Annotated in this window: 36 protein-coding genes and 2 tRNA genes; 14 read left to right on the top strand and 24 right to left on the bottom strand. The window is 67.0% G+C overall.

The window, feature by feature from the left end; translation table 11 throughout:
* Nucleotides 1–65 precede the first annotated feature (65 nt).
* Nucleotides 66–974 carry a chromate transporter gene (locus GBZ48_RS28485; RefSeq protein WP_246307528.1) on the bottom strand — a complete coding sequence of 303 codons (909 nt, stop codon included), beginning with the start codon at nucleotides 972–974 and terminating at the stop codon, nucleotides 66–68.
* 83 nt (nucleotides 975–1057) lie between these two features.
* On the opposite strand from GBZ48_RS28485, the gene GBZ48_RS28490 reads away from it, so the two are divergent.
* Nucleotides 1058–2005, top strand: coding sequence for a dienelactone hydrolase family protein (locus tag GBZ48_RS28490; protein ID WP_174474121.1), 948 nt, complete (start codon nucleotides 1058–1060; stop codon nucleotides 2003–2005).
* 48 nt (nucleotides 2006–2053) lie between these two features.
* Here GBZ48_RS28490 and greA read toward each other — a convergent pair whose 3' ends face one another.
* Nucleotides 2054–2527, bottom strand: a complete 474-nt coding sequence (gene greA / locus GBZ48_RS28495; RefSeq protein WP_012972887.1) for a transcription elongation factor GreA — start codon at nucleotides 2525–2527, stop codon at nucleotides 2054–2056.
* A gap of 96 nt (nucleotides 2528–2623) precedes the next feature.
* Complete coding sequence (gene carB, locus GBZ48_RS28500; protein ID WP_174474122.1) at nucleotides 2624–5872, bottom strand: carbamoyl-phosphate synthase large subunit; 3249 nt, start codon at nucleotides 5870–5872, stop codon at nucleotides 2624–2626.
* Between the two features lie 261 nt (nucleotides 5873–6133).
* On the opposite strand from carB, the gene GBZ48_RS28505 reads away from it, so the two are divergent.
* On the top strand, nucleotides 6134–6964 hold the full coding sequence (locus tag GBZ48_RS28505) for a PAS domain-containing protein (RefSeq protein WP_174474123.1): 831 nt from the start codon (nucleotides 6134–6136) through the stop codon (nucleotides 6962–6964).
* Between the two features lie 12 nt (nucleotides 6965–6976).
* On the top strand, nucleotides 6977–7351 hold the full coding sequence (locus GBZ48_RS28510) for a hypothetical protein (RefSeq protein ID WP_174474124.1): 375 nt from the start codon (nucleotides 6977–6979) through the stop codon (nucleotides 7349–7351).
* A gap of 78 nt (nucleotides 7352–7429) precedes the next feature.
* Here the strand turns inward: GBZ48_RS28510 and GBZ48_RS28515 are convergent, their stop codons facing one another.
* From GBZ48_RS28515 to GBZ48_RS28535, 5 genes are all read right to left on the bottom strand, one after another.
* Entirely contained in the window at nucleotides 7430–8047 is a 618-nt protein-coding gene (locus GBZ48_RS28515) for a cytochrome c3 family protein (RefSeq protein WP_098738922.1), read from the bottom strand.
* The gene (locus GBZ48_RS28520; protein ID WP_174474125.1) at nucleotides 8044–8568 is read right to left on the bottom strand and encodes a nitrate reductase cytochrome c-type subunit; all 525 of its coding nucleotides are present in this window, start codon (nucleotides 8566–8568) and stop codon (nucleotides 8044–8046) included. Before GBZ48_RS28520 ends, GBZ48_RS28515 begins: the two co-directional genes overlap by 4 nt.
* Nucleotides 8569–8582: 14 nt before the next feature.
* Nucleotides 8583–11084 carry a nitrate reductase catalytic subunit NapA gene (gene napA, locus GBZ48_RS28525; RefSeq protein ID WP_174474126.1) on the bottom strand — a complete coding sequence of 834 codons (2502 nt, stop codon included), beginning with the start codon at nucleotides 11082–11084 and terminating at the stop codon, nucleotides 8583–8585.
* Nucleotides 11085–11178: 94 nt separating this feature from the next.
* On the bottom strand, nucleotides 11179–11445 hold the full coding sequence (locus GBZ48_RS28530; RefSeq protein WP_174474127.1) for a chaperone NapD: 267 nt from the start codon (nucleotides 11443–11445) through the stop codon (nucleotides 11179–11181).
* A 23-nt stretch (nucleotides 11446–11468) separates the two neighbouring features.
* Nucleotides 11469–11663, bottom strand: a complete 195-nt coding sequence (locus GBZ48_RS28535; protein WP_174474128.1) for a periplasmic nitrate reductase, NapE protein — start codon at nucleotides 11661–11663, stop codon at nucleotides 11469–11471.
* A gap of 254 nt (nucleotides 11664–11917) precedes the next feature.
* Here GBZ48_RS28535 and GBZ48_RS28540 point away from each other — a divergent pair, with 254 nt between their 5' ends.
* Together GBZ48_RS28540 and GBZ48_RS28545 are read left to right on the top strand one after the other, a co-directional pair.
* On the top strand, nucleotides 11918–12661 hold the full coding sequence (locus tag GBZ48_RS28540) for an MgtC/SapB family protein (RefSeq protein ID WP_174474129.1): 744 nt from the start codon (nucleotides 11918–11920) through the stop codon (nucleotides 12659–12661).
* Between the two features lie 211 nt (nucleotides 12662–12872).
* Nucleotides 12873–14831, top strand: a complete 1959-nt coding sequence (locus GBZ48_RS28545) for a sensor histidine kinase (RefSeq protein ID WP_281362507.1) — start codon at nucleotides 12873–12875, stop codon at nucleotides 14829–14831.
* 10 nt (nucleotides 14832–14841) lie between these two features.
* Here GBZ48_RS28545 and GBZ48_RS28550 read toward each other — a convergent pair whose 3' ends face one another.
* From GBZ48_RS28550 to msrA, 5 genes are all read right to left on the bottom strand, one after another.
* Nucleotides 14842–15456, bottom strand: coding sequence for a pyridoxamine 5'-phosphate oxidase family protein (locus GBZ48_RS28550; RefSeq protein WP_174474131.1), 615 nt, complete (start codon nucleotides 15454–15456; stop codon nucleotides 14842–14844).
* Nucleotides 15453–15953: a DinB family protein gene (locus GBZ48_RS28555; protein ID WP_174474132.1), complete on the bottom strand. Its 501-nt coding sequence runs from the start codon at nucleotides 15951–15953 to the stop codon at nucleotides 15453–15455. Before GBZ48_RS28555 ends, GBZ48_RS28550 begins: the two co-directional genes overlap by 4 nt.
* A gap of 82 nt (nucleotides 15954–16035) precedes the next feature.
* Nucleotides 16036–17961, bottom strand: coding sequence for a DNA translocase FtsK (locus GBZ48_RS28560; protein ID WP_174474133.1), 1926 nt, complete (start codon nucleotides 17959–17961; stop codon nucleotides 16036–16038).
* A complete protein-coding gene (locus GBZ48_RS28565) occupies nucleotides 17958–18503 on the bottom strand; it encodes a PAS domain-containing protein (RefSeq protein ID WP_174474134.1) in 546 nt (181 codons plus the stop codon). Before GBZ48_RS28565 ends, GBZ48_RS28560 begins: the two co-directional genes overlap by 4 nt.
* A 153-nt stretch (nucleotides 18504–18656) precedes the next feature.
* Complete coding sequence (gene msrA, locus GBZ48_RS28570; RefSeq protein WP_174474135.1) at nucleotides 18657–19298, bottom strand: peptide-methionine (S)-S-oxide reductase MsrA; 642 nt, start codon at nucleotides 19296–19298, stop codon at nucleotides 18657–18659.
* A 166-nt stretch (nucleotides 19299–19464) separates the two neighbouring features.
* Here msrA and GBZ48_RS28575 point away from each other — a divergent pair, with 166 nt between their 5' ends.
* Nucleotides 19465–19926, top strand: coding sequence for a hypothetical protein (locus GBZ48_RS28575; protein WP_174474136.1), 462 nt, complete (start codon nucleotides 19465–19467; stop codon nucleotides 19924–19926).
* Nucleotides 19927–19935: 9 nt separating this feature from the next.
* Here the strand turns inward: GBZ48_RS28575 and GBZ48_RS28580 are convergent, their stop codons facing one another.
* From GBZ48_RS28580 to GBZ48_RS28615, 8 genes are all read right to left on the bottom strand, one after another.
* Entirely contained in the window at nucleotides 19936–20781 is an 846-nt protein-coding gene (locus GBZ48_RS28580) for a TrmH family RNA methyltransferase (protein ID WP_174474137.1), read from the bottom strand.
* A 33-nt stretch (nucleotides 20782–20814) separates the two neighbouring features.
* Nucleotides 20815–21393, bottom strand: a complete 579-nt coding sequence (locus tag GBZ48_RS28585; protein ID WP_085090362.1) for a YqaA family protein — start codon at nucleotides 21391–21393, stop codon at nucleotides 20815–20817.
* A gap of 143 nt (nucleotides 21394–21536) precedes the next feature.
* A complete protein-coding gene (locus GBZ48_RS28590) occupies nucleotides 21537–22115 on the bottom strand; it encodes a YgjV family protein (RefSeq protein ID WP_174474138.1) in 579 nt (192 codons plus the stop codon).
* A gap of 254 nt (nucleotides 22116–22369) precedes the next feature.
* Complete coding sequence (locus GBZ48_RS28595) at nucleotides 22370–23506, bottom strand: acyltransferase family protein (RefSeq protein WP_174474139.1); 1137 nt, start codon at nucleotides 23504–23506, stop codon at nucleotides 22370–22372.
* A gap of 134 nt (nucleotides 23507–23640) precedes the next feature.
* The gene (locus GBZ48_RS28600) at nucleotides 23641–24033 is read right to left on the bottom strand and encodes a winged helix-turn-helix domain-containing protein (RefSeq protein WP_109050407.1); all 393 of its coding nucleotides are present in this window, start codon (nucleotides 24031–24033) and stop codon (nucleotides 23641–23643) included.
* A 173-nt stretch (nucleotides 24034–24206) separates the two neighbouring features.
* The gene (locus tag GBZ48_RS28605; protein ID WP_174474140.1) at nucleotides 24207–25229 is read right to left on the bottom strand and encodes a glucokinase; all 1023 of its coding nucleotides are present in this window, start codon (nucleotides 25227–25229) and stop codon (nucleotides 24207–24209) included.
* A 38-nt stretch (nucleotides 25230–25267) separates the two neighbouring features.
* A complete protein-coding gene (gene otsA / locus GBZ48_RS28610; protein ID WP_174474141.1) occupies nucleotides 25268–26677 on the bottom strand; it encodes an alpha,alpha-trehalose-phosphate synthase (UDP-forming) in 1410 nt (469 codons plus the stop codon).
* 465 nt (nucleotides 26678–27142) lie between these two features.
* Nucleotides 27143–28084, bottom strand: coding sequence for an N-formylglutamate amidohydrolase (locus GBZ48_RS28615; RefSeq protein WP_174474142.1), 942 nt, complete (start codon nucleotides 28082–28084; stop codon nucleotides 27143–27145).
* 222 nt (nucleotides 28085–28306) lie between these two features.
* On the opposite strand from GBZ48_RS28615, the gene GBZ48_RS28620 reads away from it, so the two are divergent.
* Nucleotides 28307–28381, top strand: a tRNA-Val gene (locus GBZ48_RS28620).
* Nucleotides 28382–28563: 182 nt separating this feature from the next.
* Nucleotides 28564–29415 carry a transporter substrate-binding domain-containing protein gene (locus GBZ48_RS28625; RefSeq protein ID WP_174474143.1) on the top strand — a complete coding sequence of 284 codons (852 nt, stop codon included), beginning with the start codon at nucleotides 28564–28566 and terminating at the stop codon, nucleotides 29413–29415.
* Between the two features lie 165 nt (nucleotides 29416–29580).
* Here GBZ48_RS28625 and GBZ48_RS28630 read toward each other — a convergent pair.
* Nucleotides 29581–29656, bottom strand: a tRNA-Ala gene (locus GBZ48_RS28630).
* A gap of 147 nt (nucleotides 29657–29803) precedes the next feature.
* On the bottom strand, nucleotides 29804–30193 hold the full coding sequence (locus tag GBZ48_RS28635; RefSeq protein WP_109051898.1) for a TIGR02300 family protein: 390 nt from the start codon (nucleotides 30191–30193) through the stop codon (nucleotides 29804–29806).
* A gap of 401 nt (nucleotides 30194–30594) precedes the next feature.
* Here GBZ48_RS28635 and aroA point away from each other — a divergent pair, with 401 nt between their 5' ends.
* The 3 genes from aroA to rpsA all read left to right on the top strand — a co-directional run bounded on the left by aroA (nucleotide 30595) and on the right by rpsA (nucleotide 34532).
* Nucleotides 30595–31932, top strand: a complete 1338-nt coding sequence (gene aroA, locus GBZ48_RS28640; RefSeq protein WP_174474144.1) for a 3-phosphoshikimate 1-carboxyvinyltransferase — start codon at nucleotides 30595–30597, stop codon at nucleotides 31930–31932.
* A 46-nt stretch (nucleotides 31933–31978) separates the two neighbouring features.
* The gene (gene cmk / locus GBZ48_RS28645) at nucleotides 31979–32635 is read left to right on the top strand and encodes a (d)CMP kinase (protein WP_174474149.1); all 657 of its coding nucleotides are present in this window, start codon (nucleotides 31979–31981) and stop codon (nucleotides 32633–32635) included.
* Nucleotides 32636–32825: 190 nt separating this feature from the next.
* Entirely contained in the window at nucleotides 32826–34532 is a 1707-nt protein-coding gene (gene rpsA, locus GBZ48_RS28650) for a 30S ribosomal protein S1 (protein ID WP_042694362.1), read from the top strand.
* Nucleotides 34533–34650: 118 nt separating this feature from the next.
* Here rpsA and GBZ48_RS28655 read toward each other — a convergent pair whose 3' ends face one another.
* On the bottom strand, nucleotides 34651–35106 hold the full coding sequence (locus tag GBZ48_RS28655) for a PRC-barrel domain-containing protein (protein WP_174474145.1): 456 nt from the start codon (nucleotides 35104–35106) through the stop codon (nucleotides 34651–34653).
* A gap of 766 nt (nucleotides 35107–35872) precedes the next feature.
* On the opposite strand from GBZ48_RS28655, the gene GBZ48_RS28660 reads away from it, so the two are divergent.
* The 3 genes from GBZ48_RS28660 to ppdK all read left to right on the top strand — a co-directional run bounded on the left by GBZ48_RS28660 (nucleotide 35873) and on the right by ppdK (nucleotide 45167).
* Nucleotides 35873–39613, top strand: a complete 3741-nt coding sequence (locus GBZ48_RS28660; protein WP_174474146.1) for a vitamin B12-dependent ribonucleotide reductase — start codon at nucleotides 35873–35875, stop codon at nucleotides 39611–39613.
* 256 nt (nucleotides 39614–39869) lie between these two features.
* A complete protein-coding gene (locus GBZ48_RS28665; RefSeq protein WP_174474147.1) occupies nucleotides 39870–42122 on the top strand; it encodes a putative bifunctional diguanylate cyclase/phosphodiesterase in 2253 nt (750 codons plus the stop codon).
* Between the two features lie 351 nt (nucleotides 42123–42473).
* Nucleotides 42474–45167 carry a pyruvate, phosphate dikinase gene (gene ppdK, locus GBZ48_RS28670; protein ID WP_174474148.1) on the top strand — a complete coding sequence of 898 codons (2694 nt, stop codon included), beginning with the start codon at nucleotides 42474–42476 and terminating at the stop codon, nucleotides 45165–45167.
* The last annotated feature ends 253 nt before the right edge of the window (nucleotides 45168–45420 follow it).

A 45420-nucleotide genomic window follows, 5' to 3' on the forward strand; every position in this document is an offset into this window, starting at 1 on the left:
AATGAAGTTGCCTGTTGACGGTTTCTTTTGCAACCAGAAAGCGGCATGCGATATCGAGTACGGCCTCATGGTCTCGGAGAGGTGAATAAGAGCCAGGCCCAGATCAGGCTGCCGGCCGTATGCTGTCCGTCCGGCAGCAGCACCGCCATTCCCAGATAGACGCCCAGGTTCAGGATCATCCCCACCACCGCCGCGGCGATGGCGGCCAGCGCACCTGCGGCCAGGCGGTTGTGGATCAGCCGCTCCAGATAGGGGGCGCCGGCGAAGATGAACAGGAAGCAGGGCAGGAAGATGACGTAGGTCGTCAGCGCCGCTCCCAGCGTTCCCGCCAGCGCCGGCGACAGCGCGCCCGGCCGGTTCCAGCCGGCGAAGAAACCGACATACTGTGTAACCAGGATCAGCGGCCCCGGCGTCGTCTCGGCCAGCGCCAGCCCGTCGATCATCTCCCGCGGGCTAAGCCAGCCATGGGTATCCACCGCCTGTCCGGCAATGTAGGGCAGCACGGCATAGGCGCCGCCGAAGGTGATGAAGGCGGCCTTGGTGAACAGCGCCGCGATGCCGCGCCAGGGATCGGCACCGATGGCCAGCAGGACCGCCCCCACCGGCACCGCCCACAGAACCAAGCCCAGCACCAGCAGGGTAAGCAGCCGGCCGGCATTCGGAGCGGGCTCCGCCGTCAGGTCGGTGGTGGAACCGCCGTCGGAGCCATCGTCGCCCGCCGGATACGGATGGGCGAACCAGCGGCGGCCCGTACGCGCCGCCACCCCGCCGATCACAGCCGCGACGCCGATCACCAGTGGGAAGGGCAGGTGCAGCAGCGTCAGCACCGGGAAGGCGGCACCGGCCAGGGCGCCGGCGGCCGGCCCCTTCAGCGTGCGGCGGCCCAGGCGCCAGACCGCGGCGGCAAGGCAGCTTTCGCCGTCTGGCGGAGGGGCGGGCCGACGCGTCCGCAGGGACAAATGCCGGGCGCCCATGGCCTTCCGCATCGCGGAGGTTTAATATTGCAACCGCGAGCGCCGCCGTCGGGGCAGGCGCCGGAGGTCGGGGACGCTGCAGAATGAAGGCTTCCACCCGCGGTCTTGCGGCTGTGTTGGGGGCGGTGCTGTATGCCGGTGCCGGGGGAATCGCGGCGGGCGTGATCGCGGTTGGGGGGCTGACCCTGTCGGCGGCGCCCGCGCAGGCCGCGGTCGGTGTCCATGCCGAGGAGATCGTGCGCTTTCCGTCCGTCGACGGCGATTTGACCGGCGGCACGCCGACGATGCTGAGCGGCCGGCTGCTGCGCCCTGCGGGTAATGGCCCGCACCCGGCGGTGGTGATGCTGCATGGCTGCGGCGGCCTTTATGCCCGCAATGGCCGGGTGTCGCCGCGCCATGTCTGGTGGGCCACCCACCTGCAGCGGCAGGGCTACGAGGTGCTGATGGTTGACAGCTTCGGTCCGCGCGATGTGGAGGAAGTCTGCACCACCGCGCTGAAGGACCGTACCGTCCGCGCCACGGTGGAGCGCAAGCGCGATGCATGGGCGGCACTGGCCTTCCTGCGCAAGCGGCCGGAAGTCGACCATGACCGCATCGGTCTGATCGGCTGGTCGCAGGGAGCGAGCACCGTGATGGTCGCTTATGGCGCCGGCGAGGATGGGCCGGCCGGGACCGAGGAGGGCGGCTTCCGCGCCGCCGTCGCTTTCTACCCCGGCTGCAAGGCGGCGTTGAGCAAGGAGGACTGGCAGCCCGACGGCCCGATGCTGCTGCTGGTCGGCGGCAAGGACGACTGGACGCCGCCGGAGAGCTGCGTCGAGCTGTCCGGGCGCGACGGGGTCAAAGGCAAGGTCGATCTGGTGGTCTATCCCGACGCCTATCACGGCTTCGACGCGCCGGACGCCCCGGTGCGCAAGCGCAAGGACCTTGCTACCGCTCCCGGCGGCACCGCCCATGTCGGCACGGACGAAGACGCCCGCTCGGACGCAATCCGGCGGGTGAACGACTTCTTCAAGGAAAAGCTTGGGGGGTGAGGGGAGTTCGACCGCCCTCTCCCGGCGTGGGAGAGGGCGGTCGAAACGTCAACGGAACTCGACCGAAACGATCTCGTACAGCTTGGAACCACCGGGGGTGGACACCTCGACGCTGTCGCCGACGGACTTGTTGATCAGGGCGCGGGCCAGCGGCGCCTGGATCGACAGAAGGCGGTTCTTGATGTCGCTCTCGTCCTGGCCGACGATCTGATAGGTCGTCTCCTCGTCCGTGTCCTGGTCGGCCAGGGTCACGGTCGCGCCGAACTTCACAGTGCTGCCGGTCAGCTTGGCCGGGTCGATGACCTCGGCACGGCTGATCTTGTCCTCCAACTCCAGCACGCGGCCTTCGATGAAGCTCTGACGTTCGCGCGCCGCGTGATACTCGGCGTTTTCCGAAAGGTCGCCATGTTCGCGGGCTTCCGCGATGGCTTTGATGACCGCCGGGCGTTCGGTGATCTTAAGGTGCTTCAATTCCTCCTGGAGGCGGTTGAAGCCCGCCGCTGTCATCGGAACTTTTTCCATGTTCGGTCCATCACCGCTTGCAGTCGTTCGACCTGTCCAAAGCGACATCAAGGACGAAGACGGCGCGGAGGAGGTCCGCCGCGCCGTCGTCCGTCCTTAATACGATCCGCTAAGGTACGACTGCAACGGGGCGACTTCAAGGCTGCCGTTCCGGAGTGCGGCAATCGCTTCCACCGCTGCGCGTGCTCCTGCCACCGTCGTATAGTACGGAATGTTGTAGGTCAGCGCGGTGCGACGCAGGCTGAAGCTGTCGGACAGGGCCTGGGCGCCTTCCGTGGTGTTGATGACCAAATGCACGTCGCCGTTGATCATGGCGTCGACGATGTGCGGCTGGCCTTCGACCACCTTGTTGATGGTTTCCGCCGGCACGCCGGCATCGCTCAGCACCTTGGCGGTGCCGGACGTGGCGAGGATGCGGAAGCCCATCTCGTGCAGCTTCTTGGAGATCACCGCCAGCGCCGGCTTGTCGTGGTCCTTGACCGAGACGAAGACGCTGCCCTTGACCGGCAGGGTGACGCCGGCGCCGAGCTGCGCCTTGGCAAAGGCCAGCGCGAAGTTGTGGTCGAGGCCCATGACCTCGCCCGTCGACTTCATCTCCGGACCCAGCACGATGTCGACGCCGGGGAAGCGGGCGAAGGGGAAGACCGCTTCCTTAACCGCGGTGTGCGGCGGGGTCGGGCCGTTCAGCGTGAAGGCGGACAGCTTCTCGCCGGCCATGATGCGGGCCGCGATCTTGGCGATGGCGGTGCCGGTGGCCTTGGCGACGAAGGGCACCGTGCGGCTGGCGCGCGGGTTGACCTCCAGGATGTAGACGGTGCCGGCCTTGACCGCGAACTGCACGTTCATCAGGCCGACCACCTTGAGCGCGCGGGCGAGCGCGTCCGACTGGCGGTTGATCTCGGCGATGGTGTCGGCCGGCAGCGTGTAGGGCGGCAGGGCGCAGGCGCTGTCGCCGGAATGGATGCCGGCCTCTTCGATATGCTCCATCACGCCGGCGACATAGACCGTCTCGCCGTCGCAGACGACGTCGACGTCGACCTCGATGGCGTCCTGGAGGTAGCTGTCGATCAGCACCGGGTTCTTGCCCGACACCTGCACGGCGGTGCCCATGTAGCGCTGGAGCCCGGCCATATCGTGGACGATCTCCATTGCCCGGCCGCCCAGCACGTAGGACGGACGGATGACGACGGGGAAGCCGATACGGGCGGCGACCGCCTCGGCCTCCTCCAGCGAGCGGGCCAGCCCGTTGGCCGGCTGCTTCAGGTTCAGCTCGTGCAGCAGCTTCTGGAAGCGCTCGCGGTCCTCGGCCAGGTCGATGGCGTCGGGCGAGGTGCCCAGGATCGGGATGCCGGCGGCCTCCAATGCTGCGGCGAGCTTCAGCGGGGTCTGGCCGCCGAACTGCACGATGCAGCCCAGGACGGTGCCCTTGCGCTGCTCGACCCGCACCAGCTCCACCACGTCCTCGGCCGTCAGCGGCTCGAAATACAGGCGGTCGGCGGTGTCGTAGTCGGTGGAGACGGTCTCCGGGTTGCAGTTGACCATGATGGTCTCGATGCCGGCCTCCTGCAGGGCGTAGACGGCATGGACGCAGCAATAGTCGAACTCGATGCCCTGGCCGATGCGGTTCGGGCCGCCGCCGAGGATGACGACCTTCTTCGACTCGGTCGGGTCCGATTCGCACTCGGCCTCGCCGGTCCCGTCGGTCTCGTAGGTCGAGTACATGTAGGGGGTGGCGGACGCGAACTCGGCGGCGCAGGTGTCGATGCGCTTGTAGACCGGGGTGACGCCGGCCATGCGGCGGGCGGCGGCGACGGCGGCTTCGGTGGTCTTGGCCAGTTCGGCCAGACGGGCGTCGGAGAAGCCCATCTGCTTCAGCTTGAGCCAGCCGGCCTTGTCGGTCGGCAGGCCGCCGGCGCGGATCGCCGCCTCACGGTCGGTGATCTCCTTGATCTGCTCGAGGAACCACGGGTCGTATTTGGAGACGGCCTGCACCTCGTCCACGGTGAAGCCGTGGCGGAAGGCCTGGGCGATCACCAGCAGGCGGTCGGGGGTCGGGGTGGCGAGCGCGCCGCGGATGGCGGTGCGGTCCGGGTTCTCCTCCCCGCCGATCTTCACCTCGTTGAAGCCGGTCAGGCCGGTCTCCATCGAGCGCAGGGCTTTCTGCACCGACTCCTGGAAGGTGCGGCCGATGGACATCGCCTCGCCCACCGACTTCATCGAGGTGGTCAGCAGCGGCTCCGAGCCCTTGAACTTCTCGAAGGTGAAGCGCGGCATCTTGGTGACGACGTAGTCGATCGTCGGCTCGAAGCTCGCGGGCGTGGTGCCGGTGATGTCGTTGGTCAGCTCGTCCAGCCGGTAGCCGACGGCCAGCTTGGCGGCGATCTTGGCGATGGGGAAGCCGGTGGCCTTCGACGCCAGCGCCGAGGAACGCGACACGCGCGGATTCATCTCGATGACGATCAGGCGGCCGTTGGCCGGGTTGACCGCGAACTGCACGTTCGAGCCGCCGGTGTCCACGCCGATCTCGCGCAGCACGGCGATCGAGGCGTCGCGCATGATCTGGTATTCTTTGTCGGTCAGCGTCAGCGACGGCGCCACGGTGATCGAGTCGCCGGTGTGGACGCCCATCGGGTCGATGTTCTCGATGGCGCAGACGATGATGCAGTTGTCGGCGCCGTCGCGCACGACCTCCATCTCGTATTCCTTCCAGCCCAGCACCGATTCCTCGATCAGCACCTCGCCGACCGGGCTGGCACGCAGGCCGCCGCGCACGATGTCCTCGAACTCCGCCCGGTTGTAGGCGATGCCGCCGCCGGTGCCGGCCAGGGTGAAGCTGGGACGGATGATGGCGGGCAGACCGACGAGCTCCAGAGCCTCCATCGCCTCGTCCAGCGTGCGGACCATGCGCGACTTCGGCGATTCCAGGCCCAGCTTGTCCATGGCGTCGCGGAACAGGATGCGGTCCTCGGCCTTGGCGATGACGTCGCGCTTGGCGCCGATCATCTCCACGCCGAGCCGCTCCAGCGTGCCGTCGTCGGACAGCGCCATCGCCGTGTTCAGCGCGGTCTGGCCGCCCATGGTCGGCAGCAGGGCGTCGGGACGCTCCTTCTCCAGGATCTTGGCGACGACCGCCGGGGTGATCGGCTCGATGTAGGTGGCGTCGGCCAGACCGGGGTCGGTCATGATGGTGGCCGGGTTGGAGTTGACGAGGATGACACGGTAGCCTTCCTCGCGCAGCGCCTTGCACGCCTGAACGCCGGAATAGTCGAACTCGCAAGCCTGTCCGATGACGATCGGACCCGCGCCGATGATGCAGATGGATTTGATGTCGGTGCGTTTGGGCATGGGTCCGCTTCTCTGAAATGTGGTCAGCCGAAAACCCCCCGGCACCGGAGGACCGGAGACGGAGAGCGGGATGGGCATGTCGTGCAAGGCCCCCTTATAGGGGGTTCCGGGCCGGGGGGGAAGGGGTGGCATGGATGTCACCCTCGCATGACTGAATCTCGGGCGCGGCACCGCCGCCCCATGCGGGCCTTGAACCGCGGGGGAAAGGGACGCATCAATTCCCCTTCTCCCATTTCGCATACCCATTGGAGATACGCCCCGATGAGCCACGCATTCGCCAAGGACAGCCGCGCCTGCGCCGCCTGCGTCTCGTGGGGCGGCGAACGTGCGCTGTCGGAGGACAACACGCTGGTGCATGTCGCCCGCCACGGGGTGGAGGGGGAGTGCCGCACCGCCAGCAGCCAGGACTACCGCCGCATCACCAAGGGCTATCACACCTGCACCGCCTGGGCGCCGCTGCCGATGCTGAAAAAGCATGGCGGCCGGATCGGCCACATGCCGGCGGGGCAGGCGCACACGCTTGTCACCGCCGCGGCCTCGCGGCCCATTCCGCAGCTGGTTTCCCAGCCGGTACCGGCGGCAGCGGCCTTCGCGTCGGCGCCGGTGGCGACTCCGGTTCTGGACCTGCCGCCGCCGCCCTGCCGGGCCGACGTTATCGACGTGGAACAGACGCCGCAGGTCCGTATCCTCTACACCCACTGGGTGAGGCTGAAGCGCAAGCGCCGCATGCCGCTGGCAAGCGAGATCGACACCGCCCAGGTGCGGGAAAGCGTTCCGCGCACCGCCCTGATGGAGCCGACCGCCGACGGCAGCGATTTCGTCTACAAGTCTTGCGGCCGCGCCCTGCAGCGCCGGCTGGCCGAGCGGCCGACGACGCGGCGGGTGACCGACTGCCACCCGGAGCAGGCGGCGCAGCGCTGGCTGTCCGACCTGCGCGCCTGCCTGGAAAGCGGCGAGCCGCGCTGCCTGCTGGTGCGCGATGACCCGATGCTGCCGGGGGCGAAGTTCGTCGAGCTGCTGCTGCCGCTGGCCGACGTGGAAGGCGGGCCGGCGACGCGCGTGCTTGCCTACCGCCACGTGCCGGGTGGTTGAGGAGGGGCGGCGATGGGCGATGCGCCAAGCGGAGAAGGACCGAAGGGAGAAGGGCCCGGCCCGGAGATCGTCGGCGTCTGGCCGGCGGCGGTGTGGATCGTTGTCGGCGCCGGGCATTACCTGAACGACCCCGACCATTTTGCCGGCTGGAAGGGTGCCCTGTATTTCGTGCTGGGCACCGGGCTGGTGGCGCTGATCGGCGGCATCGCCAGCCTGTCGGCCCGCCGCACCGTCGCCGGCATCCAGGAACGCCTGCTGAAGGAGGTCCGCCATCGCCGCGACTGGGCGAGCTGGTGGGTGGCACTGGGGCTGCGTGGGCTGGTCGGGCTTGGCGAGGCGGTGCTGGTGACGCTGCTGGCGCTGTCGGTGGTGGCGAAGCTGGGGTGAGGCATCGTCGGTGGTTTCCCCTTAAACACCGACGGCCCCGCTCCTTCAGGAAGCGGGGCCGTTGCAGCAACCTGATCCTTACTTCTGGCTGGTCTTCATGCTCCAGCCCGGCTCGATCCCCTGCATGTCGGGCAGGTGGTGGGCGATGCCCTTATGGCAGTCAATGCAGGTGTTCTGGCCGGTGAACAGATAGGTCTCGTGCATCTTGGCGGCACGGGGGTTCTGCTTGGTGATGTCCATCGAGTCCGCGCTGTGGCAGTTCCGGCATTCCAGCGAGTTGTTCGATTTCAGCCGCGCCCATTCGTGCTCGGCCAGTTCGCGGCGCTTGTCCAGGAACTTCTCGCGGGTGTCGATGGTGCCGAAGATCTTGCCCCAGACCTCCTTCGACGCCTGCATCTTGCGGGCGATCTTGTCGGTCCACTGGTGCGGGACGTGGCAATCGGGGCAGCTGGCGCGCACGCCGGACCGGTTGGTGAAGTGGATGGTCTGCTTAAGCTCCTCATAGGGATTGTCGCGCATCTCGTGGCAGCTGATGCAGAAGGCTTCCTTGTTGGTGGCCTCCAGCGCGGTATTGAAGCCGCCCCAGAACACCACGCCGGCGATGAAGCCGCCCAGCGTCAGGAAACCCAGGCTGAAATGGACGCTAGGGCGGGCGAACAGCCGCCACAGGCACAGCACGGCGTCGCGGATTTTCATTTCTGGCCGCCTTGGGCATGGCCCAGGACCGAGTCGAAGTCTTGGAAGCTGTTGGGAACGATCGGCTGGGCGTCGGTCTGCGGCACATGGCACTGGGTGCAGAAGTAGCGGCGCGCCGCCACCGTGCCCAGCGTCTGGCCGTCACGGTCCTGGAAATGGGTGACCGACAGCATCGGCGCCTGCGAGCCGGCCGTGTTGCGGCGGTCGTGGCAGGTCAGGCACTTGTTGATGTTCAGGTCGATCTGATAGTCGCGGATGGCATGCGGGATCAGCGGCGGCTGGTCGGCGTAGTTGCGCACGCGCTTCTGGTCGTCGGTGATCTCGCGGTGGGTCGCTTCGGCCGGGACATCCGCGGTGATCGGATGGTTGGTGGAGGGGACCTTGATCCCCCCCACGGTGCCGGTGGCGTCCGCCATCACGACATGCTTGTCGGCGGCGACAACACCGGAGGTGACGCCGATGGTCAGGGCCGGGATGCCGGCCAGCAAGGCCAGCGCGGCGATCAGGAAACGGGTCTTCATGATGCCGGCACTCCTCAGGCGTTCAGGACTGGCGTGATCTTGACCGCGCATTTCTTGTAGTCGGTCTGCTTGCTGATGGGGTCGGTGGCGTCGAGCGTCACCTTGTTGATGAGGACCGTGTGGTCGAAGAAGGGGACGAAGACTAGGCCGCGCGGCGGCTTGTTGCGCCCGCGCGTCTCGACCCGCACCCGGACCTCGCCGCGCCGGGAGGTGACGCGCACCTCCTGCCCGCGCCGGACGTTGAGATCCTTGGCGTCGTCGGGGTGCATGAACACCACGGCATTGGGGAAGGCCTTGCGCAGTTCCGGCACGCGGAGCGTCATCGATCCGCTGTGCCAGTGCTCGATCACGCGGCCGGTGCTGAGCCAGAAGGGATAGTCGGTGTCGGGCGCTTCGGCCGGCGGCTCGTAGGGCAGGGCGAAGACGTTGGCCTTGCCGTCCTTGTTGCCATAGAAGCGCATGCCCTCGCCGGCCTTCACATACGGATCGGAGCCCTCGCGGTAGCGCCACTTGGTCTCCTTGCCGTCCACCACCGGCCAGCGCAGGCCGCGTTCCTGGTGGTACTGCTCGAAGGGCGCCAGATCGTGGCCGTGGCCGCGGCCGAAGGAAGCGTATTCCTCGAACAGCCCCTTCTGGACATAGAAGCCGGCGTCCTGGGCCTCCTGGTTGTTGTAGGTCGGGTCGAGGTCGGACAGCGGGAAGCGGTCGACCTGGCCGTTGCGGAACAGCACCTCGTACAGCGTCTTGCCGCGCAGCTCCGGCTTCTTGTTCAAGAGATCCTCCGGCCACACCTCCTCGATGCGGAAGCGCTTGGAGAACTCCATGATCTGCCACAGGTCGGACCGCGCGCCGTCGGGCGCATCGACCAGCTGGCGCCACAGCTGGGTGCGGCGCTCGGCATTGCCGTAACCGCCCTCCTTCTCCACCCACATGGCGGTGGGCAGGATCAGGTCGGCGGCCAGCGCCGTCACGGTGGGGTAGGGATCGGAGACGACGATGAAGTTTTCCGGGTTGCGGTAGCCGGGGAAGGTCTCCTTGGCCGTGTTCGGGGCCGTCTGCATGTTGTTGTTGCACATGACCCAGTAGGCGTTGAGCTTGCCGTCCTTCAGCATGCGGTCCTGCTGGACGGCGTGGTAGCCGACCTTGTCGGGGATGGTCCCCTCCGGCAGCTTCCAGATCTCCTCGGCGTGTTTGCGGTGCTCGGGGTTGGTCACCACCATGTCGGCGGGCAGCCGGTGCGAGAAGGTGCCGACCTCGCGCGCGGTGCCGCAGGCCGACGGCTGGCCGGTCAGCGAGAAGGGGCCGCAGCCGGGCTGGGAGATTTTGCCGGTCAGCAGGTGGATGTTGTAGACGAGGTTGTTGGCCCAGACGCCGCGGACATGCTGGTTGAAGCCCATGGTCCAGAAGGACACGACCTTCACCTTCGGGTCGGCATACAGCTCGGCCAGCGCCTCCAGCCGGTTCTTCGGCACGCCCGACAGCTCGTGGGCCTTGTCCAGCGTGTAGGGTTCGACGAACTTGGCGAACTCGTCGAAGCTGATCGGGTCGGAGTCGTTGGCCTTGTCGGCGTTCTTCGCCTTCTTCTCCAAGGGGTTGTCGGGACGCAGGCCATAGCCGATGTCGTCGCGCCCGCGCTTGAAGTTGCAGTGCTTCTCGACGAACTCCTTGTTCACCCGGCCGGTCTTGATGATGTGGTTGGCGATGTAGTTCAGGATCGCCAGGTCGGAGCCGGGGGTGAAGACCAGGCCGATGTCGGCGAGGTCGAAGCTGCGATGCTCGTAGGTGGAGAGCACGGCGACCTTGCAGCCGGGATGGCTGAGGCGGCGGTCGGTGACGCGCGTCCACAGGATGGGGTGCATCTCCGCCATGTTGGAGCCCCACAGCACGAAGGCGTCGGCCTGCTCCATGTCGTCATAGCAGCCCATCGGCTCGTCCATGCCGAAGGTGCGCATGAAGCCGGCCACTGCCGATGCCATGCAGTGACGGGCGTTCGGGTCGAGATTGTTGGAGCGCAGGCCGGCCTTCATCAGTTTGGAGGCGGCATAGCCCTCATAGATGGTCCATTGGCCGGAGCCGAACATGCCGACGGCGGTCGGACCCTTCTTCTTCAGGGTCTCCTTCCACTTGGCGGCCATGATGTCGAAGGCGGCGTCCCAGCTGATCGGCTCGAACTCGCCGTCCTTATCGAACTTCCCGTCCTTCATGCGCAGCAGCGGCTGGTTCAGCCGGTCCTCGCCATACATGATCTTGGACAGGAAATAGCCCTTCACGCAGTTCAGGCCGCGGTTCACCTCGGCCTTCACGTCGCCATGGGTGGCGACGACGCGGCCGTCCTTGACGCCGACCATCACGCCGCAGCCGGTGCCGCAGAACCGGCAGGGGGCCTTCGACCAGGTCAGCTTGGCGCCTTCGCCGGTCAGGAGGTTGGCAGCGGACGCGGGCAGCGAGATTCCGGCCGCCGCGGCGGCGGCAGCGGCGGCTTGCGCCTTCAGGTAATCGCGGCGGGACAGAAACATGAGGAGGACTCCAGGTTCGGAGGAAATTCGGTCGGGAAAAGGCGGAAACGGCGCGCCTGGGTGACGATCCGGGTGACGGTCCTGGGGAGGGGCGTCAGGCTGCGTCGATCGCGTCCGCGGGTTCGTAGTGGTGGTAGACCATGGTGGTGGTGTGAACGCCGGGAATGGCGTTCAGCAGGGCGATGCGGTCGACGACCTCGGCCGCGCTGGCGGTGACCAGCGTCACCACCGCCTTGCCGTTCTCCGCGGCACACCAGTCCAGCCCGGCGACGGAGGCCGCTGCCTCGCGCACGGCGTCGGTGCGGTCGGGGCTGTGCTGGATGACGAGGCTGGAGATGTGGACTTCGGGGGCGCGGGGCATGTCGGTCCTGGGGAGCGCTGGGCTCAGTGGGTGAGGAGCTGGTACATCCAGATCGAGAAGCCGTAGGCGGAGACGGTACCGACGGCGATCACCGGCCAGACCAGCACTGCCAGCGACAGGAACATCAGCCCTTCGGCCCGGCGGGTCGGGGCCGGTGCGGAGTCGGTCGCCTTCCGGTCGGACGGATGGGACAGGACGGGGGAGGGGATGGGCCTCATGGCGGCACTCTCGGTCGGAGCGGGAACAGGTCGAACCGGTCCCGGTGCCAGCCCTTGCGGCTGGTCCTTAGGTACTGGTTTTCGGCCCTTAGTATCGATACTTTCTGGCGGGTGCGAATTGACTCAGGTCAAGTGGGGCCATTTGCGGGCTGTGACGGAATGGCGCCTTCCGCCACGCGGGCGCCACGGCCCGGGCTGCGCTAGACTGCGGTCGAGGTCTTCATCGGAAGCCTCGATCGGGAATGGAATGGGCCATGGATTTGCTGCGCTCCTACTGGTCGCCGGCCGAGTTGGCGACCAACGGGTTGATCCTGTTGCATCTTTTGGGAGCCTTGGCGGTCGGGCTGCTGCTGGGGTACGAGCGCAGCTATCACGGGCGGGCGGCCGGGATGCGGACCTATGGGCTGGTCTGCCTGGCATCGGCCGCGCTGACGGTGGTCAACGCCTACCCCTCCATGTGGTATGGCGGCATTGGGACGCAGGGGGCGCCGCACGCGACCGCCCTGACCGGCGATCCGACGCGGGTGATCCAGGGCATCGTCACCGGCATCGGCTTCCTCGGCGCCGGGGTCATCATGCGCGAGGGGCTGTCGATCCGCGGCCTGTCCACCGCCGCATCGATCTGGGCGACCTCGGCCATCGGCATCGTCATCGGACTCGGCTTCTATGCGGTCGCTATCGCCGCGGCGCTGTTGACCATCCTGGTGATGAGCCTGCTGCGGCCGGTCGAACGGCTGTTGCCCCACCAGTCGGTGGTCCACCTGACGCTGGTCTTCCCGCGCGACAAGGCTCCGCCGCCGGAGGAATTGCGGGCGCAGGCCAAGAAGCATGGGTTCGAAGTGGTCGACTGGGCCTTCCACCTCGCCAACGGCAGCGGCCAGTTCGAGTGCCAGCTGGTGCTTCAGGGGAGAGGCGACCCCGATCCGATGGCGCTCGTCAGCGCCCTTGCCTCCACCGACACGGTGGTCGAGTTCAAGCTGTCCCCTTCACGCATCTGACGATGGCCGGGAGCCAGAAGAGTTGGAAGGACGAAATGCATACAAGCTTAATCTTTTCCTAAAACTTTATCTTTATCGATAGCCCGCTATGATGAAGGACGCGAACAACGGCAGGGAATGGTGGGGCTGGAATCGCCGCCATTCTGCCCGGCAGAACGGCCGTGACAGGCGCAATGCCGGTTCCCCGACCTCATCCGCTTCCTGTCGTCGGATGGCGGGGCCGATTGCCCTGCTGACGGCGCTTCTTCTGTGGTTTGCCGGCACAGCCGACGCCACGGTCTCCGGCGTGGAGCCGCTTCGGCTCGGGCCGGCCACCGCCAGCGCCACCCTGGCCGGCCATTTCGCCCGGCTGGTCGATCCCGACCGCAAGCTCGACTTCGCCGCCATCCTGAAGGCCGACGCCGATGGGCAGATGGAACCGCGTGAGGATTTCCGCGGTGTCGGCCAGACCCGCGACATCCATTGGTACCGCTTCGACCTGATGCGCGAACCCGGTGCGCCGGCGGACTGGCTGCTGGAGATGGGCGAGGCCTATATCGACCATCTCGATCTCTTCATTCCGAAGGCAGGCGGAGCCGCGGGCCGGCCGCAGGATCCTGCCGTCTACCGGCTGGTCCGGCTGGGAGACTTCGTTCCCTTCAGCCAGCGGCCGATGAAGACCCGGCTGCACAGCCTGCCGCTGACCCTTCCGGAAGGAAAGCCGGTCTCGCTTTACCTGCGTGTCGATTCGGTCAGCGCCATCCGCCTGTCGGCGCGGATGTGGTCTCCCGCCGCCTATGTCAGCCACCAGACCGAGGATCTGCTGTTCCAGGGGTTTTTCCTGGGGGTGCTGGGCATCCTGGTCCTGGGTTATGTCGCGCTGGGCCTGCTTCTGCGTGACGGGGCGCTGCTGTCCTACACTGCCTATGTCGCCACGGTCTTCTGCTATTACCTGTTCGCCAACGGCATCGGCGCAGCCCTGCTGCCGGATCTGCCGGGCTGGCTCATGAACATGCTGGTGGGCAGCAGCGGGTTCCTCGGCTTTGCCACGGCACTGATCATGTGGGTCTATATCCTCGATTTGCAGACCCGGGCGCCAAAGCTGGCGCGTTGCTATCAGGGGCTGGCCCTGCTGGTGCTGCTGGCATTGCCGACGACGGTTTCACCGCTCTACGCCCTGACCAACCCGGTGGTGACCCTGTCGGCGCTGGTCGTGGTGATGATCGCGCTGGTGCTGACCGCACGCATGGCCTGGCTGAACCCGAATGATCTCAGCCCGCGCTTCTATCTGGCCAGCACTCTGGTGTCGCTGACCGGGCTGATCATGGCCCAACTGATCCTACGGGGCGCGCTGCCTGCCGATTTCTTCATCGCCGATCCCTATCAGGTCGCCTCGATGGTGGCGGTGCTGGTGCTGGGCACCGGTCTGGCCCTGCGCATCGGCAGGCTTCAGGCGGAGCGGCTGCGCGCCCGAGAGGAATCGGCTTTCGCCACCAAGCGGGCGGAGGAGCAGCGCAGCTTCGTCGCGATGCTGTCGCACGAATTCCGTACCCCGCTGGCCGCCATCGACAGCGCAGCGCAGATGATCGAACTGTCGGGCGCGGTGGAGTCGCCGTCGGCGCTGACCCGCCTGCAACGCATCCGCAGCACCACCCACAAGATGGCGGAGCTGGTGGATCTTTTCCTGTCCTCCGATGCGCTCGACCAGGGGGCGCTGGCGCTGAAGCCGGAACCGGTGGCGCTGGGCCAGTTGATGGACGAGGTGCTGGGTGGTCTGACGGGGACGGAAGCGGAGGAGCGGCTGGAGCTGTCGATCAACGCTCCCGACCACCCGATGCTGGTCGATGCACCTTTCCTGGGGGTGGCCATCGGCAATCTGGTGCAGAACGCGCTGCGCTACTCGCCGGCGGAAACGGCCGTCCGGGTGAGCGCCTTCGATGACGGAGGCGGCATCGTCATCCGCGTCGCCGACCGGGGCCTCGGCATGACCCCGGAGGAGGTGGAGCGAATCGGCTCGATCTATTTCCGCGCCTCGTCGTCGCGCGGAACCAAGGGGTCGGGGCTGGGGCTCTACATGACGCAGAAGATCGTCGCCGCCCATGGCGGAACGCTGTCGGTGCAGAGCGAGCACAATGAGGGCTCTGTCTTCACCATCAGGTTGCCGGCCGTCGACAGGCTCGCTGCGCAGTAGGGATGCCGGGTCAGTACAGGGTTTTCGGGATGCGCTCGGCCAGCGACCGGTCGTAGGCGTCGCCGCCTTCGTGCCCGGCGCTGGCCTCTGCCAGCAAGGCCCCCGCCGACGGCAGGCTGCGGCGCTCGATCTGCACCGCCGGGTCCCACAGGCGGGACCGCAAAAGGGCGCGGGCGCACTGGAAGAACACCGCCTCGATGGTGACGACCAGCACCGACTTCGGCGGCTTGCCGTCGACGGCGAAGCTCTCACACAAGGCCGGGTTGGTGTCGATCACGGCGCGGCCGTTGACCCGCAGCGTCTCGTTCAGTCCCGGCACCAGGAACAGCAGACCGACACGCGGATCGGCCAGGATGTTGCGCAGGCTGTCGATGCGGTTGTTGCCGCGGCGGTCGGGGATCAGCAGGGTACGGTCGTCCGCCACCCGGACGAAGCCGGGCCCGTCGCCGCGCGGCGAGGCATCCAGCCCGCCCGGTCCGCTGGTGGCGAGAACGAAGAAGGGCGACGCCTCGATCACCGCGCGGTAGCCGGGGGTCAGCGCCGGCACTTCCTTGGCGATGGAGGGGCCGGCCGGCTCGCCATAGAGGGCTTCCAGAGCCGCGAGGTCGGTGATGGGGCGGCTCATTTCGTCTCCAGCAGGAAATAGACGAAGTCGATCGACGGCGCATCCAGCCCGAACTGGCTCAGCAGCGTGTGGGCCTGCCCGCGATGGTGGGTCTGGTGATTGAAGATATGGGTGACGATCTGGACGAAGGGCAGCTCATGTGGCGTGCCGGCCATGCTGCGGTAGGAGAGGGCCGACTCGAACCGCTCCGCCGGGGTGGCTGCCAGGACGCGCAGGAGCCGCTCGTCCTCCGCCTCGCGCGCGGTGCGCAGGCCGGCGAAGTCGTCATGGAGGATTTCATCGAGCGACGACGGTTTCGGCCCCCCTCCCTCGATCCGCTCCAGCCACACCCGGTCGGCGACCAGGATATGGTTCAGCGTGCCGCGGACAGAGCCGAAGAAGGCGCCGCGGTCCTCGCGGAACTGAGCGTCGGAAAGCTGCGCCGCGATCTGGTAAAGGCGGCGGTTGGCCCAGCGGTTGTAGCGGGCGAGGCTTTCGAAATGGGGCTTCGGGTCCATGGGAACCTCTTGCTTCCTCTTTTCCCGCATCGGGCGCCGGCCTCCTCTCCCCGGAGGGAGAGGAGCTTGCGTGGAGGGTCGATCACACGCCGGCGCGCTTTGCCGACAGGCCGGCGTGGGACAGCAGGACTTCGCGCTTGCCCTGGTGGTTGGCGGGACCGACGACGCGTTCGGTCTCCATCCGCTCCACCAGACGGGCGGCGCGGTTGTAGCCGATCTGGAGCTGGCGCTGGATGAAGCTGACCGACACCTTGCCCTCGCGGACCACGAGGTTGACGGCCTGCATGTAGAGGTCGTCGCCGGTCGCAACCGAACCGCCGTCCTCATCCTCCACCGCGGCGGCTTCCTCCTCCTCCTCGGTGATGGCGGTGACGTAGTTGGGAGCGCCCTGGGCCTTCACATACTGGACGATCTCCTCGACCTCCGAATCGGAGACGAAGGGACCGTGGACGCGGGTGATGCGGCCGCCGCCCTGCATGTACAGCATGTCGCCCTGGCCCAGCAGCTGCTCCGCCCCGGCTTCGCCGAGGATGGTGCGGCTGTCGATCTTGCTGGTGACCTGGAAGCTGATGCGGGTCGGGAAGTTGGCCTTGATGGTGCCGGTGATGACGTCGACGGAGGGGCGCTGCGTCGCCATGATCAGGTGGATGCCGGCGGCGCGCGCCATCTGGGCCAGACGCTGGATCGCCGCCTCGATCTCCTTGCCGGCCACCAGCATCAGGTCGGCCATCTCGTCGACGATCACGACGATGTAGGGCAGCGGCGTCGGTTCCTGCGGCGTCAGGTCGAAGACGTTCTCCGGCTCGCCCGGCGCCGGGGTGCGGCGCGGCATCTTCTCGCCATTGGCGATCATCTCGGCCATGCGGGCGTTGTAACCCTCGATGTTGCGCACGCCGAGCTTGGACATCGCCTCGTAGCGGCTTTCCATCTCGCGCACGGCCCAGCGCAGGGCGACCACCGCCTTCTTGGGATCGGTGACGACGGGCGTCAGCAGGTGCGGGATGCCGTCATAGACCGACAGCTCCAGCATCTTGGGATCGACCATGATGAAGCGGCAGCGCTCCGGCGGCAGCCGGTAGAGCAGCGACAGGATCATGGTGTTGATCGCCACCGACTTGCCCGAGCCGGTGGTGCCGGCGACCAGCAGATGCGGCATGCGGGCGAGGTCTGCCACCACCGGTTCGCCGCTGATGTCCTTGCCGAGCGCGATGGCGAGCTGGGCCGTGGTGTTGCGGAAGGCGTCGTGGTCGAAGCTTTCGCGCAGGTATACCATCTCGCGCACCGGGTTCGGCAGCTCGACGCCGATGACGCTGCGGCCGGGAACGATGGCGATGCGGGCGGTGACCACGCTCATCGAGCGGGCGATGTCGTCGGTCAGGTTGATGACGGTGGCCGACTTGGTGCCGGGCGCCGGCTCGAACTCGTAGAGGGTGACGACCGGGCCAGGGCGGACATCCATGATCTCGCCGCGGACGCGGAAGTTCTTCAGGACGGTTTCCAGCATCCGCGCGTTGCGGGCCAGCACCGACTCGTCATGCTGCTGCACCGGGCGCGGCGGCGGGGTCTGCAGCAGCGAGACGGTAGGCAACGAATAGACGGCGGGATACTCCGCCGGCGCGGCCGGAGCGGCGGGCGCGCAGGGCACCACCGGGGCTGCGGCGGGGACGGTGGTTGCCGCCTCCGCCGCCAGGGCGGCTTCGCAGGGGGCTGCCGGGGCCTCCGCCTCAGCCGGGTCGCGCGCCTCATAGGCCCATTCGACGCCCGACAGGAAGGCGAAGCCGGCGACCACCGCCAGCGCCTCGTCCGACAGGTTGGTGGAATAGACGGTCCCGGCACGCGGGGTGCCGGGCAGAACCTCGACATCCCACATCACGCGGCCGTCGGGGCGCGGGTTGGGGACGAGATTGAACGGCCGTCCGTTCAGCGCGCACCACAGATTGAACTCGTCGGCGGTCACCACGCCCGCCTGGGTCGGCGGGGCGGCGAGATGCGGCATACGCGGGCTCATGCCGAGGCTCCGGGCTTCTGAACGGTGAGGGGGACTGGACCGGAGGAGGAGCCGCCCGGCCCCGGGGATTGCATCGGAGGACGTGCCGCCAGCTCGCGCGGCGTCATCTCGTAGGCGGCGACCAGCAGCTTGTCGATGCTGACCCCGTCGCTGGACATCGGCAGCACCAGCCGCTCGAAGCTGCGGGTGCGCCCGCCGAAGACCGCGGTGTGGACACGGGCGACAGGCAGCCGTTCGCGGCGCACCGTCTCATATTCCGGCTGAAGCAATGCCCGCTGTTCCGGCGGCAGGTCGTCCAGCGTGGCGCCCAGGCGCGACTGGCCGAAGGCGGTGGCCAGCGCCTTTCCGTAATAGGAATAGACGAAGGTGCCGGCTTCCTCCCCGATCACCTCGAAGACGGCGATGTTGTCCTTCCACGGCCGCAGGTCGGCCGGGGCGATGCTGCTGGGGACCGGCGGCCGGCCGGCGACGGATTTGGTGAGCCAGAATTCGAGCAGGCCGCTGAGATACGGCGTCGCCAGCTCGGTTCTTTCCTTGGTCATGACAATCGCAGCTGGACGGGCGGCGCTCCCGCGGGATGATGCCGCCGGAGCTTTCAAGAGCCGCCCGAACCATACCCGCAAGGGCCGGTGTGGCGCAACCGCAAGGGCTAAGCCCGGCAGGGGCGCCGCAATCCGGATGTCACCGGCCCTTCGTCACGCGGCACAGGTGACGCCGGTGCCGCCCAAGCCGCAGTAGCCGTTGGGATTCTTGGCGAGATACTGCTGGTGGTAGCCTTCCGCGAAGTAGAAAGGCGGCGCCTCGCGGATCTCGGTGGTGATCGGGCCGTAGCCGGCCTGGGCCAGCCGCTCCTGATAGGCCGTCAGCGTCGCTTCCGTTGCCGCCTTCTGGGCGGGGCTGTGGGTGTAGACGGCGGACCGGTACTGGGTGCCGACGTCGTTGCCCTGGCGCATGCCCTGGGTCGGATCGTGCGACTCCCAGAAGACGCGCAGCAGATCCTCCGCCTTCACCATCGCCGGGTCGTAGACGACGCGCACCGCCTCGGTATGGCCGGTACGGCCGGAGCAGACCTCCTCATAGGTCGGGTTGGGGGTATGGCCGCCCTGATAGCCGACGGCGGTCACCCACACGCCGGGAACCTGCCAGAATTTGCGCTCCGCTCCCCAGAAGCAGCCGAGGCCGAGGTCGATGACCTCCAGCCCCGGCGGATAGGGGCCGGTCAGGCGATGGCCGTTGACATGGTGCTGCTCGGGAACCGGGATCGGTTGGCTGCGGCCGGGCAGCGCCTCCTCCGGCGTCGGCAGCGTCGCCGGCTTGCGCAGAAAATGCCCCAGCATGGTCGGGTCTCCCATCATGACGATCCGTTGGAGGGACCTCTTATGTCGTGTGGCGGCCGGGCTGCGGCAAGGTGGCGCCAGGGAGTGGGCGTGCCGGTGAACCTTCAGGCTGTTTCGCGCGTTTGAGCTTGTGACCTGCTGGGAACTTGAAAAAAGGAGAGCAATCATGGCCAGCACCACCGACGAGCGCCTGATCCAATCCCTGATCGACCATGGCCGCCGCAACGGCAACCGGCTGAGCGCCGAAGCGCTGGGCGGCATCCTGCCCGTCGACACGATGACGCCGGAGGAAACCGCCGCGGTGATCGAACGGGTCGAGGCGGCCGGGGTCGAGGTCGAGCTGGACGATTCCCGCCTGATGCAAGGCCGGCCCAATCCGGCGCTGGCCCGGCAGACCGGCGACTATCACCGCGGCGACGGCGTCGTCGACATGGCGAACCCGGCCGCCCCGGCGGTGTCGGCCCCCGGTGCGGTACCGTCGCGCCACGGCTGGGCCGACGACATCGCGAACGGCCATGCGGCCAGCCATCATGGCGCCGTACCCAGCTGGACGCGCAACGGCGTGGAACTGCTGCCGCTGGCGTCCGTCGCCCTGGTGGCGGTGGTGCTGATCGCGGCGCTCGGCTGAAGGCAGCCCTTACCCGGCGGCCAGCGCATGGATGAGGATGGCGGCAGTGGCGGCGACGTTCAGCGACTGGACGCGGCCGCTGCCGGGGATGGTCAGCACCGCCTCGCAGGCCGCCAGCGTGGCCGGTGGGATGCCGTCCTCCTCGTTGCCCAGCACGACCGCCGGCGGCTTGGCCCCCTGCTTGCCGCGCCATCCCGTCAGCGCGCCGGCATCGACGGTCGGCCGGGTCTGGTCCAGTGCCGTTCCGAACACCCGGTGGCTGGCGCGCAGCCGCTTCAGCACGGCCGGCAGGGTGGGGGCGCGCTCCAGCGCCACCCACTCGAACCCGCCCTCCGCCACGCGATAGGCTGCCTCGGACGGCAATGCCTGGCCGGGATGGTCGGAGATCAGGACGCGGGGCAGGCCGAAGAACGCGGCGGTGCGCAGGATGGCGCCCAGATTGTGCGGGTTGCCGACGCCGTCCAGGATCAGCAGCGGCTCCGTCGCCCGGCGCGCGGCCTCGGTGTCGAACAGCGGCAGAGTCCGCGGTGCCATCAGCGCCACCACACCGCCGTGCAGAACCGTGCCGGCGACTTTCGCCAGCTCCTCCGCCTCCACCATGCGGTAGGGTTTGCGGGCCGCCGCCATCGCCTTGCAGAAGGCGCCTACCGCCGGTTTCAGCCGCTCGTCGAAGAACAGGCGCTCCACCCGCTCCGGCTCATGGGAGAACAGGGCGGAGACGGCGGCCAGCCCGGCCACTCGGAACAGCTTGCGCGATTCGGTCGGTTCCGGGGCTGACGGTGCGGGCGAGATGGCGGGGGCGGCGGTCCGGGAACGGGCGCGGCTGGGATGGGGCGGGCGCCCGCGCGGAGGCATGGAGGTCCTGTCTGTCTGGAAGAAGGTGGCGGCTTACAGCAGCTTCACCACCAGGAAGCCGCCGATCAGCGCCACCGCGAACACGCTGGTGACGAGGGTCAGCCGCTTTTCGATGAAGGCTCGGATCGGCGGGCCGAAGAAATACAGCAGAGCCGCCACCAGATAGAAGCGGATCGACCGCGAGATGATCGAGGCGCCGATGAACACCCACAAAGGCAGGTGCGCCACGCCGGCCGTGATGGTCAGCAGCTTGTAGGGGATCGGCGTCATGCCCTTGATGATCAGGATCTCCGCGCCGTACTCGACGAAGGTGTGTCGCAGCTGCTCGAACTTGTCGGTCAGGTGATAGAATTCGATCACCCAGCGGCCGATCGTCTCGTAGAGGAAATAGCCGATCATATAGCCGGCGATGCCGCCGACCACCGAGGCCAGCGTGCAGATCGTCGCCAGCTTCCACGCCGCCTTGCGGTTGGCGATGACCATCGGCACCAGCAGCAGGTCCGGCGGCAGCGGGAAGAAGGAGCTTTCGGCAAAGGACACCCCGGCCAGCCAGGCGGTCGAATCCTTCGACGCGGCCTTGGCCATGGTCCAGTCGTAAAGACGCTTCAGCATGATTGGGCCGTCCTTCGTCGCTGCCGTTGCGGTGCACGAGGCCTCTTTTAGGCGCGACGGTGCCGGTGCGCCAGTGCCCAATTCGACCGCCTCCGGACAGGGAGAACCCGTCCGGAGGCGTTAGCCCGTTCCAGTAAGCCGGTTCAGGCGGCGGCAGCGCCGGAGGGCAGCGCATTGGCATTTGCGGCGGGCACCGCTGCCGGAGCCTTGTCCTTGCGCAGTGCGCCGCGCAGGCGCAGCAGGTTGGCGGCGGCACAGAAGGCGTCCGACGCCATGGCGAAGGGCGACATCACCAGCGCGTTGTGGCTGACCCAGAAACCGCCGGCCACCAGCAGGAGAATGCGCATGCGCACCGCGTCCGACTGCCAGCGGGCCAGCGTGGAGAAGGTGATGCCCAGGCTGGACAGCGCCGAGGGCAGGCCGGACCAGGTGAACAGCGCGATGGCGGCGACGCCCGGCACCGTTGCCGCGAAGATCGCGGTCTGCCAGCGGCTGCGCCCTTCCGGCAGCGCCGCCAGCGCCTGCGCCACCACCAGCAGGCAAAGCGCCGCGGCGGTGTGCGCCCCCAGCAGCACATAGTGTGTGATGAACATCAGGTTGGTGGCAGCCTGCCCGGCCAGCAGGGCACGGCGCTTCTTCATCAGCGGCCACAGGCACGAACCGGCGAAGGCGGCGGCACCGAAGGCGTCGGCGGCCGTGACTGGCAGGGGGAGGGACAGCATGGCGGGGGGATCGGCTCGGGCAAAGGCACGGCGGTGCGGCGCCGCGGCTGCGGCCCGTCCGGATGCCGGAGGGGGTTGGGGAAAACGGGTTGTTGCCGTTCGGTCACGCTGGCGCCGGGCTGCAACAGAGCCATATGTACGGTGCCTCGTCCCGCCGCACCATCGGGCTTCCGGTTGCCCAGGGCTGCACGGCGCGCATGGAAGAAAAAACGGACGTTGCACCGCGAAATCGGCATGTCGGGCGAACGGCCGGATCAGGCGGCCATGCGCAATGGCCGTTGCGGTTCGACCATGTATTTCCGGCGCATCTTCATGAACGGTTGTTCGATGGCGAAATAGGTCAGGGTGGAAAGGGCGATCGACGCCGGCAGGACCACGGCCGTGCAGACCAGCAGCGCATTGATGTGCGGATTCGGCATCAGCTTAAGGATGTCTCCGTACCTTCCGATCTGGGTGATGACGATGAAGTTGGTCAGATAGATGGAATAGGAGATCGAGCCGATATAAGCCGTCATCCGCGACAGAGCGGGGGAACCGGAAATGCGGACGGATAGATAGGTCACAATGACAAGCGCCCAGCCGGCCGCCTCGACGGTGGGCCAGACTGTCTTCCAGGTGGCGATCACCGGATAACCTCCGGCCCGATGGAAAACCGTGATCATGGTCAGCATCAACAGGATTGCGGGCAGGAAGGCCCGGCCGAGCCACAAGGCGGCCTGTGGAGTATCGTTGCAGCGGCGCAGCGCCACGGCCGCGATCATGCCGATCAGGAACTGATCGATGCGTCCGACGATCGTCCAATAGGCGATTGCGCGGGAATTCGCGCCGAACTGATCGGCGATGAGCCGATAGACGAATGCGCACAGGATCATCAACGCCAGTTGTCGGCATCCCTGCCGGTTCAGGATCGACAGCAGGAAGGGGAAGATCAGATAAAACTGGAACTCGACGGCGACCGTCCAGAACAGGCTGGTTGCCACCCCGTAGGTCGCCTTGTTCCCGGCATTCAGGAATGGAACCGCCATCTCGAGAATTTTGGCCGGATCGACGGCATCCGGCGTCATGGCGATACCGACAAGAAGAAGCCAGGCATAGAGAGGGTAGATTCGGAGCAAGCGGTTCCGCAGGAAGCCGAAATAAGCGACTTCACGGCCGTTTGCGCCCCATGTGAAGATGAAGCCCGATAACACCATAAAGAGCGCGACGCCGGTGTGTCCCTCCACCACCATCGCCAGCAACGGGTTTTTTGTGTGGACCCAACCTTCAATCAGGTTCCCACCCGCCGATTGGGGGAGGAGCTGAAACGAGTGGTAGTATAAAACGATAAGAGCTGCAAATGCACGGAGATGGTCAAGCCGTGGAAGATATGCAATGTTGACGGATTTTTCCATTATTCTGCTTTTCAAAATTCTGTTTCAGGTTCAAAATTTTCTATAATGGTTCGTGCAGTCTTTTTCTCAAAAAATCCCTTCATTCATAAAGCTGCTGCCCTTTGCGGCGATGGTTACCTGAATCGGGGCGCGGCCTATGTCGTGCCGTCGGTATTCGAATCTATAGCCTGTACTCCGCTCTCAATCTCCGTCTCCTTCAGCACCTCGTCCAGCCAGCGCAGATGCGGCTCGGCGGCCTTGCGCGCCTCCTCCTGGGTCTGGCGGTAGCGGGCCACCACCTCCTGACCCAGCGGGGTCAGGCCGGCACCGCCGCCCTCACGCCCGCCGACGCTGGTGCGGATCACCGGTTCGCGGAAGGCGGTGTTCATCGTCTCCACCAGGAACCAGGCGCGGCGGAAGGTCATGTCCAGCGACCGCGCGGCGGCGGAGATCGAGCCGGTGCGGTCGATGGCCTCCAGCAGGGCGATCTTGCCGGGGCCGATGGCGCCCGACGGGTGCAGAAAACGGACACGAAGGTCGGCAGGCATGGTGTTCCGATGCAAATCCGAAAGAGAGGGGAACAACCATGTGGAGGCCGACCCGCCGGTTCAAGCGACAAGTCGGGCAATAGGGGGAATTACCGATGGGATATGCAATCGGCCGCACCCCTCCAGTGGCTTCCCAGCATTGCGTCCCGGGGCGGCTCCCCACTGTCCCAGAGTTACTCCGCCCCGGCGGCCTCGGCGAGGCCCAGGAAGGCGGGCAGTTCGTGGGTGATGACGTAGGTGGGGATCGGCGCCAGGAAGTCGCGCATCCGGCCCTTCTCCATGAAGCGCTTGCGGAAGCGGGAGTGGGTGAACAGCGTGCCCAGCTTCGGCACGATGCCGCCGGCGATATAGATGCCGCCGCGCGCCCCCAGCGTCAAAGCGAGGTTGCCGGCGACGGTGCCCAGCATGGCACAGAACATCTCCACCGCCTCGACGCAATGGGCCTCGCTGCCGTTCAGGGCGTTGTCGGCCACCTGCGCAGGCGTGAGGGCGGCCGGTTCCCGCCCGTCCAGGATCGACAGCGCGCCGTAGAGGTTGACGAGGCCGGGGCCGGACAGCACCCGCTCGGCCGAAACATGCTCGAAGCTTTTGCGCAGTTGGCCGAGAACGGCGCTCTCGCGGTCGCTGATCGGCGCCATGGTGACATGGCCGCCCTCGCCCGATAGGGCGGTCCAGCGGTTGTTGGCGCCCGGCACCAGACCGGACACACCCAGCCCGCTGCCCGGCCCCAGCACGCCGACGACCGCCCCCGCCTGCGGCGCGCCCTCGCCGATCTGGCGACGGTCCTCTTCGGCCAGACGCGGCACCGACAGGGCGACGGCGGTGAAGTCGTTGATGACGACCAGCCCGTCCAGCCCCAGCGCGTCCCGTACCCGGTTGACGGAAAACTGCCAGACCAGATTGGTCATGGCGATGCGGTCGCCGGTGACTGGACCGGCCACCGCGAAGGCCCCGCGCCGCGGCCGGCCGGGGGTACCGACCGCCGCCAGCCCGACCGCCGTCAGATAGGCGGTGGCCGCATCCTCGATCGAGGCGTAATCGGCACAGCGCAGCACGCGGGTGTCGCGGACGATACGGCCATCGATCAGGCCGAAGCGGGCATTGGTGCCGCCGATGTCGGCGACCAGAATGGGGGCCGGAGTGGGAGCAGCGTTGCCGGCGGTGCCGGGAATGGCGGGGGAGAGGTCGGCGGCCATGGATCCGGATCTGCGGTGTTGGTGGGCCGAGCGGATGCTCAGGTGACCGGAAAGTCATACGGTGCCCGGGTCAATGCGTCTACATAGCTTTCGCGCCACCAGTTGATGTCCTGTCGCCGCAGGGTCTGCATCAGGGCGGCGTGGCGTTCCTTGCGCTCGCCCAGCGGCATGGTCAGGGCCCGTTGCAGAGCATCGCCGACGCCCTCGATGTCGAACGGGTTGACGATCAGCGCCTCGCCCATCTCGTGGGCGGCACCGGCGAACTGGGACAGCACCAGCACGCCCGGATTGTCGGCGTCCTGGCAGGCGACATACTCCTTGGCGACGAGATTCATGCCGTCGCGCAGCGGCGTCACCAGCCCGACATTGGCCAACCGGTAGAAACCGGCCAAAACGCGCTGGCCGAAGCTGCGGTTCAGGTAGCGGATCGGTTGCCAGTCGAACTCGGCGAAGCGGCCATTGATGCGGCCGGCCATTTCCGACAGCTCACGGCGGATGGCGATGTATTCCGGCACATCCTCGCGGGAGGGCGGGGCGACCTGAAGGAAGGAGACGCGGTTGCAATGCTCCGGATAGCTTTCCAGAAGCTGTTCGAAGGCGGCGAAGCGCTGCGGCAGGCCCTTGGAATAGTCGAGCCGGTCGACGCCGATGATCAGCCGGCGCCCCACCAGGCTTTCGCGCAGCCGTTCGGCCTGGCGCGAGCGGCCGGCGGTGCGGGCCAGGCTTTCCAGTGCCGGGGTGTCGATGCTGATGGGGAACACCTTCGCCATCAGGGTGCGGCCGAAGGCGCGGATCATCGCCGTCCCGTAGGCGCCGCGCTGCTCCACCGTGCCGTCGGTCTCGGTGCGGATGTAGTCGCAGAAGCCGCGCAGGTCGGTGGCGGTGTGGAAGCCGACCAGATCGTAGGCGCACAGTTCGCGGATCAGGTCGCGGTGGTTGGGCAGGGCGGTCAGCAGTTCCGGCGGCGGGAAGGGCGTGTGCAGGAAGAAGCCCATGCGCTGCGAACAGCCGCGGCGGCGCAACTCGTCGCCGAAGGGAATCAGGTGATAGTCGTGGACCCAGACCATGTCGTCCGGGCGCAGCAGCGGCTCCATCTTGTCGGCGAAATAGGCGTTGACCCTGGAATAGCCTTCGCGCGTGCGCCGGTTCACCGAGATCAGCCCCAGGCGGTAATGGAACAGCGGCCATAAGGTCTGGTTGGCGAAGCCGTTATAATATTCCTCATGGTCGCGGCGGCCCAGATCCAGCGTGGCGTAGGTCAGCTTGCCGGCCTCCGTCTTGGTCGGCTCCGCCTGGGACTCGCCGTCGACGACCGTTCCGCTCCATCCGAACCAGATGCCACCGGTCTTCTTCAAGGCTGCCAGGATGGCGACGGCGAGACCGCCTGCGGCCTGCTTGCCCTCCTCCATAAGGGCGACCCGGTTGGATACGACGACGAGCCTGCTCACGATCTTCTTCTCCTTATTGGCCGCCGGCAGGGCGTTCCGCAGTCCGCATCTTCAGGGCCGCCGTGGCGGACACCCGGTATTGGACCACTGCGAAACGACAAAGGGCGGCCTTGGTTCCGAACCCCCGCCGTCACGCTCACGATAGCGGTCCGAAGGTACGGCTCCCTTTGTCCTTTAGGGCAGGCTGTTTCACGAAAGGTTATGCTGCGGTGCAGCAAACGCTGCTGACCCCTATCCGGTTCGCGGTATCTCCTGTCTCGATTAACGTGATGTAATGAATGAGAAATTCTTTTTGGGCTTGAAGCGCGGAGGTCATGCGCTCATATTGTGCAGTGCGGCAACGGTCGCGCCTTGGCGTGGACGTTGGCGTAACGCACTTCTTGGGCGTTTCCTCCCTAGACTAAAGGCCGCGGGTCCGCCCGCGGCCCTTTTTTTGCCCATGGCCCGTTGGCTGGGACGGGAGGATCAGCGCGGACCAAGCCCGTCGGGCGGCAGCAGGCCCAGCGTGTCGACCAGTTCGGTCATGTGGCGGGCCAGGGTGCCCAGATAGGGCAGGCGGGTCAGCGCCGCCTCGTCCATATAGAGGTCGCGGGCGATTTCGATCTGAAGCGTGTGGATGCCCTGGCGCGGCCGGCCGTAATGGCGGGTGGTGTAGCCGCCGGCATAGGGATTGTTGCGGCTGACCGCATAGCCCAGCCCGCGCAGGTAATCCTCAGCCGCGTCGATCACCGCCGGGGCGCAGGCATTGCCGAAACAGTCGCCCAGCACGATGTCGGGGTGGGTGCCGCCGCGCCCGCTTCCCCGCCCACCAGTGGTGACGCTGCCCGACGGCATGGAATGGCAGTCGATCAGCAGGACATGGCCGAAGGCGTCGCGGGTGCCGTCCACCAGCTGGCGCAGCGCGTTGTGATAGGGGGTGTAGCAGCGGCTGACGCGGTCCAGCGCCTCGGCGAAGCGCAGCTTGCCCTTGTAGATGTCCTCGCCGTTGGCGACCACGCGGGCGATGGTGCCCAGCCCCGCAGCCACCCGGGGGGAGCGGGTGTTGACATAGGCCGGCAGCGAATCGGCGAACATCTCCGGGTCCAGCTCGTAGGCCTCGCGGTTGACGTCCAGATAGGCGCGCGGGAACAGGGCGCGGATCAGCGGCACGCCGAAGCCTGGAGCGAAGGCGAAGATCTCATCGACGAAGCAATCCTCCGACTTGCGCAGCGCCTGGGCATCCAGGCGGGACGAGGCGAGGAACTCTGCGGAATAGGCGTTGCCGCTGTGCGGCGACGCCAGCACGAGCGGCAGTCTCTGGCTCTGCGGGGCCAGAATTTCGAAGGCCGGGGCGTTGGGCAGCGGAGCGTTGGCAGCCGGGTCGGCACCGGCGCCAGCGCCGCGTTGCGCGTCGAAGGAGGCGTCCATGATCGAATGATGTAATGGACGCCGGCCCCGGTGTCACGGAACCTCTGTCACGGGACCATCCGCGATGGGACCTGTGATGGGGGTGGCCGCCGCCCTGCCACCGGCGGATAAAAAAAGCGGATGGGCGGTACGAAAGGGCTTGCGTGTCGGCAAGGAGGTCGGTATACACCCGCCCACGCCGGACGGAAAGACGCCAAGCGCTTCTCCGCCGGACGCTACAGTGGGCGGTTAGCTCAGCGGGAGAGCACTACGTTGACATCGTAGGGGTCACTGGTTCAATCCCAGTACCGCCCACCATTCTGAAGGCCGCGGACCGGAACGGGTTCGCGGCCTTCGCCGTTCTGGTGCTGCTTTTGGGGCTGCCGCACCTCTTCGGCGGCTGCATATCTGAACTTCCTCCGTCAGGACCGCAGCCTCTCGCCACAATCCTCCCTGCGCCGTACCATCCGGTCGGCAAACAAAGCATCGGGAGGATCTTCATGCCTGTCCATACCCCGCACCGCAGCGGCCGGAGCCTTGCCGCAGCCGTCGGCGCGGTGCTGGTCTGTGCCGTCACCGCCCTGTCGTCCGCCGGTGCGCTGGCGCAGACCGCTCCGTCGGTATCGGCCGCTTCACAGCCGGCCGAAAGTTCGCGCCTGGATGCCGTTCTGTCGGCCGGTACGCTGCGCGTCGGCACCACCGGCGACTACAAGCCCTTCACCTACTTGAACCCGCAGACCCAGAAGTTCGAGGGCATGGACATCGACCTCGCCGAAGCGATGGGCAAGGCGCTGGGCGTGAAGGTGGAGTTCGTGAAGACCAGTTGGAGCAACCTGCTGCCCGATCTGCTGGCGGACAAGTACGACATCGCGGTTGGCGGCGTCTCCGTCACGCTGGAGCGGCAAAAGAAGGCACTGTTCTCCGATCCGCTGATGCGCGACGGCAAGACGCCGATCACCCGCTGCGAGAACAAGGACCGCTTCCAGACCGTCGCTGACATCGATAAACCCGGCGTCCGCCTGATCGTCAACCCCGGCGGCACCAATGAGAAGTTCGCCCGCGCCAACATCCGCACGGCGCAGATCGAGGTCCATCCGGACAACGTCACCATTTTCGACCAGATCGTCGCCGGCAAAGCCGACCTGATGATCACCGACGCGGTGGAGACGCGGCTACAGCAGAAGCTGCATCCCGAACTGTGCGCCGTCCATCCGGACCAGCCCTTCGACTTCTCGGAGAAGGCCTTCCTGCTGCCGCGCGACATCGTGCTGAAGCTGTGGGTCGACCAGTGGCTGCACCAGACCGTCGCCACCGGCCAGTATCAAGCGGTGTTTGATCGCTGGCTGAAGTAGCTGGTCCCGGTAACTGGAGATGCCGTCGGGCCGTCCGCAGCGCGGCGGCATTTCCATGCGGCCCGATGGAGTTCCGCAACTATGCACCGAACCGGCGTCTGTATCCGACGCCCGGTGCAAACACACCAAGGGCCCGGCGATTGCTCGCCGAGCCCTTGATCGATTTGGTGGAGCCAAGGAGGATCGAACTCCTGACCTCTACAATGCCATTGTAGCGCTCTCCCAGCTGAGCTATGGCCCCTTAACTCTGGGGGCCGGTCGTTTCCGTCCGGCCTTGGTGGAGCGGGATAATAGTCAGGCAGCGGAGTGATGCAAGCGGAAAATTCGTCCTTTCGCGCTTTTTTCACCACCCCGGCGCCTGTCCCGCCGCCACCGGGAAGGGCGCCGGTCAGCGCTCTTCCTCGTCCTCGCCCTCGACGTCGACGACCTCGTCCATGTCGTCCTCGCCGAGTTCGGACGTGTCCTCGATCAGGACATCGTCCTCGTCCTCGGCGGTGTCGTCGGCTTCCTCGATGTCGTCGACCGACATTTCGTCTTCGGCATCCTCCAGTTCCGGAGTCTCGGCCTCGGTCTCGACCTCTTCCTCGTCCTCGGCCACGACAGCCGCCTTCTTGGTGTCGTCGACCGGGGCCGGACGGGCCTTGCGGGACTTCAGCAGAGCCTCGGGATCGAACTGCGCGCCACAGCTCGGGCAGACCGGCGGGTCCTTGCGCATGTCATAGTAACGAGCGCCACAGCTCGGGCAGATGCGCTTGACGCCCCATTCGGGTTTGGCCACGCCACGTCCTCCGTCACAAAAATCAGGGGGGTTCTCAAGAGGCGCCCTTTGCCATGCCCTGCGGCGCTTGTCAAAAAAAAGATGAGACGAGCCGGCCGCTGCGGCGTCGCAGCACCGGCGGGAAAGTGGTATCCCGCCCGGGCAGGGGTTGCCTTTACACGGCGTTAACCATAACTCGCTAGAACGGACCTGCACACCGTGCAACTCCTCCATTTGGTTTCCTCCTTGAACTCGGGGCCGCTTTCGGGCGGCCTCTTTTCATGTGCGCAAGGCGGAGGTCGCCGGAGGGCGGCCGGGACGCTGGTGCGGGCGGCGATTTGGCCCCTCTCGCATCGGGGCAGGGGCTGTGATAGGAACGGCGGCCACAACCGCTTCCCGTTCCGATCCGAAGGACCCGTCCCATGACGCACGCAAGGCCGCTGCGCTCCACCACCACCGGCGCGATCCGGGGCAGCATCCGCGTGCCCGGCGACAAGTCGATCTCGCACCGGTCGCTGATGCTGGGCGCCATCGCCGTGGGCGAGACGGTGATTCACGGACTGCTGGAAGGGGAGGATGTGCTGCATACCGCGGCGGCCATGCGTCTGCTGGGCGCTCAGGCGGAGCGTGACGAAGCCGGCGTCTGGCACGTGCGCGGCGTCGGGCTGGGTGCGTTGCAGGAACCGGCGCAGGTGCTGGACATGGGCAACAGCGGCACCGCCGCCCGCCTGCTGATGGGGCTGGTCGCCGGCCATCCGATCACCTGCGTCTTCACCGGCGACGCCTCGCTGAACAAGCGCCCGATGGCCCGAGTCACCAAGCCGCTGGAGGAGATGGGGGCCCGCTTCGTCGGCCGCTCCGGCGGACGCCTGCCGCTGACCGTGGTCGGCAGCGGCGAGCTGGTTCCGATCACCTACCGCCTGCCGGTGGCCTCCGCCCAGGTCAAGTCGGCGATCCTGCTGGCCGGTCTCAACACCGCCGGCGCCACCACGGTGATCGAGGCGGAGCCGACGCGCGACCACACCGAGCTGATGCTGCGCCATTTCGGCGCCACCGTGACCACCGAGCGGCTGGAGGACGGCGCGCTGGCCGTCACCGTCACCGGCCAGCCGGAGCTGACCGGCCGCAGCATCCATGTGCCGGCCGATCCCAGCAGCGCCGCCTTCCCGGCGGTCGCCGCCCTGCTGCGGCCGGGCTCCGAGCTGCTGCTGAACGACGTCGGCATGAACCCGCGCCGCACCGGCCTCTACGACACGCTGGTGGAGATGGGCGCCGACATCGCCTTCGAGAACAGTCGCGACCAGGCGGGCGAGCCGGTGGCCGACCTGCGGGTGAAGCACAGTGCCCTGAAGGGGGTCGTGGTGCCGGCGGATCGCGCGCCGAGCATGATCGACGAATATCCGGTCCTGGCCGCCGCCGCCGCCTGTGCCGAGGGCACCACGGTGATGCTGGGGCTGAAGGAACTGCGGGTGAAGGAGAGCGACCGCCTCGCCATGGTGGCGGAGGGGCTGACCCGCTGCGGCGTGTCGGTCGAGGTCGGTGCCGACGACAGCCTGACGGTCCATGGCACCGGCAAGCCGCCGAAGGGCGGCGCCACCGTCCTCACCGCCATGGACCACCGCATCGCCATGAGCTTCCTGGTTCTGGGCATGGCGACCGAACAGCCGGTGTCGGTCGACGACGGCGCCTTCATCGACACCAGCTTCCCCGATTTCGTCGGGCTGATGAACGGGCTCGGCGCCGCGATCGTGGAGGCGTGAGGCCATGACGCAGCCGCTTTCCAACCAGGGCGCTCCGGCCGGGACCGTGGTCGTCGCCATCGACGGCCCGGCCGCCAGCGGCAAGGGCACCCTGTCGCAGCGCATCGCCGACGCCTTCGGCTTCGCCCACCTCGACACCGGCGTGCTGTACCGTGCGGTCGGCGTGTCGGTGCTGCGGGCCGGCGGCGATCCGGCCGACAATGCGGCGGCGGCGCATGCGGCCTATGACCTGCACCCCGAACACCCGATCCTGCGGGAGGTGGCCCTGCGCACCGACGAGGCGGCGCAGGCGGCCAGCAAGGTGGCGGCGGTGCCGGAGGTGCGGGCGGCGCTGCTCGACTTCCAGCGGCGCTTCGCGACCCACCCGCCGGGCGGCGCGCCGGGGGCGGTTCTGGACGGGCGCGACATCGGCACGGTGGTCTGTCCCGATGCCCAGGCCAAACTGTTCATTACCGCTTCGGTGGAGGTCCGGGCCGAACGGCGACTCAAGGAGTTGCAGAGACGGGGGATTCCGGCTATATCCTCCGATGTCCTGGAGGACATGAAGGCTCGTGATGCGCGCGACAGCCAGAGAGCGGTGGCCCCGCTCCGTCCGGCTGCCGACGCTTTTGTGCTTGATACGTCCGCTCTCGATGCCGATCAGGTGTTCTCGATGGCGGTCGCCCACATCGGTTCGAAAACCGGTCTGAAGCCCACGGCGTAACGCCGCCGCTTCCGACTTCCGTTGACGGGCCGCCGGTGGCGGCGCGAACGGGTCCGACTCCCTCCAAGGAAAACCATCAACCAAGTCGCCGGGCGTGGTGCCCGGCGCGGCGGTTCGGTCGAGGTCCCACCCGTTTTGCCGCGGGAGGGACCGGAACGGGGCCGCTTTCGCGCCACCTTTAGGAGTTTCAATGGCACAGTCACTGGCCCGCACGGTCGAAAAGGAAAGCTTCGCGTCTCTGCTTGAAGAGTCGCTGGGCGCGGCCGAGTCGCTCGAAGGTACGGTCGTCAAGGGACGCGTCGTCGCCGTCGAGAACGACATGGTCACCATCGACGTCGGTCTGAAGTCGGAAGGCCGCGTCGCGCTGAAGGAATTCGCCGTTGCCGGCCAGCCGCCCGAGCTGAAGGCGGGCGACACCGTCGAGGTCTACCTCGAGCGGATGGAAGACAAGAACGGCGAGGCGATGCTGAGCCGTGAGAAGGCGAAGCGCGAAGAAGCCTGGGCCCTGCTGGAGAAGTCGTTCAACGACCAGACCCGCGTCACCGGCGTCATCTTCGGCCGCGTCAAGGGTGGCTTCACGGTCGACCTGTCGGGCGCCGTTGCCTTCCTGCCGGGTTCGCAGGTTGACATCCGTCCGGTCCGCGACATCTCCCCGCTGCTGGGCACCCCGCAGCCGTTCCAGATCCTGAAGATGGACCGCTCGCGCGGCAACATCGTCGTGTCGCGCCGCGCCGTGCTCGAAGAGAGCCGTGCGGAGGCCCGCTCGGAGCTGGTGGCCAACCTCAAGGAAGGCCAGATCCTCCAGGGTGTCGTCAAGAACATCACCGACTACGGTGCGTTCGTCGACCTGGGCGGCGTCGATGGCCTGCTGCACGTCACCGACATCGCGTGGCGCCGCATCAACCATCCGTCGGAAGCCCTGCAGATCGGCCAGACCGTCACGGTCCAGGTCATCCGCTTCAACCCGGAAACCCAGCGCATCAGCCTGGGCATGAAGCAGCTCGAAGCCGACCCGTGGGAAGGCGTCGAGGCCAAGTATCCGGTCGGCGCGAAGTTCAAGGGCCGCGTCACCAACATCACCGACTACGGCGCCTTCGTGGAGCTGGAGCCAGGGATCGAGGGCCTGGTCCACGTTTCGGAAATGTCCTGGACCAAGAAGAACGTCCATCCGGGCAAGATCGTGTCGACTTCGCAGGAAGTCGAGGTCATGGTCCTGGACGTCGATCCGCAGAAGCGCCGCATCAGCCTTGGCCTGAAGCAGTGCCTGGACAACCCGTGGGAGACCTTCACCGACAAGTTCGGTCCTGGCACCGAACTGGAAGGCGAAGTCAAGAACATCACCGAGTTCGGTCTGTTCGTCGGCCTCCCGGGCGACATCGACGGCATGGTCCACATGTCCGATCTCGACTGGAACAAGTCGGGTGAAGAGGCGATCGCCGAGTACAAGAAGGGCGACCGCGTCAAGGTCAAGGTTCTCGACGTCGATGTCGAGAAGGAGCGCATCAGCCTCGGCATCAAGCAGCTGGCCAGCGACCCGTTCGAGTCGGCCACTGCCGGCCTGAAGAAGAACGAAGTCGTGACCTGCACCGTGACGCAGGTGACGGACGGCGGCATCGAAGTGACCGTCGGCGAGGGCTACACCGGCTTCATCCGCAAGTCGGACCTGTCCCGCGACCGTTCGGAACAGCGCCCGGACCGTTTCGCCGTCGGCGAGAAGGTCGATGCCAAGGTCACCCAGATCGACCGCGCTTCCCGCCGCATCTCGCTGTCCATCAAGGCCCGCGAGATGGAGGAAGAGAAGCAGGCGATGGCCGAGTTCGGTTCGTCCGACTCGGGCGCCTCGCTGGGCGACATCCTGGGCGCCGCTCTGAAGCGCAAGCAGCAGAACGACGAGTGATCGCCTGAGGTCTCCTCCCTTGCAGCAACGCGAGGGAGGGGGCTTAGCGATCTCCCGGAAGAGTAAGTGAAAGGCCGCGTCCCGGTTGGGACGCGGCCTTTTTCGTCGCTCCATTTTGCTAACGCCGCCGCGGTTCCGGGCTGCGGGTCAGGGAGGTGATGCTGTCGTCGTAGCGGAATTCGGGCATGTCGCGGACGCTGGCGGCCGTCACCTCGCGCAGATGGATCGCCTCGGTGCCGGTCCGCAGGTCGGCCAGGGTCAGGTCGGCCGCAATGTCCTTGCCGCCGAAGCCCAGAATGCCGCCGGAATGGATTACGATGTATTGGGCCTCACCCTTGTCGTTGAGGATCACGTCGGTGACGGTGCCGATTTTCGACCCGTCGGCACCGAGGACTCTGCGGTCCATCAACTGGTCGACGCTGGGGCCGGTCTTGCGTTCCACCGCCGCACCAACGGCCGGAGTCGAACCGTTGATGATGACGCTCTGGGCAGCCGCGCCCAGCGGAGTCGCCATACCGACAAGCAGTGTCAGTGCCGACAATGCGAACCACATCTTGTGGGTGATCTTCAGCATGGGCGCTTCTCCTCCCCCAAGGATCTATGGGATCGCGCGGGATCCATCTTGGCTCCACCCGCCTTAACCGGGGACGCTTGAAATAGTTGCGGGGAGGCCGTCCTTACCCCTCTTCCGTGTCGATCCACAGGCCGACCGGCGGCGACTCGGCGGCTCCTCCAGCCCGCTTTTTCGAGTCGCCCCTTGGATTTCGCCAAATTGCCGCGAGTCGAGGCGCAGCGAATCGGTGGTGTGTGCTATGGGGCACAGGCAACAAGATGTTGATTTTCACTGCAACGAAGCGCTGGTGATCGGCTGCGTTTTGCGCTCTAATCGGTGCGTGGCGCCGTCCGATCCGGCATCGGCGGTGATTCGAGTGCCTACAGCTTGTGCCTCACGACCGCGATGCGGTCCGCCACCGCCCCCGAAAAAATTACTTGGCAGGCGGGAACAGGATCCCCAGTGACGGGTTGAACACCACAAGATCAAGGTTTTGAGGGGTTCGTCGATGTCAACCACAATATCTAGCAGAGTGGGGCTTGCTTGCCCCGGTCACGCTGGCTAGGATGCCGCTCACGTGACCCGGCCGGCCTTTAGCGGCGGCCCCGGTCGGCAGCACAGCGGCGACGGCGGACAGCCGGGCATCGAGCCCCCTGTTTGTACGGCGCCATCTGCGTTGCCGGGCCGGACGGCGGATGAAGACCGCCGGCCGCTTCGACAGGACGGGTCGCACCATATTTCCATTTGAGCGCGCCGCGGCGGGCTCCAAGCAAGGGACAGTCTCATCATGCGGATTGAGCGTCGTTTCACGCACGAAGGCCAGGACGCCTACGCCAGCCTCGGTTTCCGCCAGGCGACCAGCGAGATCCGCAACCCGGATGGGACGATCGTCTTCCAGCAGACCGGCATCGAGGTGCCGGACAACTTCTCGCAGGTCGCCAGCGACATCCTGGCCCAGAAGTATTTCCGCAAGGCCGGTGTCCCCGCAGCGCTCCGCGCCGTGGAAGAAAACACCGTCCCGTCCTGGTTGTGGCGCAAGGAGGCTGACCAGGAGAAGCTCGCCGCCCTGCCGAAGGAAAAGCGTTTCGTCGGCGAGCATTCGGCCAAGCAGGTCTTCGACCGTCTGGCCGGCACTTGGACCTATTGGGGCTGGAAGGGCGGCTATTTCGACACCGAGGCCGACGCGCACACCTTCTTCGACGAGATGCGCTTCATGCTGGCCGCCCAGATGGCGGCCCCGAACAGCCCGCAGTGGTTCAACACCGGCCTGCACTGGGCCTACGGCATCGACGGCCCGAGCCAGGGCCACTTCTACGTCGATTTCAAGACCGGCCTGCTGACCTCGTCCGCCTCGGCCTACGAGCATCCGCAGCCGCACGCCTGCTTCATCCAGTCCGTCGCCGACGATCTGGTGAACGAGGGCGGCATCATGGACCTGTGGGTGCGTGAGGCCCGCCTGTTCAAGTACGGCTCGGGCACCGGCTCCAACTTCTCCCGCCTGCGCGGCGAGGGCGAGAAGCTGGCCGGCGGCGGCAAGTCGTCGGGCCTGATGAGCTTCCTGAAGATCGGCGACCGCGCGGCCGGCGCCATCAAGTCGGGCGGCACCACCCGCCGTGCGGCCAAGATGGTCACGGTGGACATGGACCACCCGGACATCGAAGGCTACATCGACTGGAAGGTGAACGAGGAGCAGAAGGTCGCGGCGCTCGTGACCGGCTCCAGGATCTGCCAGAAGCACCTGACCGCGGTGATGGCCGCTGCCCAGTCGGGCCTGGACCCGAAGGAGAACAAGGAGCTCAAGAAGGCGATCCTCGCCGCCCGCAAGGATCAGGTGTCGGAGAACTACATCCAGCGCGTGATCCAGTTCGCCGGCCAGGGCTTCACCTCGATCGAGTTCAAGACCTACAACACCGACTGGGATTCGGAAGCCTACCTGACGGTCTCCGGCCAGAACTCCAACAACTCCGTGCGCATCTCCAACGAGTTCGTGCAGGCGGTGCTGGACGATGCCGACTGGAACCTGATCGGCCGCACCAACGGCAAGGTGGTGAAGACCGTCCGTGCCCGCGACCTGTGGGACAAGGTCGGCTACGCCGCCTGGGCCTGCGCCGATCCGGGCGTGCAGTTCGACAGCACCATCAACGAGTGGCACACCTGCCCGGCCTCGGGGCGCATCAACGCCTCGAACCCGTGCTCGGAATACATGTTCCTCGACGACACCGCCTGCAATCTGGCGTCGCTGAACCTGATGTCGTTCCGTCTGAAGGACGGTTCCTTCGACGTCGAGGCGTTCGAGCATGCCTGCCGGCTGTGGACCATCGTGCTGGAAATCTCCGTGCTGATGGCGCAGTTCCCGTCGAAGGAAATCGCCCAGCTCTCCTACGAGTTCCGTACGCTGGGCCTCGGCTTCGCCAACCTCGGCGGCCTGCTGATGGCGTCCGGCCTGTCCTACGACTCGGACGAGGGCCGCGCCTACTGCGCCGGCATCTCCGCCGTCATGACCGGCGTCGCCTATGCCACCTCGGCCGAGATGGCGCAGGAGCTGGGCACCTTCCCGGGCTTCGAGGCCAACCGCGACCACATGCTGCGGGTCATCCGCAACCATCGCCGCGCCGCCAATGGCGAGATGAACGGCTATGAGGGTCTGGCGGTCGAGCCGGTGCCCTTCGTCGCCGACCTTTGCCCGGACCAGGAACTGGCCCTGGCCGCCGTCCGTGTGTGGGACGAGGCGCTGGAACTGGGCGAGGCCCATGGCTTCCGCAACGCCCAGGCCACCGTGGTCGCCCCGACCGGCACCATCGGTCTGGTGATGGACTGCGACACCACCGGCATCGAGCCCGACTTCGCCCTGGTGAAGTTCAAGAAGCTGGCCGGCGGCGGCTACTTCAAGATCGTCAACCGTCTGGTGCCGGAGGCGCTGAAGACGCTCGGCTACACCCCGGACCAGATCGAAGAGATCGCGCTTTACGCCGTCGGCCACGGCACGCTGAAGAACGCCCCGGGCGTGAACCACGAGGCGCTGAAGGTCAAAGGCTTCACCGACGAGTTGCTGGAGCGGCTGGAGGGCAACCTCGCCACCGCCTTCGACATCAAGTTCGTCTTCAACCGCTGGACCATCGGCGCCGACTTCTGCACCCAGGCGCTGGGCATCCCGGCCGAGACGCTGGACGCCCCGGGCTTCGACCTGCTGAGCCACATCGGCTTCAGCAAGTCGCAGATCGAACTGGCCAACACCTTCTGCTGCGGCGCCATGACCTTGGAGGGTGCTCCCTTCCTGAAGGACGAGCATCTGTCGGTGTTCGACTGCGCCAACCCCTGCGGCCGCATCGGCAAGCGCTTCCTGTCCTGGGAATCGCACATCACGATGATGGCAGCGGCGCAGCCCTTCATTTCCGGCGCCATCTCCAAGACCATCAACATGCCGAACACGGCGACGGTCGACGAGTGCAAGGACGCCTACCTGATGTCCTGGCGCCTGGGCCTGAAGGCGAACGCGCTCTACCGCGACGGCTCCAAGCTGAGCCAGCCGCTGCAGGCCGCCCTGCTCGACGACGAGGAGGATGGCGAAGCGGTCGAGGCGGTGATCGAGGCGCCGGCCGCCGTGCGCGCCCAGATGGTCACCGAGCGCATCGTCGAGAAGGTGATCGAGCGGGTGGTCGAGCGGAAGAGCAGCTCGCGCGAGCGTCTGCCGCACCGCCGCAAGGGCTACACCCAGAAGGCCAATGTCGGGGGCCACAAGGTGTATCTGCGCACCGGCGAGTATGAGGACGGCCGGCTGGGCGAGATTTTCATCGACATGCACAAGGAAGGTGCCGCCTTCCGGTCGCTGATGAACAACTTCGCCATCGCGGTGTCGATCGGCCTGCAGTATGGCGTGCCGCTCGAGGAGTTCGTGGAGGCCTTCACCTTCACGCGCTTCGAGCCGTCGGGCATGGTGACCGGCAACGACACCATCAAGATGGCGACATCGATCATCGACTACATCTTCCGCGAGATCGCCATCTCCTACCTGAACCGCACCGATCTGGCGCACGCCACGCCGGAGGATCTGGTGCCGTCGACGGTCGGCAGCGGCGACAAGCAGGGCGACCTGCCGGACACCCAGGTGCAGCCGTCCGACATCGTCCGCCGCATCGCCTCCACCGGCTATGTCCGCAACAACCTGCGCGTCCTGCATGGTGGCCAGACCCAGCGTGCCAGCGCCGCGGCGGCCTTCGCCGCCACCGGCACCGACACGGCGGCCGTGAGCGTCACCGCGTCGGCGGGTACGCAGGTGTCCGCCCAGGCGGCCATGTCGGCCAGCCCGGCGGTTGCCGCCGCCACTGCGCAGGGCCATGTCGCCGCCACCGCGGCCACCGGCACGGCCTATGGCGGCAGCACCAGCGATCAGCGCTTCGACCGCATCCGCGAGGCCCGCGCCCGCGGCTATGAGGGCGATCCCTGCGGCGAGTGCGGCAACATGACCCTGGTCCGTAACGGCACCTGCCTGAAGTGCGACAGCTGCGGGTCGACCACCGGCTGCAGCTGATCCCAAGGATGGCGCTCCCGCCGGGGGCGTCATCTGAAGGCCAGTGACGATGGGGAGGGAGTGGGAAACCGCTTCCTCCCTTTTTGTTGTGCACGAACGGTTTCAGCGATGGTGGATTAGAACCGTTCTTGTGTGGCTGCAACAAGTTGGCCGACGTGTGACGAGCCTTGACCGTGCCGCGTGTGTTCATGTTAGCTGACTCTCCCGGGGGCGCCGACGCGGCGTTCCCGAAGCATGTCCGGAGGGATCAGGGGTCATGGATTCGGCCGCGACCGCGCTGGACGACCGTCTGCCGTCCGATCGCCTGTTGCGGGCAACCGCCGCGCAATGGAACGCTGCCTTGGTCTGGACATCGGCCGACGGGGCCATCGTCGGTGCCAACCCCGGCTTTGCCCGGCTGGCCGGCCTCCCTTTGGAGACGCTGGTCGGCCGCTCGTTGCCCAGCCTGCTCGATCTCGGCGGACGTGACTGGCAAGCGGTATGGGACGGTGCGCGGGGGGATCATCCGCCGCCCGGTGCCGGCGCCTTGCGGATCCTGCGCCATGATCCGGTCCCGGTCGATCTGTTTTGGCAGCATCTGACCGACGGGGGCGATGAGCTGCTTCTGTGCGAGATGCGCAACTTCGACGAGCGTGAGCGTGCGGAGGCGGTGGCCCGCCTGCAGCAGAATGTTCTGGAACTCGTGGCGACCGGCCGGTCGCTGAAGCAGGTCCTGGATTTTCTCTGTCGGCAGGTCGAGGCCTGTGCGCCGGAGGTCGCCTGTTCGGTGATGCTGCGGGACGACGAGAACCGCATGCGGGTCGCCGCCGCCCCATCGCTGCCCGCCGGCTACACTGCCAACATCGACGGGCTTGCCATCGAGCCGGACGTCGGCTGCTGCGGCAGCGCGATGAGCGTGGGCGAGGCGGTGATGTCTGTCGATATCGCCGGTGATCCGCGCTGGGCCAAGCGTCGCGACCTCGCTCTGGCCAATGGGTTGGCCGCCTGCTGGTCCAACCCGATCAAGGGGCGGGACGCCCGCATGCTGGGCAGCTTCGCGCTCTATTACCACCATCCGCGCCCCGTTGCCGCTTTTCACCGCCGGCTGGTGGAAGCCTGCGTGCATCTGTGCGCGCTCGCCATCGAACATGACCGGGCGCGGGCGGAGATCAACCGGCTGGCCTACTTCGACACGCTGACCGGGCTGCCCAACCGCCAGCTTCTGGCCGACCGCGCCACCGCAGCGCTGGCGCTGGCCGGGCGCACCCGGCAGCCGGTGACGCTGATGTTCCTGGACATCGACCGCTTCAAGACCATCAACGACTCGCTGGGGCATGCGGTCGGTGACCGTCTGCTGGTGGAGGTGGCGACCCGGCTGAAGCAGCTGTTCATCGAGGGCGACACGCTGGCCCGGCTGGGCGGCGACGAGTTCGTGGCGTTGCTGCCGGGCTGTGACGCGGCACACGCCTCGCTGCTTGCCGAGCGGGTGCTCGCCGCCCTGGCGGTGCCGGTGACGGTGGCCGATCTGACGCTGACCCCGACCGCCAGCATCGGCATCGCCGTGCATCCCGACGACGGCATGGATTTCGACACGCTGCTGCGCCAGGCCGACGCGGCGATGTACCGGGCCAAGCAGGCGGGCCGCAACCGCTGCCACTTCTTCCGCCGCGACATGAACGAACAGGCCGTGCGCCGGCTGGAGATGGAGGCGGCGCTGCGCGAGGCGCTGGACCGGCAGGAGGCGGGCTGTCCGGAGGACGAGGCACCATTCGAGCTGTATTACCAGCCCCAGTTGCGGTTGAAACCGAACTGCCTGCACCGGGTGGAAGCGCTGATCCGCTGGACCCACCCGCGCTGGGGAGCGGTGTCGCCGGTGGAGTTCGTGCCGCTGGCCGAGGAGTGCGGGCTGATCGACCGGCTGGACAGCTGGGTGTTGCAGACATCGGTGGCGCAGCTCGGCCGCTGGCGCGCGGCGGGGGTGCCGGTGCCCGGGCTGGCGGTGAACGTCTCCGCCGTCCGCTTCGCCCGCGGCGACCTGCCGGATCAGGTCCGCGCCGCGCTGGCCACCAATGGCATCCCGGCCAACGATCTGACGCTGGAGATCACCGAACGGCTGATGATGACGGAGGAGATCGGCGTCCATGACGCGCTGGATGCGCTGCATGCGCTGGGCGTCACCCTGTCCATCGACGATTTCGGCACCGGCTATTCGTCGCTGAGCTATCTGAAGCGCTTTCCAGTCGGCGAACTGAAGATCGACCGCAGTTTCGTCAAGGAACTGGACATCGACGCCGCCAACCGGCCGCTGGTCCGCGCCATCATCCAGATCGGCGAGGCGCTGGGCCTGACCGTCGTCGCGGAGGGGGTGGAGCGTGAGGCCCAGCACCGCATGCTGGAGGCGGAAGGCTGCGCCATCGGCCAGGGTTATCTGTTCGCCCGGCCGATGCCGTCGGCGGCGCTCGTGAGCTGGCTGGCGGGGGCGGGCAAGCACTGGGTCGAATGTCCGGCCGACGCTTGCTTCAGCATCTGAAACATTTGCAGGGGAAATGGTCCCGTTTTTCTTTGGATTTACGGGGTACTTCGGGCGCAATTCACCGGCCGAATCGGTATTATGCGGATCCGCCGGAGTAATGGGGATGCGGGCAATACGATATAGCCGCAACGCTCCTTTGCTGGTGAAGCGCAGGTCATCCTGTTCTAGACCACGCGACTGTCTTGTGTCCCAACGTTTGGGGCGATAGAAGGTCCACTCAGCGGCATGTGCGGTCAAGCAAACTGACCACGGGGTTTCGCCCGGCGGATTTCCGCAGGGTGGAACGGTCGTTGGAGACAAGGGGAGCACCCACATGCCGGACGACCATGGGGCGAGAGGAAATCCGCAATGGCGAGCCAGGGTGAATCCAAGTGGGTCTACAGCTTCGGGGCCGGTGCCACCGAAGGACGGGCCGATATGAAGAACCTGCTGGGCGGCAAGGGCGCCAATCTGGCCGAAATGGCCAATCTTGGCCTGCCCGTTCCGCCGGGCTTCACGATCACCACCGAGCTGTGCACCTATTTCTACGCCAACGGACGCTCCTATCCGCCGGAGCTGACGACGCAGGTGAACGCCGCCATCGCTCGGCTGGAACAGGCGATGGACGCCAAGTTCGGCGATCAGGCCAACCCGCTGCTGGTGTCGGTCCGGTCCGGCGCCCGCGCGTCGATGCCGGGCATGATGGACACCGTCCTCAACCTGGGCCTGAACGACGCGACCGCCGCTGGTCTCGCCAAGCGGTCGGGCGACGGCCGCTTCGCCTACGACAGCTACCGCCGCTTCATCCAGATGTACTCCAACGTCGTGCTCGACGTTGAGCATCACCATTTCGAGGACATCCTCGACAACCACAAGCGCGACAAGTCCTACAACCTCGACACCGACCTGTCGGCCGAGGATTGGCAGGCGGTGATCGAGGACTACAAGAAGGCGGTCGAGCGCGAGCTGGGCCGGCCCTTCCCGCAGGACGTGCAGGAGCAGCTGTGGGGCGCCATCGGCGCCGTCTTCGGCTCCTGGATGAACGCCCGCGCCATCACCTACCGCAAGCTGCACGACATCCCGGCCGACTGGGGCACCGCGGTCAACGTGCAGTGCATGGTCTTCGGCAACATGGGCAACGACTGCGCCACCGGCGTGGCCTTCACCCGCAACCCGTCGACCGGCGAGAACGCCTTCTACGGCGAGTATCTGGTCAACGCCCAGGGCGAGGACGTCGTCGCCGGCATCCGCACGCCGCAGCACCTGACCGTCGCCGGCAAGATCGCCAACAAGTCCGACCTCCCCGCCATGGAGGAGGTGATGCCGGAGGTGTTCAACCAGCTGAACGAGGTCCGCCTCAAGCTGGAGAAGCACTACCGCGACATGCAGGACATCGAGTTCACGGTCCAGCAGAACAAGCTGTTCATGCTGCAGACCCGCAACGGCAAGCGCACCGCGCCGGCCGCGCTGAAGATCGCCGTCGATCTGGCGAACGAGGGCGTCATCGACCGGGACGAGGCGGTCCGCCGCATCGATCCGGCCTCGCTCGACCAGCTGCTGCACCCGACGCTGGACCCCAAGGCCGACCGCAAGGTCATCGCCAAGGGCCTGCCGGCCTCCCCCGGTGCGGCGTCGGGCAAGGTGGTCTTCACCGCCGACGAGGCCGAGCAGATGGCCGGCAAGGGCGAGTCGGTGATCCTCTGCCGCATCGAGACCTCACCCGAGGACATCCACGGCATGCACGCCGCCCGCGGCATCCTGACCAGCCGCGGCGGCATGACCAGCCACGCGGCGGTGGTGGCCCGCGGCATGGGCCGTGCCTGCGTGTCGGGTGCGGGCGACCTGCGCATCGACTACAAGACCAAGCAGATGTCGGTCCGCGGCGTCGCCGTCAAGGAAGGCGACATCCTGACCATCGACGGCTCCACCGGCGAGGTGATGCTGGGCGAGGTGCCGACGATCCAGCCGGAGCTGTCGGGCGACTTCGCCACCCTGATGGGCTGGGCCGACAAGATCCGCCGGATGAAGATCCGCGCCAACGCCGAAACGCCGCTGGACGCCCGCACCGCGCGGAAGTTCGGCGCCGAGGGCATCGGCCTGTCGCGCACCGAGCACATGTTCTTCGACCCGGAGCGCATCCTGGCCGTCCGCGAGATGATCCTGGCGGAGGACGAGGCCGGCCGCCGCAAGGCGCTCGCCAAGCTGGAGCCCTTCCAGAAGAAGGACTTCGTCGATCTGTTCACGATCATGACCGGCCTGCCGGTGACGATCCGCCTGCTCGACCCGCCGCTGCACGAGTTCCTGCCGAACACCGAAGAGGACATGGCGGAGGTCGCCCAGGCCACCGGCACCGATCAGCTGCGGGTGCGCCACCGCACCATCCAGCTCCATGAAGCGAACCCGATGCTGGGCCATCGCGGCTGCCGTCTGGGCATCTCGTACCCCGAGATCTACGAGATGCAGGCCCGCGCCATCTTCGCCGCCGCTGCCGAGGTCGCCAAGACCACCGGCGAGGCCGTCATTCCGGAAGTGATGATCCCGCTGATCATCACCCGCAAGGAGTTCGACATCCTCAAGGCGGTGATCGACCGCGCCGCCGAGCAGGTGAAGGCCGAGACCGGCGTGACGGTGGAGTATCTGACCGGCACGATGATCGAGATCCCGCGCGCGGCCCTGAAGGCCGGCGAGATCGCCGAATCGGCCGAGTTCTTCAGCTACGGCACCAACGACCTGACCCAGACCACGCTGGGCCTGTCGCGCGACGACGCCGGCAGCTTCCTGCCGGAGTACCAGCGCCAGGGCATCCTGGAGCAGGACCCGTTCCAGTCGCTGGACGTCACCGGCGTCGGCGAACTGGTGGAGATCGCCACCGAGCGCGGCCGCAAGGTCCGTCCGGACATCAAGCTCGGCATCTGCGGCGAGCATGGCGGCGACCCGGCCTCGATCTCCTTCTGCGAGAAGATCGGGCTGACCTACGTCTCCTGCTCGCCCTACCGCGTGCCGATCGCCCGTCTGGCGGCGGCGCAGGCGGCGCTGAACAGCGACACGGTCAAGCGCGACTGAGCCGAACCGGGTAGCTGAAACGATGTCGGCCCTCTTCCCGCAAGGGAAGGGGGCCGTTTCGTTTTGGGGGCGGAGTGGGGTGGGTGGAACAGTGTGGAACAGGTTTTGGGGGACTGGACCGCCCCCTGGACCGCCCCCCGAAGTTGAGACGCTTGTTAAATTGTTCCGGATTGGTCAGGCCACCAGGGCCGGGCGGCCGCCCGGCCCTGGTGGCGGGAAATTTTCCTCGAACTCGACCGGTGGGCTGTAGGCA

The sequence above is a fragment of the Azospirillum melinis genome (genome assembly GCF_013340935.1).
GTDB lineage: Bacteria > Pseudomonadota > Alphaproteobacteria > Azospirillales > Azospirillaceae > Azospirillum > Azospirillum melinis.

Excerpts from the sequence above, each read along its gene's own strand:
- GBZ48_RS28545 (WP_281362507.1), top strand. The coding sequence starts at position 12,873 with ATGGCGGGGCCGATTGCCCTGCTGACGGCGCTTCTTCTGTGGTTTGCC.
- GBZ48_RS28540 (WP_174474129.1), top strand. The coding sequence starts at position 11,918 with ATGGATTTGCTGCGCTCCTACTGGTCGCCGGCCGAGTTGGCGACCAAC.
- GBZ48_RS28515 (WP_098738922.1), bottom strand. The coding sequence starts at position 8,047 with ATGAAAATCCGCGACGCCGTGCTGTGCCTGTGGCGGCTGTTCGCCCGC.
- GBZ48_RS28560 (WP_174474133.1), bottom strand. The coding sequence starts at position 17,961 with ATGAGCCCGCGTATGCCGCATCTCGCCGCCCCGCCGACCCAGGCGGGC.
- GBZ48_RS28485 (WP_246307528.1), bottom strand. The coding sequence starts at position 974 with ATGGGCGCCCGGCATTTGTCCCTGCGGACGCGTCGGCCCGCCCCTCCG.
- ppdK (WP_174474148.1), top strand. The coding sequence starts at position 42,474 with ATGGCGAGCCAGGGTGAATCCAAGTGGGTCTACAGCTTCGGGGCCGGT.
- GBZ48_RS28575 (WP_174474136.1), top strand. The coding sequence starts at position 19,465 with ATGGCCAGCACCACCGACGAGCGCCTGATCCAATCCCTGATCGACCAT.
- GBZ48_RS28585 (WP_085090362.1), bottom strand. The coding sequence starts at position 21,393 with ATGCTGAAGCGTCTTTACGACTGGACCATGGCCAAGGCCGCGTCGAAG.
- greA (WP_012972887.1), bottom strand. The coding sequence starts at position 2,527 with ATGGAAAAAGTTCCGATGACAGCGGCGGGCTTCAACCGCCTCCAGGAG.
- GBZ48_RS28490 (WP_174474121.1), top strand. The coding sequence starts at position 1,058 with ATGAAGGCTTCCACCCGCGGTCTTGCGGCTGTGTTGGGGGCGGTGCTG.
- GBZ48_RS28605 (WP_174474140.1), bottom strand. The coding sequence starts at position 25,229 with ATGGCCGCCGACCTCTCCCCCGCCATTCCCGGCACCGCCGGCAACGCT.
- GBZ48_RS28660 (WP_174474146.1), top strand. The coding sequence starts at position 35,873 with ATGCGGATTGAGCGTCGTTTCACGCACGAAGGCCAGGACGCCTACGCC.
- GBZ48_RS28505 (WP_174474123.1), top strand. The coding sequence starts at position 6,134 with ATGAGCCACGCATTCGCCAAGGACAGCCGCGCCTGCGCCGCCTGCGTC.
- msrA (WP_174474135.1), bottom strand. The coding sequence starts at position 19,298 with ATGCTGGGGCATTTTCTGCGCAAGCCGGCGACGCTGCCGACGCCGGAG.
- aroA (WP_174474144.1), top strand. The coding sequence starts at position 30,595 with ATGACGCACGCAAGGCCGCTGCGCTCCACCACCACCGGCGCGATCCGG.
- GBZ48_RS28555 (WP_174474132.1), bottom strand. The coding sequence starts at position 15,953 with ATGGACCCGAAGCCCCATTTCGAAAGCCTCGCCCGCTACAACCGCTGG.
- GBZ48_RS28625 (WP_174474143.1), top strand. The coding sequence starts at position 28,564 with ATGCCTGTCCATACCCCGCACCGCAGCGGCCGGAGCCTTGCCGCAGCC.
- rpsA (WP_042694362.1), top strand. The coding sequence starts at position 32,826 with ATGGCACAGTCACTGGCCCGCACGGTCGAAAAGGAAAGCTTCGCGTCT.
- GBZ48_RS28530 (WP_174474127.1), bottom strand. The coding sequence starts at position 11,445 with ATGCCCCGCGCCCCCGAAGTCCACATCTCCAGCCTCGTCATCCAGCAC.
- GBZ48_RS28590 (WP_174474138.1), bottom strand. The coding sequence starts at position 22,115 with ATGCTGTCCCTCCCCCTGCCAGTCACGGCCGCCGACGCCTTCGGTGCC.
- GBZ48_RS28510 (WP_174474124.1), top strand. The coding sequence starts at position 6,977 with ATGGGCGATGCGCCAAGCGGAGAAGGACCGAAGGGAGAAGGGCCCGGC.
- GBZ48_RS28565 (WP_174474134.1), bottom strand. The coding sequence starts at position 18,503 with ATGACCAAGGAAAGAACCGAGCTGGCGACGCCGTATCTCAGCGGCCTG.
- GBZ48_RS28665 (WP_174474147.1), top strand. The coding sequence starts at position 39,870 with ATGGATTCGGCCGCGACCGCGCTGGACGACCGTCTGCCGTCCGATCGC.
- napA (WP_174474126.1), bottom strand. The coding sequence starts at position 11,084 with ATGTTTCTGTCCCGCCGCGATTACCTGAAGGCGCAAGCCGCCGCTGCC.
- GBZ48_RS28615 (WP_174474142.1), bottom strand. The coding sequence starts at position 28,084 with ATGGACGCCTCCTTCGACGCGCAACGCGGCGCTGGCGCCGGTGCCGAC.
- GBZ48_RS28535 (WP_174474128.1), bottom strand. The coding sequence starts at position 11,663 with ATGAGGCCCATCCCCTCCCCCGTCCTGTCCCATCCGTCCGACCGGAAG.
- GBZ48_RS28580 (WP_174474137.1), bottom strand. The coding sequence starts at position 20,781 with ATGCCTCCGCGCGGGCGCCCGCCCCATCCCAGCCGCGCCCGTTCCCGG.
- carB (WP_174474122.1), bottom strand. The coding sequence starts at position 5,872 with ATGCCCAAACGCACCGACATCAAATCCATCTGCATCATCGGCGCGGGT.
- GBZ48_RS28595 (WP_174474139.1), bottom strand. The coding sequence starts at position 23,506 with ATGGAAAAATCCGTCAACATTGCATATCTTCCACGGCTTGACCATCTC.
- GBZ48_RS28520 (WP_174474125.1), bottom strand. The coding sequence starts at position 8,568 with ATGAAGACCCGTTTCCTGATCGCCGCGCTGGCCTTGCTGGCCGGCATC.
- GBZ48_RS28600 (WP_109050407.1), bottom strand. The coding sequence starts at position 24,033 with ATGCCTGCCGACCTTCGTGTCCGTTTTCTGCACCCGTCGGGCGCCATC.
- GBZ48_RS28655 (WP_174474145.1), bottom strand. The coding sequence starts at position 35,106 with ATGCTGAAGATCACCCACAAGATGTGGTTCGCATTGTCGGCACTGACA.
- GBZ48_RS28550 (WP_174474131.1), bottom strand. The coding sequence starts at position 15,456 with ATGAGCCGCCCCATCACCGACCTCGCGGCTCTGGAAGCCCTCTATGGC.